Annotated in this window: 53 protein-coding genes and 1 tRNA gene (2 of these 54 only partly in view); 19 read left to right on the forward strand and 35 right to left on the reverse strand. The window is 71.6% G+C overall.

Features of this window, described 5'->3' with window-relative positions; all coding sequences use genetic code 11:
* Positions 1-2,208 carry the 5' portion of a tetratricopeptide repeat protein gene (locus tag ACFYM0_RS06980; protein WP_388497454.1) on the reverse strand. Its footprint begins 261 nt before the window's first position, so only the first 2,208 of its 2,469 coding nucleotides appear in the window; the start codon lies at positions 2,206-2,208; its stop codon lies off the left edge, out of view.
* Between the two features lie 203 nt (positions 2,209-2,411).
* Between ACFYM0_RS06980 and ACFYM0_RS06985 the strand changes: the two genes are divergently transcribed.
* From ACFYM0_RS06985 to ACFYM0_RS07040, 12 genes are all read left to right on the forward strand, one after another.
* Positions 2,412-2,867, forward strand: coding sequence for a carboxymuconolactone decarboxylase family protein (locus ACFYM0_RS06985; RefSeq protein ID WP_388497456.1), 456 nt, complete (start codon positions 2,412-2,414; stop codon positions 2,865-2,867).
* 160 nt (positions 2,868-3,027) lie between these two features.
* Entirely contained in the window at positions 3,028-3,780 is a 753-nt protein-coding gene (locus ACFYM0_RS06990; RefSeq protein ID WP_388497458.1) for a 4'-phosphopantetheinyl transferase family protein, read from the forward strand.
* Between the two features lie 416 nt (positions 3,781-4,196).
* On the forward strand, positions 4,197-4,808 hold the full coding sequence (locus ACFYM0_RS06995; protein ID WP_388497460.1) for a hypothetical protein: 612 nt from the start codon (positions 4,197-4,199) through the stop codon (positions 4,806-4,808).
* A gap of 113 nt (positions 4,809-4,921) precedes the next feature.
* Positions 4,922-5,590 carry a toxin-antitoxin system, toxin component gene (locus ACFYM0_RS07000; RefSeq protein WP_388497462.1) on the forward strand — a complete coding sequence of 223 codons (669 nt, stop codon included), beginning with the start codon at positions 4,922-4,924 and terminating at the stop codon, positions 5,588-5,590.
* Between the two features lie 2 nt (positions 5,591-5,592).
* On the forward strand, positions 5,593-6,810 hold the full coding sequence (locus tag ACFYM0_RS07005; RefSeq protein ID WP_388497464.1) for an MAB_1171c family putative transporter: 1,218 nt from the start codon (positions 5,593-5,595) through the stop codon (positions 6,808-6,810).
* 40 nt (positions 6,811-6,850) lie between these two features.
* Positions 6,851-8,032 carry an MAB_1171c family putative transporter gene (locus ACFYM0_RS07010; protein ID WP_388497467.1) on the forward strand — a complete coding sequence of 394 codons (1,182 nt, stop codon included), beginning with the start codon at positions 6,851-6,853 and terminating at the stop codon, positions 8,030-8,032.
* A 67-nt stretch (positions 8,033-8,099) separates the two neighbouring features.
* Positions 8,100-9,311, forward strand: a complete 1,212-nt coding sequence (locus ACFYM0_RS07015) for an FAD-dependent oxidoreductase (RefSeq protein ID WP_388497470.1) — start codon at positions 8,100-8,102, stop codon at positions 9,309-9,311.
* A gap of 102 nt (positions 9,312-9,413) precedes the next feature.
* A complete protein-coding gene (locus ACFYM0_RS07020; RefSeq protein ID WP_388497472.1) occupies positions 9,414-10,676 on the forward strand; it encodes an NADH:flavin oxidoreductase/NADH oxidase family protein in 1,263 nt (420 codons plus the stop codon).
* A gap of 209 nt (positions 10,677-10,885) precedes the next feature.
* Positions 10,886-11,461 (forward strand): toxin-antitoxin system, toxin component, encoded by a 576-nt coding sequence (locus ACFYM0_RS07025; protein WP_388497475.1) that lies wholly within the window; start codon positions 10,886-10,888, stop codon positions 11,459-11,461.
* Entirely contained in the window at positions 11,461-12,633 is a 1,173-nt protein-coding gene (locus ACFYM0_RS07030) for an MAB_1171c family putative transporter (RefSeq protein ID WP_388497476.1), read from the forward strand. Before ACFYM0_RS07025 ends, ACFYM0_RS07030 begins: the two co-directional genes overlap by 1 nt.
* 135 nt (positions 12,634-12,768) lie before the next feature.
* Positions 12,769-14,214 carry an NAD(P)/FAD-dependent oxidoreductase gene (locus ACFYM0_RS07035; protein WP_388497478.1) on the forward strand — a complete coding sequence of 482 codons (1,446 nt, stop codon included), beginning with the start codon at positions 12,769-12,771 and terminating at the stop codon, positions 14,212-14,214.
* Positions 14,215-14,303: 89 nt separating this feature from the next.
* On the forward strand, positions 14,304-14,504 hold the full coding sequence (locus tag ACFYM0_RS07040; protein WP_388497481.1) for an NAD(P)H-dependent oxidoreductase: 201 nt from the start codon (positions 14,304-14,306) through the stop codon (positions 14,502-14,504).
* A 24-nt stretch (positions 14,505-14,528) separates the two neighbouring features.
* On the opposite strand, the gene ACFYM0_RS07045 is transcribed toward ACFYM0_RS07040, so the two are convergent.
* From ACFYM0_RS07045 to ACFYM0_RS07075, 7 genes are all read right to left on the reverse strand, one after another.
* The gene (locus tag ACFYM0_RS07045; RefSeq protein ID WP_388497483.1) at positions 14,529-15,527 is read right to left on the reverse strand and encodes a TIGR03842 family LLM class F420-dependent oxidoreductase; all 999 of its coding nucleotides are present in this window, start codon (positions 15,525-15,527) and stop codon (positions 14,529-14,531) included.
* Between the two features lie 13 nt (positions 15,528-15,540).
* Complete coding sequence (gene hydA / locus ACFYM0_RS07050) at positions 15,541-16,941, reverse strand: dihydropyrimidinase (RefSeq protein WP_388497486.1); 1,401 nt, start codon at positions 16,939-16,941, stop codon at positions 15,541-15,543.
* 17 nt (positions 16,942-16,958) lie between these two features.
* Positions 16,959-18,254, reverse strand: a complete 1,296-nt coding sequence (locus tag ACFYM0_RS07055; protein WP_388497488.1) for an aspartate aminotransferase family protein — start codon at positions 18,252-18,254, stop codon at positions 16,959-16,961.
* A complete protein-coding gene (locus ACFYM0_RS07060) occupies positions 18,251-19,093 on the reverse strand; it encodes a nitrilase-related carbon-nitrogen hydrolase (RefSeq protein ID WP_388497491.1) in 843 nt (280 codons plus the stop codon). Before ACFYM0_RS07060 ends, ACFYM0_RS07055 begins: the two co-directional genes overlap by 4 nt.
* Positions 19,094-19,266: 173 nt before the next feature.
* The gene (locus ACFYM0_RS07065; protein WP_388497494.1) at positions 19,267-21,051 is read right to left on the reverse strand and encodes a hypothetical protein; all 1,785 of its coding nucleotides are present in this window, start codon (positions 21,049-21,051) and stop codon (positions 19,267-19,269) included.
* A 45-nt stretch (positions 21,052-21,096) separates the two neighbouring features.
* Positions 21,097-21,495 carry a PPOX class F420-dependent oxidoreductase gene (locus ACFYM0_RS07070; protein ID WP_388497496.1) on the reverse strand — a complete coding sequence of 133 codons (399 nt, stop codon included), beginning with the start codon at positions 21,493-21,495 and terminating at the stop codon, positions 21,097-21,099.
* Positions 21,496-21,521: 26 nt separating this feature from the next.
* Positions 21,522-21,950 carry a MarR family winged helix-turn-helix transcriptional regulator gene (locus ACFYM0_RS07075; protein WP_388497499.1) on the reverse strand — a complete coding sequence of 143 codons (429 nt, stop codon included), beginning with the start codon at positions 21,948-21,950 and terminating at the stop codon, positions 21,522-21,524.
* A 133-nt stretch (positions 21,951-22,083) separates the two neighbouring features.
* Here ACFYM0_RS07075 and ACFYM0_RS07080 point away from each other — a divergent pair, with 133 nt between their 5' ends.
* Complete coding sequence (locus ACFYM0_RS07080) at positions 22,084-22,971, forward strand: MBL fold metallo-hydrolase (protein ID WP_388497502.1); 888 nt, start codon at positions 22,084-22,086, stop codon at positions 22,969-22,971.
* Between the two features lie 25 nt (positions 22,972-22,996).
* Here ACFYM0_RS07080 and ACFYM0_RS07085 read toward each other — a convergent pair whose 3' ends face one another.
* Both ACFYM0_RS07085 and ACFYM0_RS07090 read right to left on the reverse strand, forming a co-directional pair.
* The gene (locus tag ACFYM0_RS07085) at positions 22,997-24,214 is read right to left on the reverse strand and encodes an alginate lyase family protein (RefSeq protein WP_388497505.1); all 1,218 of its coding nucleotides are present in this window, start codon (positions 24,212-24,214) and stop codon (positions 22,997-22,999) included.
* 142 nt (positions 24,215-24,356) lie between these two features.
* Positions 24,357-24,608 carry a helix-turn-helix domain-containing protein gene (locus ACFYM0_RS07090; protein WP_388497508.1) on the reverse strand — a complete coding sequence of 84 codons (252 nt, stop codon included), beginning with the start codon at positions 24,606-24,608 and terminating at the stop codon, positions 24,357-24,359.
* 64 nt (positions 24,609-24,672) lie between these two features.
* On the opposite strand from ACFYM0_RS07090, the gene map reads away from it, so the two are divergent.
* Positions 24,673-25,440 (forward strand): type I methionyl aminopeptidase, encoded by a 768-nt coding sequence (map, locus tag ACFYM0_RS07095; protein ID WP_388497511.1) that lies wholly within the window; start codon positions 24,673-24,675, stop codon positions 25,438-25,440.
* Positions 25,441-25,481: 41 nt separating this feature from the next.
* Here map and ggt read toward each other — a convergent pair whose 3' ends face one another.
* A complete protein-coding gene (ggt, locus tag ACFYM0_RS07100; protein ID WP_388497512.1) occupies positions 25,482-27,281 on the reverse strand; it encodes a gamma-glutamyltransferase in 1,800 nt (599 codons plus the stop codon).
* A 100-nt stretch (positions 27,282-27,381) separates the two neighbouring features.
* Here ggt and ACFYM0_RS07105 point away from each other — a divergent pair, with 100 nt between their 5' ends.
* Positions 27,382-28,107, forward strand: a complete 726-nt coding sequence (locus ACFYM0_RS07105; protein ID WP_388497515.1) for a hypothetical protein — start codon at positions 27,382-27,384, stop codon at positions 28,105-28,107.
* Here the strand turns inward: ACFYM0_RS07105 and ACFYM0_RS07110 are convergent.
* The 6 genes from ACFYM0_RS07110 to ACFYM0_RS07135 form a co-directional block, all read right to left on the reverse strand.
* A complete protein-coding gene (locus ACFYM0_RS07110; protein ID WP_388497517.1) occupies positions 28,067-29,323 on the reverse strand; it encodes a cytochrome P450 in 1,257 nt (418 codons plus the stop codon). The genes ACFYM0_RS07105 and ACFYM0_RS07110 overlap by 41 nt on opposite strands.
* A gap of 85 nt (positions 29,324-29,408) precedes the next feature.
* A complete protein-coding gene (locus ACFYM0_RS07115; RefSeq protein WP_388497520.1) occupies positions 29,409-29,951 on the reverse strand; it encodes a hypothetical protein in 543 nt (180 codons plus the stop codon).
* Positions 29,948-31,396 carry an ATP-binding protein gene (locus ACFYM0_RS07120; protein ID WP_388497522.1) on the reverse strand — a complete coding sequence of 483 codons (1,449 nt, stop codon included), beginning with the start codon at positions 31,394-31,396 and terminating at the stop codon, positions 29,948-29,950. Before ACFYM0_RS07120 ends, ACFYM0_RS07115 begins: the two co-directional genes overlap by 4 nt.
* 9 nt (positions 31,397-31,405) lie before the next feature.
* Complete coding sequence (locus ACFYM0_RS07125; RefSeq protein WP_388497524.1) at positions 31,406-32,089, reverse strand: response regulator; 684 nt, start codon at positions 32,087-32,089, stop codon at positions 31,406-31,408.
* An 82-nt stretch (positions 32,090-32,171) separates the two neighbouring features.
* Entirely contained in the window at positions 32,172-33,911 is a 1,740-nt protein-coding gene (gene murJ / locus ACFYM0_RS07130; RefSeq protein ID WP_388497527.1) for a murein biosynthesis integral membrane protein MurJ, read from the reverse strand.
* Positions 33,908-35,083 (reverse strand): lipid II:glycine glycyltransferase FemX, encoded by a 1,176-nt coding sequence (locus ACFYM0_RS07135; protein WP_388497530.1) that lies wholly within the window; start codon positions 35,081-35,083, stop codon positions 33,908-33,910. Before ACFYM0_RS07135 ends, murJ begins: the two co-directional genes overlap by 4 nt.
* A 217-nt stretch (positions 35,084-35,300) precedes the next feature.
* Between ACFYM0_RS07135 and ACFYM0_RS07140 the strand changes: the two genes are divergently transcribed.
* A complete protein-coding gene (locus ACFYM0_RS07140) occupies positions 35,301-36,515 on the forward strand; it encodes an Ig-like domain-containing protein (protein ID WP_388497533.1) in 1,215 nt (404 codons plus the stop codon).
* 124 nt (positions 36,516-36,639) lie between these two features.
* A complete protein-coding gene (locus ACFYM0_RS07145) occupies positions 36,640-38,247 on the forward strand; it encodes a CocE/NonD family hydrolase (RefSeq protein ID WP_388497536.1) in 1,608 nt (535 codons plus the stop codon).
* A 52-nt stretch (positions 38,248-38,299) separates the two neighbouring features.
* On the opposite strand, the gene ACFYM0_RS07150 is transcribed toward ACFYM0_RS07145, so the two are convergent.
* The 13 genes from ACFYM0_RS07150 to ACFYM0_RS07210 all read right to left on the reverse strand — a co-directional run bounded on the left by ACFYM0_RS07150 (position 38,300) and on the right by ACFYM0_RS07210 (position 48,602).
* A complete protein-coding gene (locus ACFYM0_RS07150) occupies positions 38,300-39,187 on the reverse strand; it encodes an amino acid ABC transporter permease (protein ID WP_388497539.1) in 888 nt (295 codons plus the stop codon).
* Positions 39,184-39,828, reverse strand: coding sequence for an amino acid ABC transporter permease (locus ACFYM0_RS07155; protein WP_388497542.1), 645 nt, complete (start codon positions 39,826-39,828; stop codon positions 39,184-39,186). Before ACFYM0_RS07155 ends, ACFYM0_RS07150 begins: the two co-directional genes overlap by 4 nt.
* Positions 39,829-39,845: 17 nt before the next feature.
* Positions 39,846-40,823, reverse strand: a complete 978-nt coding sequence (locus ACFYM0_RS07160) for a glutamate ABC transporter substrate-binding protein (RefSeq protein WP_388497545.1) — start codon at positions 40,821-40,823, stop codon at positions 39,846-39,848.
* Between the two features lie 11 nt (positions 40,824-40,834).
* Positions 40,835-41,578, reverse strand: a complete 744-nt coding sequence (locus tag ACFYM0_RS07165; protein WP_250740493.1) for an amino acid ABC transporter ATP-binding protein — start codon at positions 41,576-41,578, stop codon at positions 40,835-40,837.
* Positions 41,579-41,703: 125 nt separating this feature from the next.
* Complete coding sequence (locus tag ACFYM0_RS07170; protein WP_388497548.1) at positions 41,704-42,144, reverse strand: DUF6278 family protein; 441 nt, start codon at positions 42,142-42,144, stop codon at positions 41,704-41,706.
* A 70-nt stretch (positions 42,145-42,214) separates the two neighbouring features.
* Positions 42,215-42,994 carry an exodeoxyribonuclease III gene (locus tag ACFYM0_RS07175; protein WP_388497549.1) on the reverse strand — a complete coding sequence of 260 codons (780 nt, stop codon included), beginning with the start codon at positions 42,992-42,994 and terminating at the stop codon, positions 42,215-42,217.
* 30 nt (positions 42,995-43,024) lie between these two features.
* Positions 43,025-43,657 carry an MBL fold metallo-hydrolase gene (locus ACFYM0_RS07180; RefSeq protein WP_388497552.1) on the reverse strand — a complete coding sequence of 211 codons (633 nt, stop codon included), beginning with the start codon at positions 43,655-43,657 and terminating at the stop codon, positions 43,025-43,027.
* Positions 43,658-43,700: 43 nt separating this feature from the next.
* Positions 43,701-43,775: transfer RNA gene (locus tag ACFYM0_RS07185), tRNA-Trp, on the reverse strand.
* An 86-nt stretch (positions 43,776-43,861) separates the two neighbouring features.
* Positions 43,862-44,452 carry a hypothetical protein gene (locus tag ACFYM0_RS07190; protein ID WP_388497553.1) on the reverse strand — a complete coding sequence of 197 codons (591 nt, stop codon included), beginning with the start codon at positions 44,450-44,452 and terminating at the stop codon, positions 43,862-43,864.
* Complete coding sequence (locus tag ACFYM0_RS07195; protein WP_388497555.1) at positions 44,449-45,612, reverse strand: ROK family glucokinase; 1,164 nt, start codon at positions 45,610-45,612, stop codon at positions 44,449-44,451. The genes ACFYM0_RS07190 and ACFYM0_RS07195 overlap by 4 nt, the downstream gene beginning before the upstream one ends.
* Before the next feature lie 16 nt (positions 45,613-45,628).
* The gene (locus ACFYM0_RS07200; RefSeq protein WP_388497557.1) at positions 45,629-46,552 is read right to left on the reverse strand and encodes an ATP-binding cassette domain-containing protein; all 924 of its coding nucleotides are present in this window, start codon (positions 46,550-46,552) and stop codon (positions 45,629-45,631) included.
* Positions 46,553-46,554: 2 nt separating this feature from the next.
* Positions 46,555-47,616: an ABC transporter permease gene (locus ACFYM0_RS07205; protein ID WP_388497560.1), complete on the reverse strand. Its 1,062-nt coding sequence runs from the start codon at positions 47,614-47,616 to the stop codon at positions 46,555-46,557.
* Positions 47,613-48,602, reverse strand: a complete 990-nt coding sequence (locus ACFYM0_RS07210) for a sugar ABC transporter substrate-binding protein (RefSeq protein ID WP_388497563.1) — start codon at positions 48,600-48,602, stop codon at positions 47,613-47,615. The genes ACFYM0_RS07205 and ACFYM0_RS07210 overlap by 4 nt, the downstream gene beginning before the upstream one ends.
* A 250-nt stretch (positions 48,603-48,852) precedes the next feature.
* Here ACFYM0_RS07210 and ACFYM0_RS07215 point away from each other — a divergent pair, with 250 nt between their 5' ends.
* On the forward strand, positions 48,853-49,857 hold the full coding sequence (locus ACFYM0_RS07215; protein ID WP_388497565.1) for a Gfo/Idh/MocA family oxidoreductase: 1,005 nt from the start codon (positions 48,853-48,855) through the stop codon (positions 49,855-49,857).
* Positions 49,858-49,973: 116 nt separating this feature from the next.
* On the opposite strand, the gene ACFYM0_RS07220 is transcribed toward ACFYM0_RS07215, so the two are convergent.
* The 3 genes from ACFYM0_RS07220 to ACFYM0_RS07230 all read right to left on the reverse strand — a co-directional run bounded on the left by ACFYM0_RS07220 (position 49,974) and on the right by ACFYM0_RS07230 (position 52,903).
* Entirely contained in the window at positions 49,974-51,158 is a 1,185-nt protein-coding gene (locus tag ACFYM0_RS07220) for a cytochrome P450 (protein ID WP_388497567.1), read from the reverse strand.
* A 55-nt stretch (positions 51,159-51,213) separates the two neighbouring features.
* On the reverse strand, positions 51,214-52,128 hold the full coding sequence (locus ACFYM0_RS07225) for a DMT family transporter (protein ID WP_388497569.1): 915 nt from the start codon (positions 52,126-52,128) through the stop codon (positions 51,214-51,216).
* Positions 52,129-52,288: 160 nt separating this feature from the next.
* The gene (locus ACFYM0_RS07230; protein ID WP_388497572.1) at positions 52,289-52,903 is read right to left on the reverse strand and encodes a dihydrofolate reductase family protein; all 615 of its coding nucleotides are present in this window, start codon (positions 52,901-52,903) and stop codon (positions 52,289-52,291) included.
* 170 nt (positions 52,904-53,073) lie between these two features.
* On the opposite strand from ACFYM0_RS07230, the gene ACFYM0_RS07235 reads away from it, so the two are divergent.
* Positions 53,074-53,808, forward strand: coding sequence for an SDR family oxidoreductase (locus ACFYM0_RS07235; RefSeq protein WP_388497574.1), 735 nt, complete (start codon positions 53,074-53,076; stop codon positions 53,806-53,808).
* 120 nt (positions 53,809-53,928) lie between these two features.
* Here ACFYM0_RS07235 and alc read toward each other — a convergent pair whose 3' ends face one another.
* Positions 53,929-55,047: an allantoicase gene (gene alc / locus ACFYM0_RS07240; RefSeq protein ID WP_388497576.1), complete on the reverse strand. Its 1,119-nt coding sequence runs from the start codon at positions 55,045-55,047 to the stop codon at positions 53,929-53,931.
* A gap of 2 nt (positions 55,048-55,049) precedes the next feature.
* Positions 55,050-55,132, reverse strand: partial view of an allantoinase AllB gene (allB, locus tag ACFYM0_RS07245; RefSeq protein WP_388497737.1) — the final stretch only. It continues 1,252 nt past the right edge of the window; the window shows 83 of its 1,335 coding nt (coding positions 1,253-1,335); the start codon falls outside the window, past its right edge — the gene reads right to left on this strand; its stop codon occupies positions 55,050-55,052.

Genomic DNA, 55,132 nt, shown 5'->3' on the forward strand with positions numbered 1-55,132 from the left:
GTCCAGCAGTGCGAACGCCTCCCGGTGGCTGGCCAGGGCCTCCTCGTACCGGCCCATCCGGCGCAGCGCGACGCCCAGGCAATTGAGCGACCACGCCTCGTTGTTCACGTGCCCGTCCTCGCGGGCCAGTGCCAGCGCCCGGCGCAGATGCTCCGACGCCTCCTCGGGCGACTCCTCCGCGATGGCCACGCCCAGGGTGATGCGGGCCGTCAGGGTGGGCGGCCACGCCGGGTCAGGGTGGGAGAGGGCCAGGACCTCCCGGGCCCGGCGCGCCGCCTCCTCGCGGTCCCCCAGCTGGAGCAGCGCCCAGGCTTCCGAGGCGGCCGCGTGGGCCGCGCCCGCCGGGAGGCCGGCTTCCCCGTACAGCTTCCCGGCCAGCCGGAAGAGCTCGAGCGGCTCCCCGGCACCGTCCCGGCCCCCACGGTCCCAGATCAAATAGCCGCGTCGCAAGGTCAGTTCGGCTTCCGAGCGGGCGTCCCCCGTCTGCGCCACCCGGAGTCCGGCCTCCTCGTACGCGGCTGCGGCCTCGGCCATCCGGCCCGCGTTGTAGCGCGCGAAGCCCAGGTCGCTGTAGGCCTCGGCCAGCCGCAGCGGATCGCCCAGGCGTTCGGCCGCGGCCAGCGAGCGCTCGAAGAGGTGGTTGAGGTGGGTCGTACCGCAGCGCCGGGCGAAGTACGCGCGCAGGAAGCGCGGCAGCTCGCACACGTGCGCGTCCGCCCCGACGGCGACCGCCGTCTCGAAGACGGCGATCATCGTCTCGTACTCCGAGACGAGCCACGAGCAGGCCGCGTCCTTGTCGGCGAACCGGGGCAGGGCGGCCGGGGGGCGGCCCGCCGTGGGCGGCCGTCCCGGCGAGAGCACCGGCATCGCGGCGTCGGCGGCGGCCGCCGCGTGCACGAAGTAGTCGAGGAGGCGGCCCATCGCGCGCTCCCGTTCGGCCTGGGAAACCTGCTGCGCGCAGGCGCCGCGCGCGTGCTGGTACACCAGGTCGTGCAGCCGGTAGCGGCCCGCCGTCGGCTGCTGGACCAGGTGCGCGTCGACCAGGTCCTCCAGCATCTCCCGGGCTCCGTGCAGCGGTACGTCCGCCAGGGCCGCGGCCGCGTACGCATCGAAGGAGCCGCCGGGCAGCAGCCCCAGCATCCGGAACAACCGGGCCTGGGACCGGTCCAGTTGCCGTACGGACATGGCGAACGCGGTGTCGAACTCGCTCGCCCCCTCCGCCAGCCGCTCCACGAGGATGCCCACCGTCCAGCCGGGCCGGTGCCGCAGCCGGGCCGCGGCCAGCCGCAGGGCCAGCGGCAGGTGGCCGCACAGCCGCAGCACCTCGGCGGCGGCATCCGGTTCACGGGCCAGCCGGTCTTCGGGGCCGCCGGAGTCGCCGCTGGCCCGGGCCAGCAGTTCCGCGCTCTCCCGCGGGCTGAGCACGTCCAGCGAGACCGGGGGCACTTCATCCAGGCCCAGCAGCCGGTTGCGGCTCGTGATCAGGACGACCGAGTCGCCGGCGCCGGGCAACAGCGGCCTGACCTGGTCCGCGTCGGCCGCGTTGTCGACGACCACGACGGCCCGCCGGCCCGCCAGTTCCGCGCGCCAGCAGGCCGCCAGCTGTTCGAGGCCTTCCTGCGGGACCCTCTCGGACGGCACGTCGAGCGCCCCGAGCAGCATCCGCAGCGCCGAGTCGGGATCGAGGGGGGCGCGGCCCTCGGTGAATCCGTGCAGGTCCACGTAGAGCTGGGCGTCCGGGTAATCGGCGGCGAGCCGGTGCGCGGCGTGCACCGCCAGGCAGGTCTTGCCGACGCCCGCCATGCCGTCGACGGCGACGCCCCGGTGACTGTCCACCGCGGCGAGCACGGAGGCGAGTTCGTCCTCGCGTCCGGTGAAGTCGGGTACGTCGCGCGGCAGGTCGTTGCGGGGCTTCGGCTGGACCTGGCGGCTGGCCTTCGGCGGCGCCGGCAGCGGGTTGGAGGACCCGAGTTCCCAGAGGGGCCGCAGCGGGCGCGGATCGCGTTTGGCCAGTCGGCAGAGGGCGACCACCGCGGTCCAGGGCGGCACGGTCTGGCCGCTGAGGTAGCGCGAGAGCGAGGAAGAGCTCAGTCCCGCATCCCTCGCGAGGGCCCGCACCCCGAGCCCCGACACCTCCTGGAGCAGCCGCAGCCGTGCGGCCAGTTCGTCCTGCGGGTCGGCCTTCGCCGTCCGCCGTTCCGTGTCCACGGTTCCCCCGTACTCCCTGTCCCGCCGTGCCCGAATCATCCCGGGCCCCATATCGGCTGGTCAAGGATGTTCCGCCTGTCCCAGGGTGTCCCACCGGCATCGCCCCGGCGGGCCGCTGCGGCTGTCATGGAGTCACACCCCGAGGGGGGCACCGGAAACCCGGAAGACCGGGAGACCGGAAACCAGAAGAGGAGCACACCGAGATGCAGTCCCGCATGCAGAACCCCGCCGTCGTCCTGTCCGGCGCGATGCAGCCCATCCAGGACATCTTCAAGTCCGTGCACTCCGGTGGCGTGGACGAGCAGATCCTGGAGCTGGTGCACCTGCGGGTGAGCCAGATCAACAGCTGCAGCTCCTGTGTGGACGGCGGCGCCAAGTCGGCCCGCAAGGCCGGCGTGAGCGAGGAGCGGCTGGCCACGCTCGCCGCCTGGCGCGAGACCCCGTACTTCACCGAGGAGCAGCGGGCCGCCCTGCTGCTCGCCGAGGCCGCGACCCGGCTCGCCGACCGCCCCGACGCGGTGAGCGACGAGGTCTGGGACACGGCCGCCACCTACTTCGACGAGAAGCAGCTGGCCGCAATCGTCCTGATGATCGGTGTCACCAACATGTTCAACCGGCTCAACGCCACGACCCGCCAGATCGCCGGCGCGTGGGGATGAGGGGCGCCGACCGGGCGGCCGGGGCGCACGCCGCGTCGGCCGCGCGTCGGAGCTCCGGAGTTCCGGGATGAGGCGGAGACCGCCAAGCTCGTGAAAAGCGCGGCACACTGGTGTCCAGCCCCGCCGACGGCCGGCGCCGGACCGAGGAGAACGATCGATCGTGCTCAAGCCCCATGTCCTCACGATCGGTTCGGAGGCCTCGCCCGCCGCACAGTCGCCGTCTGCCGCGTCACCGGCCGTGTCCACGGCCGTGTGGCTGGTGGACACCGACGAGCAGCACGGCGCGGCGGCCCGGCTGGCCCCGGAGGTCCTGGACCCGGCCGAGCAGCGGCGGGCGGCCGCCTTCGCCCGCGAGCAGGACCGGCGCCGCTACGTCGCCGCCCACGTGGCGCTGCGGGTGCTGCTCGGGTCCCGGCTGGAACTCGCCCCGGGCCGGGTACGGATCACCCGCGCACCCTGCTCCTCCTGCGGCGGCCCGCACGGACGGCCGGTGACCGAGGACGGGCCCGTCCACTTCTCCCTGTCGCACAGCGGCCGGCTGGCACTGCTCGCGCTGGGCCCGGTGCCGGTGGGAGCCGACGTGGAGACGCTGCCCCCGGCGACGGCCGTGCGCGAGCTCGCCGGGCAGCTGCACCCGCGGGAGGCCGCGGAGTTGGAAGCCCTGGACCCGGAGGCACGCCCCGCGGCCTTCGCCCGCGTCTGGGTCCGCAAGGAGGCGTACCTGAAGGGCCTGGGCATCGGGCTCTCCCGGGGCCTCGCCCTCGACTACGTGGGCACCGGCGACACCCCGGCGAGCGGTCTGCCGGGCTGGTCCCTGCGGAACGTGGCCGTCCCCCCGGGCTTCAGCGCCGCCGTGGCCGTGACGGACACTCCCGAACCGGCGGCGGACGCCACGGTCCGGACCGCGTCCTGAAACCGGCCGGTCGTCGCGGTCAGGCCTCGGTGCGATGGAGGGTGTTGCCGGGGCGCCGTGGTGCGGCGAGCGCGCCGCTGGGCCGCGCCGAGGACGAGTGTGGAGGGCCCCGCCGACTTCGCGGCGGGTGTCCGGCTGCGTCTGGTCGCTGCTGGTGGGCATGGAGAGCATGACGCGGTCCCCTTGATGTGGTCGGGGGTCAGGACCAGGATGCGGCCGCCTTCGAGAGCAGTGCGTTCCCGGGTGGACCGGGTCCGGCCGGGGCACCCGCCCCGCATCCTCACTGCCGCGCCTGTTAGCCTTCCCGTGAAACGATCATTTCATTGCGGATCTGACCGTTCCGTGATCTAGTGACGGCCGGGGGCTGCGGGCTCATCTCCACCACAGGTTCCCCTTCCAACCTGCCAGGAGGGTCCGTGAGCGAGGGGTACGAGCGCCTCGCCAGGACCGTGAGAGAGGTCGAGGAGCTCCAGTCGGAGGCCGGTCTCGACCGAGCCTCGGTTTTCAACCTGCGAGACCTCTCCTTCCACAGCTCCCTTCCCGAGGCCGACGTCCGGCGCCTGCTCGACGGCGAGCTCGTCGAAGCTCCGAGCAGCGCCGCGGCCGAGCTGGCCCGCCGCATCGTGTTCCTCAGGGAAACCCGGCTGACCGTGGACAAGCACACCGGTTGCCGGCGTCAGTACACGACCGCCGAGATCGCTGCCGGCAGTGGGATGACCCCGCAGTGGCACGGCAAGTTGGTGAATCACAGCACGCCCAACATCTGGCACGGGGCCGGCCTCGCCAAGTTCTTCGACGTCCCCATGGAGTACTTCACCCAGACTCCGCCGGAGGCCGTGAAACGGGTGCTGGACAGCAAGGTCATCCCGCACCTCAAGGCGTTCCTCGGGAATCCCTCCGAGGCTGTGCGAAATCGTCACGCCATGCAGGTCCAGCTCCGTCTCGGCGACAAGGAGCTGTCCCCGAGTCTGGAGATGGCTCTGATGGCCTTCATGGACGCGATCACACGAGAGGACTCCGGACCCTAGGGTCGGATCGGGTCCGGACGCAGCGACTGACCTGACCTTCAGTCACCGGCAACAGCAGGGCGGGCCGCGGCTTCACCGCCCATCGGAGGGGAACTCACAGTGGGGGCATTCGGATGAACGAGGGGAAGATGGCGGGCTTTCGCAAGGGGGTACTCGCGACTCTCGGCAGGCCGCCTTCCCATGAGGGCCTGCTCGCCGCGCCAAGAGCCCACCTGGCACGGCGATCCACCGTGCGGAAGGTCGCGAAGTTCTGCGACGCGGTGCTCGCGGGTCTCGACAGGCCGATTCCCTCGGATCCGGACAGCCTGTTCGCGGTGCTGAGGGCCGACGTCGAGCGGCGCTTGAACGAGGACCGCGGGGCGCTCCCGTTCCGTCCGGTCTTCCTGTATTTCCGTGAGTTCCCCGAGGAGACGGCCAGTGGCCTCACGGCGACATTCGACGACCGGATCGTCATCGTCGTGGAAAGCCAGACGACCACGCTGCACCAGTTCGTGATCTTTGCTCACGAGATGTGGCACGCCTTGATGGGACAGTGCCTGTCGCACGGGGGCCACAGCGACGTTGCCTCGGCGGCCGCCAGGTCACTCGGGGGTGAACTGGTGGGCGACGACCTCCTCGCCCTGGCCGCGAGGAGCCACGTCGACACCCAAGAGGAAAGCGACGCGGAGGAGTTCGGGCTGCAGATGGGAGCCCGGCTGCGGGAGTGTCTGCAAGAGGGAGAAGCCGTACCGACAACCGGTCTGGCAGGCCGGATACAGTCCAGCATGGGTAGAGGCTACTGAGCATGACCGGATCGGACTATTTCATTCCCGCCGGCGTCCTGGCGATCGCTTTGGTGGTGAAGGCTCCCTCGTTCTGGCGCAGCTGGCACTCGCCGATGTCGAATTCGATTTTCGTGATCCTCGCCGCCTCGGCGGCGGGGTTCGTGTTCGGTGCTCCGCCGACCATCGAGCGGGTCAACCGGTTCACCGGCGTCCCGAACGTCTCGGCGCTGATCGTCTACTGCATCCTGTCGTGCCTGTCGTGCGGCTCGATCGTGCTCCTCATCCACTGGCGCGGGGGGCCCGAGGAGATGCTCCGGAAGCACACCAGGATATGGATCGCGGCGACCGCCGCACTGATCGCGACGTTCTGTGTCCTCTTCTCTCTCAGCAGCGTGCCCATCGAGCAGCAGCGCGACTTCGACACCTTCTACGCGAACACCCCGTACGTGCGGGAGATGATCGTGCTCTATCTGACCGCGCACATCGCCACGAGTCTCGTTGTGGCGACGAAATGCTGGCGGTGGGCCCGTGAGCTTCGGGATCTCCAGGCCGCGTGGACCCACTGGGGCCTGCTCATCCTCGTGGCCGCGTTCGGCATCGGCTTGTCGTTCGCCCTGCTCAAATTCCTGGCTGTCGGCGCCCGGTGGGCCGGTACGGACGGATGGGACGTGCTCAGCACCGAAGTCGCCCCTCCCCTGGCGGGACTGGGCGCCGGCATGACGACGATCGGCTTCCTGGTGCCGGTCGTCGGGCCACGGCTGGGGTCGATGTGGGGGTCCTGGCGGGCCTATCGGGCGATGGAGCCCCTCTGGCGTGCGCTCGAGCCCTTCGCGGGACCGGGCAAGCCCACCTGGATCCGCCTCACTTCGTCACCGGAGATCCGGGCGATGGCCAGGTCCACGGATATTTCCGATCGCCTGCTCAACCTGTCCCCCCACCTGGACAGCAGCCACCGCGAGGCAGCCGAGCGGTACGCCTCCTCACAAGGATGCGAGCCGGAGGCTGCTCTCATCTTCGCCGAAGCGGCGACGATCCACGCCGCCTTGGCCGCCGCCGAGGCCGCGGAGGCCGCCGGGGGGCCGTCGTCCGGACTGCCGGCCATCGCCGCCGAGACGGGCGCCACCATCGACACGCGCGTATCGGGAACGAATGGTCTCGCCCGACTGAGCATCCAGTTCTCCAAGATCCGCCGCTCCGACGTGCCCGTCGGCGGCGCGGCCCGCTCAGAGGGCAATTGATCATGCTTGCTCTCCCCCACCAGGCTCGCGGGAGTCGCCGGTGAACGCGGGAACGGCGTACCTGTCCGTGGCCGCCGGCTTCTTCGTCGCCACCGCCATCAAACTCTGGGCGCTGCGGAAGAATCCCCGGGACCCGCTCCTGAGGGCCGTGACCGCGACCCTCTTCGTTGCCGCGTTCCTGTTCGTCACCGCCGCTCCCCCGAATCTCGCGGTCATCAACGAGATGCTCGGCATACCGAACATCGCCGCGCCCATCGTGTACTCGATCCTGACCGCGTTCGACGGCATCAGCATCGTGCTGCTGATCCACTGGCGGGGAAACGAGGATGCGCGCGTCACCCTGCGGCAGACCCGACTGTGCCTGACCACCTACGCCACGGTGATGGTTGCCATATGCGTCCTGTTCGCGCTGGGCGACGCACCGGTCGAGCGGCTCCGGGACCTGGACACCTACTACTCCAGCACGCCCTGGATCCGCGAAATGATCCTTCTCTACCTGACGGCGCACACCGTCGCGGCCGTCACCCTGGTGCTCCTGTGCCTGCGTTGGTCGAGGAAGGTCCCCGGCACCTTGAAGGCCGGGCTGCTCCTGATCACCGCCGGGGCGGTGATCATGTTCGGCTACGACCTCTTAAAGTTCACGGCGATCTTCGCCCGCTGGCTCGGCCACGACTGGGACTCGCTGAGCACCGACGTCGCCTTCTCCCTGGCCGGTTTCAGCGCCTTCCTCTTCTCCGCCGGTTTCATGCTCCCGCCCATCGGCCAAGGCGTGGGCTCCCGGTGGCGGGCTCTTCGCCGGTTCCGCCGGCTGCAGCCCCTCTGGCTGGAGATCCGCCCGGAGATACCTCCCACGAGTCCACCGCCGATGCCGTGGTGGCAGCCCGTGAAGCGTCGGCTCATGCAGCGCGAGACGGACATTTTCGACGCCGTACTGCGGCTGACGCCCTGGTTCGACCAGTCGACCGGCACGGAGATCTACGCGCTCGCCCTGGCCGAGTACTCCGAGGCCCGCCGTGCCCGAGGCGAAGCCGATGCCTGTGTCATAGCCCGCGCGGTGATCCGTAAGGGGTACGCCGTGCCCGCCCTCGCTCCCGAGCGCCGGTGGACGGTCAGCTCCATCGAGGATTCCGAAGACCTCGTCGACATGTCCGCCGCCATGCTGTGCTCCCGGCGGGTCGAAGTGACGCGGCGGTCCAGCGCACTGGCGGAACACCGTGCCTGACCGCGGCGAGCAGTCCGAAAAGCCCCTGCCCGCCCGCCGCACCGAGAGCCCTCACAGAGAGATGACCATGGTCACCACACACCCGAAGCACGTCGAGGCCCTCATCATCGGCGGGGGGTACGCCGGCCTGCTGGCCGCATCCGTGGTCGGCCTGGCCGGCTACGACGTACTCGTGCTCGCGGGCGGCCAACCCACCACCCGGCCACGGGAAGCGGGTGTCGAACCGGCTCGGCACGGCGAGGTGCTCCACGTCGGCGGGATGTGGGACGTCAACGATCTGGCCTACGGCTCGGGGGCGATGCTGCAGCGCCGCGGTGCCCGGACGTTCCCCTTCCCCGCCGGTGACCACCTGTCCCGGACCCGCCCGCGGGCCTGGGGGACCCGAGAACTGCTGACGTGCAGCCGCGAACTCCTGACCGGCGTGCTGCGCGAGGTCGTCGTCGCCAACCCCGCGCGCGAGCGGGACACCACCATCCTGGACGGCGCCCATGCCGTCGGGCTCATCGGCGACGAGTCCGCGGTGCTCGGCGCGCGCGTCCGGTTCGGTGACGGGACGGAGCAGGAGGTCACCGCGCAGCTCGTCGTCGACGCGAGCGGCGCCGACGCGTGTACGGCGGACTGGCTGGAGGACCTCGGCGTCGCCCCCGTACCGGTCATCACGCGCGGCGCGGCCGGGTTCTCCGCCAGCCGTCTCTACCGGGCACCGGAGGGGCAGGCGGACCTCGCCCTGACCGCTGTCGCGGACGGTGCCCGCAGCGCCGTGGTCGTTCCGATCGAGGCCGGGTTGTGGGCCGTCACCCAGACCGCCCCGGATCGTGAACAGATCGCCGACGCGGATGCCTTCGCCCGGGCCGCGCTGGCCCTGTCGGACCCCGCCGTCGGCCGGCTCATCGCCGGGGCGAAGCCCGCGGGCGACGTGGCCGTCACCCCTGCTTCGGCCCTGCGCTGGCACCGGTACGAGCGAATCCGCGGGCCCCGCGGCCTCGTCGTCGTGGGCGACGCCCTGGCGACCTTCAGCCCCCTGGACGCACGGGGACCGCTGGCGGCCGAAGCCGCCGCCAGAGCCCTGCGCGTGGCACTCGGACGTGGCATCAGCCACCCGCGGGCGTCCCGCAGGGCCCAGCAGGCCATCGCCGAAGAGGTCGCGCACCTGTGGGCCGATCCACGGACGGACCTGATGGGCGGGGGCCGGCCCAGGCCCGCCGGCCCGGGCCTCTCCACACGCCTCTCACGCGTACGGGCGGCAGCGGGCCGGGTTCTGAAGCCGCGAACCCGCTGAACCGGAAACCGCGCCGCCCGGACCGGGCACGGACCAAGAATGGCACCGTACACGCGGGCCACAGCCGGACGTCGTCTCGCGACGCCCAGAGGGGAATCTTCCATGCATCTGTCCACACCTCTCGTACTGCAGAGCGGCGCCCGCATTGCCAACCGGATAGCCAAGGCCGCCATGGAGGAGAGCCTCGCCCGCCAGCCCGGCCAGTTGCCCGGGCCGGAGATCGAGGAGCTCTACCGCAGATGGGCACGCGGCGGAAGCGGAGTGATCATCACCGGGAACGTGATGATCGACCGACGGGCCCTCACGTCTCCGGGAACGATCGTGCTCGACGCCGAAACCGACCTGGCCCCCTTCCGCCGCTGGGCCGCGGCCGCCGGCTCGGAGGGCGGTCAGGTGTGGATGCAGATCAACCACCCCGGCCGGCAGGTCAGGTCGGACCTGCCCGGTGTCGCATGGGCGCCGTCCGACATCGGTGTCAGCCTCGGGAAGCACACGAGCACGTTCGCCCGACCGACCGCGATGACCGGGGCGGACATCCAGGCCACGATCGACCGGTTCGCCACCACGGCACGGCTCGCGGAGGAGACCGGCTTCCACGGCGTCCAGATCCACGCGGCCCACGGTTACCTCCTGAGCCAGTTCCTCTCCCCCCTCGTCAACCGCCGCAGCGACCAGTGGGGCGGCAGCCTGGAGAACAGGGCGCGGATGCTCGTGGAGGTGGTGCGAGCCGTTCGGGCGGCCGTGTCCCCGGGCTTCACCGTAAGCATCAAGATCAACACTGCCGACTTCCAGCGCGGCGGCTTCGACGTCGACGAGGTGGAACAGGTGCTCGTGTCCCTCGGAGACCTCGGCGTGGACCTGGTGGAACTCTCCGGCGGAAGCATGGAGAGCGCGGCCACCATGGGCCGCACGGCCGATGACAGGAAGCTCGACCGGGAGGCCTACTTCCTGGCGATCGCCGAGCGGCTCGTCGCTTCCGCGCCCATGCCGCTCATGCTGACCGGCGGCATCGGCCGACGCTCCTCCGCGGAGAAGGTCCTGACCAGCGGATTCGCCATGGTCGGGCTGGCCACGGCCCTCGCTCTGCACCCCGACCTGCCCACGCGCTGGCAGGAAGGCGACGACATCGAGGTTGCCGCGCCGCGCCTCAACTGGCGGGACAAGGACATCGCCAGCGCGGGCGTACTGGCCCTCGTGCGGGCGCACATGAGCCGTATCTCCCGCGGCCTGCCGCCTCGCGCCCGGACCTCCGCGTACTTCGCCCTCATCCGTGACACGCTGCGCAACCGCGGAATGACCCGGACCTACGGGCGGTGGCTTTCCCAGAACCCGGCGCCGGAGGCCACCATGCCGCTCACCGGCTGACGCCCGGGGAGGCCACGGCCTCCCCGCGCCCCCCGCTCCGGCCGATCGCCTTCCGGGGTTTCTCCGAAACCCCGGCCGCGATTCGGATGCTCCTCGGCCTAGTCTTGGACGTGCGGCCGAGTCCCAAGTGAGCGCACGTCCACGCTGGACCCACAGGGGAATACGGATCGACGCCGAAGGGCATGGGGTGCGCGGGTGAGGAGTCAGGGATGAGAATCGTGAGGAACCGGCGGCTGGAGCAAGAGATGGTACGGCTGTGCGATGAGCTGTACGCCGGCCTGGGTGAGCCCGCACCCCGCGACATCGCCGAACTGATCGACCGAATAGCCGTGCAACTCACCGCCTACCGCGGTGATCCCGGACGGCCCGTGCGCATCGTGCGCCGGGACTTCCCGCAGGGCCTCGGAATCGTTTCGGGACTCTGGCTCGACGCGGAGAACGAGGACATCATCGTCGTCGCGAAGAGCACCAGCCCCTTCCATGCCCTGGTCATCCTGGGGCACGAGATCTGGCACATGATCAAAGGCCACTGCGGTACCTACGTCCTGGGTGCGCAGGTCGCCACTCGCCTGATCGGTGACGACGTCCTGACCCCGGAGGACCTGGACGAAGCCGTGCGCCTCGTCGCCGCGCGGACACACGCCTCGGGAGGCGACGAGGCCGAGGCCGAGCAGTACGGCCGCATGCTCGGCCGGCGGTTTCGCCACTTGCTCGAAGTCGACTCCACCCAGCCGGTCCTCGAAGGTCCGGCCGCCCGCATCCAGGCCTCTCTCGGCAACGGCTGATGGACGGTTCGGACTACTACATCCCCGCAGCCGCCCTTGGCATCGCGTTCCTCTCCAAGCTCCCCGGACTGATCCGGCAGTGGAGCAACCCCATGGTCCGGTCCGTCGCGGGACTGCTCCTCATGTCCAGCGCCGGCTTCGCCTTCGCCGCGCCCCCCACGATCACCGTGGTCAACCGGTGGGTGGGGCTGCCGAACGTCTCCGCGCCGCTGGTCTACGCGATCCTCAGCGTGTTCAACACGTGCTGCATCGTGCTCCTCGCGTACTGGCGCGAGGGGTTCGGCGTCGAGGTCCGGCGCCGCGTGCGGTGGTGGTTCGCCGTGTGCGGCGCGGTGATCGCCCTGCTCACCGTGTGCTTCGTCCTGGGCGACGCGCCGGTGGAACGGCTCCGGGACCTCGACACCCATTACGCGTCCACGCCCTGGATCCGCGAAATGATCGTCATCTACCTCGCCTGGCACATCGTTGTCGGCACGGTCGTACCGGTGATGTGCTGGCGGTGGTCGCGCGTGGTCGACGGGTGGCTCCGGGCGGGCTTGCTGACCCTCGTGGCCGGCTTCGTCTTCAGCACCGGTTTCGGCCTGGCCAAGGCCGCGGCCGTCGTCGCCCGCTGGACGGGCGGTGACTGGGACTTCCTGAGCACGGACGTCGCCCCGCCCCTGGCCAGCGTCGGAGCCGTACTGACCACCTCCGGCTTCCTGTTGCCTCAGGGGCGTCGCCTGGCCAGGGCCTGGGAAACATGGCAGACCTACCGGTGGATGGGGCCGTTGTGGCGCAGGCTCCGCATCCTCATGGGCCTGCCGGTGTCCACCAGCTGGTGGACACCGCTCGGATCCCGGCTCTTCGATCGCGAAACGGACATCCACGACGATCTGCTGGCCCTGGCCCCGTACTGCGACCTCGAGATCATGACGGCCCACCGCGACAGGGCGCTCGACGACGGAGTCTGTCCCCCTGAGGCACGTGCCGCGGCCGCGGCCATGATGATCGCGTTCGCCATCGAGGCCAAGGAATCCTCCACGGGGAGCGTCGAGGACTGCCCGGAACAAGGCACTGCCGCGCTCAGCGCCGTGCTCGGCGCCGGCACCAGGGGTATCGCCCGCATCTCTCGCCAGTACGGAGCCCTCCGGCGCCACACCGCGGCCGCCCCGCCGGGAAGGCGTTCCCCGTGAACGGCCCCCGTCCCTCCTTGCCGCGCTCAGCCCCGCCTTCCACGCTGTCGGCCTTGTAATACTTTCCCAGCCTCTGCCGATACTCCCCGTCGTCCGAGCCACCCGCGAAGCGGCAGTCCTAGAGAGCAACACACGATGACCCAGCAGCCCAACGGCGCTACCGGCACCACCCGCGCCGTCATCCTCGGCGGCAGCCTTGCCGGTACACTCGCGGCCGCCGCACTCGCACCCCACTTCGGGGAAATCCTCGTCCTCGAACGCGACAAGAAGCTGCCCGACACCGCCGCGCCCCGGCCCAGGCTTCCCCAGGCCGCCCACGCCCACATGCTGTGGTCGGGTGGCGCCGACGCGATCGAGGCCCTGCTTCCCGGCACGACCGACCGGTGGCTTTCGGCCGGGGCCCACCGCGTACCGATCCCCAACGGCATGGTCTCCTACTCGCCCGCGGGCTGGTTCCGGCGCTGGACCGAGACCCACTACCTCATCGGCGCCAGCCGCGACCTCATCGACTGGGGCATACGCACCGCGGCCCTGGCCATCCCCAACGTCGGCGTGCGTACGGGCATGACCGTCACGGCGCTGGCCGGCAGCGCGTCGAAGGTGTGCGGTGTGCACGTGCGGAACGAGGACGGCGAGGAGAGCGTGGTCGACGCCGACCTCGTGATCGACGCCACCGGTCGCGGCTCCAAGGTCCTGGAGTGGCTCCGGCAGATCGGCGCCCCCACGGTGGACGAGACCGTCGTGGACGCCGGGGTACGGTACGCCAGCCGCCGGTACCGCGCCCCCCTGGGCGCCGAATCCGACTGGCCCGTCATCCACATCCAGGCCGACCCGAGGCAAGGAAAGCCCGGCCAGGTCGTCTCGATCATCCCCATCGAAGACGGCCAGTGGCACGTCAGCCTCTCCGGCACCCGCGGCGCCGAACCGAGCGCCGACGAGAACCTGTTCGAGCAGTTCGCCGGAGGAGTGCGCCACCCGCTGGCCGCCGAATTCCTCGCCCGTGCGGAGCCGATCAGCGACGTCGTCGTCTACGGCCGGACCGCCAACCGGCAGCGGCGCTTCGACAAGGCCGCGATGCCCGCCGGCTTCGTCGTCCTCGGCGACGCCGCCACCAGCCTCAATCCCGTCTACGGCCACGGAATGTCCTCCGCCGCCCTCGGCGCGCTCGCCCTGCGCGACACCGCGGCGAAGACGCCCGTGACCTCACCCAAGTTCGCCGCCCGGGCCCAGAAGGCGATGGCCCGCCCCGCCGCCGCGGCGTGGCTGCTCGCCGTCGGCCAGGACCGCTTCTATCCGGGTGCCGTCGGCAAAACGCCCAACCTGGCCGACAAGCTCGCGGCGCGCTACGTCCACCGCCTCAGCCACACCGCCATCGGCAACTTCCTCGTCGTCAAGGCGCTCACGGACGTCATGACGATGCAGAAGCCCGCCTCCGTCCTCGGCACCCCCGACGTCCTGATCGCCGCGGCACGCGGCCTGCGCAAGCCCCTGCTCGACGGTCCCGCACTCACCACGAGGGAGCAGAGCATCCTGGACCGCGAGCCCCTTCGCCGAGCAGAAAAGATCAAGACCTCCGACTAGCTCCGGCCACCACCTCGTCGGCCGCACACATGGGCGGGGCCACGGGAATTTGGCCGTGGGATCCTCGGTTGACACGCATAGTTCAACCCATGACCACCGGTTTCCCCGTCGGACGCCTGCGGGACGCCCTGGACGCGGCCGCCCGGGCCGACGGCCTGATCGCCGTGACTCCGGTCTTCAGCGCCTCCTACAGCGGGCTGTTCAAGTCCTTCTTCGACATCCTCGACAAGGAGGCTCCCCCTTCGAGGAGAGGCTGGCGGGCCTGTACGAGCGGTGATGGCCGCACGTGAGCCGCCGACCAACCGGTGCGGGAGTCAGCCGAACGCCGGGATGACGTCCGAGCCGTACGCGTCGATGGTCGCTTCCCTCGCGTCGTGCATGTCGTAGACGGCGAACTGGTCGACGCCCAGGTCGCGCAGGGCCCGGAGCTTCTCGATGTGGGCCTCGGCGGGGCCCAGCAGGCAGAAGCGGTCGACGATCTCGTCCGGGACGAAGTCCGCCGACGGGTTCCCGGCGCGGCCGTGGTGGCTGTAGTCGTATCCCTGCCGGGACTTGACGTACTCGGTGAGCTCGTCGGGGACCATCCCCGAGTGCTCGCCGTAGCGCGAGACCAGGTCGGCGACGTGATTGCCGACCATTCCGCCGAACCAGCGGCACTGGTCGCGGGCGTGGGCCAGGTCGTCGCCGACGTACGCCGGGGCCGCCACGCAGATGGTGATCGCGTCCGGGTCCCGGCCAGCATCCACGGCAGCCTGCCGTACGGCTTTGATCATCCACTCGGTGAGGAAGGGGTCGGCGAGCTGGAGGATGAACCCGTCCGCCTTCTGTCCGGCCAGGGCCAGTGCCTTCGGCCCGTACGCCGCCATCCACACCGGCAGCTTCCCGTCCTTGATCCAGGGGATCCGCAGCGCGTTGCCGTCGACCTCGGCCTCGCGCCCCTCCGCAAGGTCACGGATGACGCCGATGGCCTCCCCGAGCCGGGCCAGGGTGTTCGGGGCCCGGCCGGCGACCCTCATCGCCGAGTCGCCGCGGCCGATCCCGCAGACGGTGCGGTTGCCGTACATGTCGTTGAGGGTGGCGAAGGTGGAGGCGGTCACCTCCCAGGTGCGGGTGCCGGGGTTGGTGACCATCGGGCCGACGTGCATCCGCTGGGTGTTGGCCAGGATCTGGCTGTAGATGACGAACGGCTCCTGCCAGAGGACCGCCGAGTCGAAGGTCCAGCCGTAGCGGAAGCCGTTGCGTTCGGCCCGCTTCATGAGGCTCACGACCTGGGAGGCGGGTGGGTCGGTCTGGAGGACGAGGCCGAAGTCCATGCGGGGACTCTCCTTACAGGTACTGACAGGTGGAGCGGTGGATGAAGGCCCCGTGGCCGGCGCGGCCCGTGAACTCGCGCCGGTCGATGACGAGTTCGCCCCGGGACAGGACCGTGTCGACGCGTCCGGTGATCCGCTTGCCCTCGTACGCCGAGTAGTCCACGTTCATGTGGTGCGTCTCGGCGGAGATGACCTGCTCGGCGTGCGGATCGTAGAGGACGATGTCGGCGTCGGAGCCCGGCGCGATGGTGCCCTTCTGTGGGTAGAGGCCGAACATCCGGGCCGGGGTCGCGCAGGCGATCTCGATCCAGCGGCGGCGGCTGATGTGCCCGTCCAGGACCGCCTGGTGGAGGAGGTCCATGCGGTTCTCCACCCCCGGGAGGCCGTTGGGGATCTTCGAGAAGTCGCCGCGGCCCAGCTCCTTCTGGCCCCGGAAGCAGAAGGGGCAGTGGTCCGTGGAAACCACCTGGAGGTCGTTCGTCCGCAGGCCGCGCCAGAGGGCCGCCTGGTGCTCGCGCGGCCGGAGAGGGGTGGAGCAGACGTACTTGGCGCCCTGGAAGTCGGGCTCCTCCAGGTTGTCGGTGGACAGGAAGAGGTACTGCGGACAGGTCTCCCCGAAAACCGGCAGGCCCTTGTCGCGGGCGGCCGCCAGCTCCGCGACCGCTTCCTCCGCCGAGACGTGGACGACGTAGAGGGGGGAGCCGGCGACCCGGGCGAGCTGGATGGCGCGGTGCGTCGCTTCGGCTTCGAGGAGCACCTTGCGGACCTCGCCGTGGTGGCGGGGGTCGGTCTCGCCACGGGCCAGGGCCTGTTCGACCAGGACGTCGATCGCGATGCCGTTCTCGGCGTGCATCATGATCAGCCCGCCGTTGCCCGCGGCCCGCTGCATCGCCCGCAGGATCTGCCCGTCGTCGCTGTAGAAGACCCCGGGGTACGCCATGAACAGCTTGAAGGAGGTGACCCCCTCCCCCACCAGGTGGTCCATCTCCTTCAGGGTCCGCTCGTTGACGTCCGAGAGGATCATGTGGAAGGCGTAGTCGACGGCGCATTTGCCGTCGGCCTTGTCGTACCAGGTGTCCAGGCCCTCGCGCAGGGCGTGGCCCGGTGTCTGGACGGCGAAGTCCACGATGGTGGTGGTGCCGCCCCAGGCGGCGGCCCGGGTGCCGGTCTCGAAGGTGTCGGAGGCCGCCGTGCCGCCGAAGGGCAGTTCCATGTGGGTGTGGGCGTCGACCCCGCCGGGGATGACGTACTTCCCGCTCGCGTCGATCGTCCGGTCGGCCGTCCAGGTTTCGGCGGCCGCCGTCCCGTGTGCCGCGAGGGCGGCGACCCGGCCGTCCTCGATCAGCACGTCGGCGTGGAGCTCGTCGGATGCGGTGATGACGAGCCCGCCGCGGATGAGGGTGCGGATGCTCATGTACGTCTCCCCCGGTGTTAGTCGATGCTCCTGAGGGCCTCGGCGAGGATCTCGGCGCCCTCTTCCGCCTCGGCGACGGTGAGGGAGAGCGGCGGCGCGATGCGCAGCACGCTGGTGTTGTGGCCGCCGCCCTTGCCGAGCAGCAGGCCGCCGGCCCGGGCTGCCTCCAGTACGGCGGCGGCCGCGTCCGGGTCGGCCTGGTCGGTGCCGGGTTTCGTCAGCTCCAGGCCGGCCATCAGGCCCCGGCCGCGTACTTCCCGTACGGCCGGCACCGCGGCGGCGATGGCCCTCAACCGCTCCAGGAGCAGGCCGCCGACGCGGCGGGCATTGCCCTGGAGGTCGTGTTCGAGCAGGTAGGCGAGGTTCGCGTTGCCGGCCGCCATGGTGACCGGTGAACCGCCGAAGGTGGAGATGGAGTTGGAGTCGAGGCAGTTCATCACCTCGGCTCGGGCCACGACTCCGCCGATGGACATGCCGTTGCCGATGCCCTTGGCGAAGGTGATGATGTCCGGCGGGCCGTTCTGGGCGTGGGCCTGCCAGCCCCAGAAGTGGTCGCCGGTACGGCCCCAGCCGGTCTGCACCTCATCGCTGATCCAGAGGATGCCGTGCCGGTCGAGGACCTCGCGGAAGGACCCGTAGAGCCCGTCGGGCGGTGAGGTGAACCCGCCCACGCCCTGCACCGGTTCGGCGATGAGCGCGGCGACCCCGCCGCGCGCCTGGCCGAGCACGTCCTCCAGGTCGGCGACGGCCGCGGCGGTGAAGGCGGTGTCGTCGAGGTGGGCGAAGGGGCCGCGGGTGCGGACCGCGCCGTGGACGTAGTACGTCTGGAGCGGCGAGAGGCTGGTCGGGGACCAGCCGCGGTTGCCGGTGATCGAGACGGTGGAGAAGGACCGGCCGTGGTAGCTGTTGCGCATCGCCAGGATCTGGTTGGAGCGGCGGTACGTCGTCGCGAGCAGCAGGGCGGTGTCGTTGGCCTCGGTGCCGGAGGTGGTGAAGAAGACCCGGGCGTCGGGGATGCCGGACAACGCCGAGACGCGCTCGGCCAGTTCGATCATCGGGCGGTTGAGATACAGGGTGGAGGAGTGGATGATCCGCCCGGCCTGTTCGGAGACGGCCTTGGTGACCTCGGGCAGGGCATGGGCGGTCATCGTGGTGAGGATGCCGCCGAAGAAGTCCAGGTAGCGGTTGCCGTCCGCGTCCCAGACGTGGCGGCCCTCGCCGTGGGTGAGTTCGATGGGGCGGTCGTAGTAGAGCGCGAGCCAGTCGGGCAGGGCGGAGCGGTGCCGGCTGTGCAGGGGGATCGGGTTGGTCACGGCTGTACGAGTCCTCCGTAGGCGTCGGGGCGGCGGTCGCGGTAGAAGGCCCACTGGTCGCGGACCTCCTTGATGAGGTCGAAGTCGAGGTCGCGGACGAGGAGTTCCTCTTCCTTGTCGCTGGCGACCTCCCCGACGAACTGCCCGCGCGGATCGACGAAGTAGCTGGTGCCGTAGAAGTCGTTGTCGCCGTACTCCTCCTGGCCGACGCGGTTGATGGCGGCGACGAAGTACTCGTTGGCCACGGCGGAGGCCGGCTGCTCCAGCTGCCACAGGTACCCGGACAGGCCGCGGGAGGTGGCAGAGGGGTTGTAGACCAACTGGGCTCCGGCCAGACCCAGTTCGCGCCAGCCCTCCGGGAAGTGCCGGTCGTAGCAGATGTAGACGCCGATCCGGCCGACGGCGGTGTCGAAGACGGGGAATCCGAGGTTTCCCGGGCGGAAGTAGTACTTCTCCCAGAAGCCCCTGACCTGGGGGATGTGGTGCTTGCGGTACTTGCCGAGGTAGCTGCCGTCGGCGTCGATGACCGCGGCGGTGTTGTAGTAGAAGCCCTCGGACTCCAGCTCGAAGACCGGTACGACGATCACCATGCCGGTCTCGCGGGCGAGGTCCTGCATCCGCCGGACGGTGGGGCCGTCCGGGACGGCCTCGGCCCAGCGGTAGTGCTCGGGCTCCTGGACCTGGCAGAAGTAGGGGGCGTTGAAGACTTCCTGGAAGCCGATGATCTTCGCACCCTGGGCGGCCGCCCTGCGGGCGTGCTCCTCGTGTTTGGCGATCATCGACTCGGTGTCTCCGGTCCAGGTGGCCTGGACGAGTGCGGCGCGGACGACTTGGGCCATGAGCTGCTCCTCGCGACGGGTACGCCGGCTTCTACGCACGTAGAGGGTGTACGACGGCTGCGCGTAGGGAGTTGAAGGTAGGCCTCGGCCAGGCCCGGGGCAAGACCGCCTTGCGCGGTTGGAGTAGTCGATCAGCAAACGCAGGAGTTACGTCGCCTGGTGGTCGTTTCCGGTCAGGCGACGGGCAGATTCGCGACTCGAAGGGCATGCAACAGGTCACGGTGGTGAGCCCCCGAGAGGGCTTCGGCGGCGCGGAGCAGCCGGGGTGCGAACCACGGGGGGTCCCGGCGGGCGAGCCGCGCCGATTCCTCGGCGGTGCGGACCCGGACGAAGGCGGCGAGCAGCGCGTCGGCCTCCTGGGTGTGGCCCGCCGTCCCGAGCACGAGGGCGGTCTCGGCGATCTCCGCGGCCGGGCGGGCCGCGCCCTGGCGCAGCAGGGCATCGCGGTCGGCCGGCCCGAGCGCGGCGGCGGCAGCGGCGAACCGGGCGGGCGGCAGGGAGGCCGCCTCCCAGAGCAGGGTGGCCCAGTCCGCGGCCAGGCCGGCCCGTCGCAGCTCCTCCCCCAGCCGGACCAGCTGCTCGGCGGGCCCGGCCGCGGCCTCGCAGAGCAGCACGTGCGCCTCCCCGCTCCGCCCCTGCCCCCGCAGGGCCACGAGCCCCTCCACGAAGCCACCGGCGGCCCCGGCCCACTGCGCGGGCGCGCCGTGCGGGGCCCCTCCGGGGGTGGGGCCGGGAGCGGAGCCGGGCCACTCGGTGGAGTCTGCGGGCCGGGTCCAGGCCGCCTCGCCCGCCGGCCCGGACCCGGGATGCCCGCCCGCCGGCCCGGATGCGACGTGGTCGCCCGTACGCCCGGACCCGGCGTACTCGGCCGCCGGCCCGGACCCGGCGGAGTCCCCCCGGCCCGGAGCGGCGGATGCGCGCTCGGGGCCCGTTCCTCCGGCGACCGTGCGGGCGGGCTCGGGCCGGGCTCCGCGGGGCGGGTCCGGCTGCCCGCCCGTCGAAGCGTCCCCTTCCGGTGTCGCGGTCCCCGCCGGACGGGCGGGCCGCCCGAAGCGGGCTCCGCGCAGGGGCGTGTCGGATGACGGCTGCCCCGGGGGCATGGTGACGGCCTCGGCTTCGGGAGCCGCCGCACCCGCGTACCGGGCCCCGCCGCTGCGCCGCGCGCCGCGCAGCCACCGCCCCTCGGCCCGGCCGACCGGCTCCCCCGCCGCTTCCGGCACCGGGCCCGGCTTCACGTCCGGGGCCGCGCCCGAGGCCGGACCCGGGGCGTCCGCGGGCGCCCCGGCCCACGCCGCATCCCCGGACCCCGCCCGCGTCCCCTCCCGGATCTCTTCCCGCGGTCCCGGCCATGCCGCGCCCGGCGATGTCGCGGCGCGCTGTGCGGGCACCCCGTTCAGGGGCTCCGGCCGCGCCGGCGACGGCCGTCCGGGCCGGTGGGCCCGCGGGTGGCCGGTCCCGGGGGCCACCGCCTCCAGGCGGGCCGTCAGGTCCTCGTGGCGGGCGGTCGCGCGGGCGTCGTCGTCCCGGGTCCAGGAGAGCTCCCGGGACAGGGCCTCGGCCTCCGCGGGGTCCGTCGTTTCCGCCAGCCGCGCCGACAGTGCGCGCAGGGCCGCCCGGGCCCGGGCTCGCTGCTCCGCGGCCGAGGCCAGCAGCGTGCGCAGTTCCTCGACCCCGCCCGGCATCCGGTCCCAGACGCCGACGGCCGCGGCCCGCAGTCCGGCCGCGTACCGCGCCTCCCGCACGAGCGCCCCGGGGGCCGCCGATGCCGCCAAGTCCCCGAGCAGTGACTCCAGTACGTCCCACGGAGGCAGCGCGGCTCCGTCCAGACAGGCCCGCATGCCCTCCGGGTCGCGCCGCAGGAACTCCCCGTACCAGCCTGTCCCGGGATCCAGTCGCTGCGTCAATCCCCGCATGTACCCGGAGAGTTGGCCGATCACCTGCGAAGTCGCGGTCTCCATCCCCGCATTGGATCCCACCCGTGTTACGGGCGGGCTACAGGAGTCTCAAAGCTTGACGGCGGGCGGGGCAAAGGTGACCGCGATCGCGGTGTGCGGCCGCCCGCGCCGGACGATGGCGGCCGGCACGTCGAGCATCCAGAACTGCCACGTGTACTTGCGCAGCATCAGCTTCCGCACCCGCTTCAGCCCCGCCTCGTCCAGCAGCCGCGCCTCGCCCTCGGCCGCGGCGGCCCCTTCGGCGACCTGTCCGCGCACGTCGCAGGGCACGACCGTGACCCGGCCGTTGTTGCGGATCCGTTTCACCTTCCACGCGTCGTTGCGCGTCCACACGTACAGCTCGCCGCCGTCCGCCACGGCCCACACGGGCGTGGCCACCGCCGTGCCGTTCTTGCGGAAGGTGGCGAGACTGACGTACCTCGCTCTGCCCAGCTCCTCGATCGTCATGCGCCCGACCCTACGCCGCCGCCCGGTCAGCGGGAGGTGACGGCCCGCTCCAGCAGGCTCCGCAGCAGCCGCTGCTCCTCCGGGGCGAGCCCGGACACCGGCGAGTCCACGGAGAGGAGTCCGAGGAGCCGCTCGCGCAGGGCGGCGCCCTCGGGTGTGAGGACGAGCTGCTTGGCGCGGCGGTCGGTGGGGTGCGGGTGCCGTTCGATCAGGCTCCGCTTCTCCAGCTTGTCGACGACGAAGGTGGCGTTGGAGGGCTCGCAGCTCATCCGCTCGGCGAGCTCCCGCATGGTGATCGGACCGCTCATCTCCCGGAGCGCGGTCGCCTGGGACGCGGTGAGGCCCAGGGTGGCGGCGCGCTCCCGTACGTGCTCGGCGATGCGGTGGGCCAGCCCGTCCACCAGCCCGCACAGCTGCCGCTCGGCGAGGACCTGGTGCTCGGGGGGTGTCGTCATGACCCCAGTTTAGCAAATCCATCAAGCCAGAATATTTGTAGCTTGAATGATTCAAGCTTGATGTTTATGGTTGGCCTCACCACCCGGCAGACCGGCCGGTGGACATCTGACGAACACTCACAAAGGAGCTCCCATGTCGGACTTGACGACGGCGACGCGCGAAGGTCGACTGAACCGGCCCTCGGGAATCCGCTCCCTGTGGCTGGGCGACACGAAGGTCTCGTACGTACCGGACGGCGACGCACGGCTCCGGCCGCCGGTACTGCTCCCGGACACCACCGACGAGGTGTGGGCCGCCCGCCCGGAGTACCTGGACCCCGCGGGCCGCCTCGTGGCGAGCGTCGGCGCCCTGCTGGTGGAGCACGGCGGCCGCGCGCTGCTGATCGACGCGGGGGTCGGCCCGCAGACGCTTCAAGCACCGGACGGCCCCCTCGCCGAAATCCACGGGGGCGCGCTCCCGGACAGCCTGGCCGAACTCGGTCTTGCCCCCGGGGACATCGAGGCGGTGGCCCTCACCCACCTCCACTCCGACCACATCGGCTGGGCCGTCCACCCCGTCCCGGGCGAGGACCGGCCCCTCTTCACCCGCGCCGAGTACCTGATCGCCGCGCCCGAATGGGACCGGATCGACCTCCTCGCGGCGGAGGGCACGACCGAGCGGGTCGCCGCCCTCGCGCCGCGCGTGCGCACGCTCGACGACGGGCAGGAGATCTTCCCCGGGGTCCGGGTGCGGATCGCCCCCGGCCATACCGTGGGGCACGCCGAGTACGTCGTCACCGGGGGCGGCCGGCGCCTGATCGCCTTCGGCGACGCCGCCCATTCGCCGGTCCAGATCGACCACCCCGAATGGTCCTCGGCCTTCGACCACGACCTCGCCCGGACCGCCGTCCACCGCCGCCGGCTGGTCGCCGAACTCGCGGAGCCGGACACCATCGGCTTCGGCGTCCACTTCGCCGACGTGCCGTTCGGGCACGTCCGCAGGACCGGCGACGGCCCGGCCTGGCACCCCGTGGACGCCTGAGAGCGGCCACGGCCCGGGCCGCGCCTCAGGCGGCCGGCGCCGCCTCCCCGTGGGTGAGGGTCTCCCACGCCACGAACAGGTCGTCCGTCCCGGCCGGCCGCGTCTTCTCGACCAGCTCACGGGTGTACGGAAGTTTCGCGCCCGACCGCACCGCATAGTGCTGGAGCGCCACCTCCAGGTCGGGGCCCATCGTGCGCTCCAGCTTGCCGCCGCAGAGCCACCCGGGGGCCTCTTCCCCCAGCTGGTACTTCGAGTGGAACTCCAGCGCCGCCCGGAGCCGCTCGCCCTGCTCCCCGTACAGGTCGACGCCCTGGTGCCAGGCCGTCTCCGCGATGTGCGCGGACGCCGCGAGGGCGTAGCCGACGTGCATCAGGTTGCGGCAGGTCTCCTGGGCGATGCCGTCGACGTAGGCCCCCTGGCCGAACCAGTACGACGTGACCTCGTCCGGTGAGTCGATGCCGGTGCGCGGCGGGGCCAGCGGGTGCGCACCGTCCCGCTTGAGGTAGAAGTACGCCGGAACGCGCTCCCGGAACCGCTCGAGGGACTCCCGGAAGACGGCCCGGTCCTCCAGGAAGACGGAGATGCCCAGGGCGGCGTCGGTCATGGCCAGCTCCCAGTTGCCGTTGTACGACGGCACCTGCGCACGGACGGCCGGGAGGTAGGCGGTGCGCAGCATCTCCTTGAAGCGGGCGACCCGCCCGTCCCCCCAGCCCGGGTAGTCGGCGTGGACGATCTCGGCGGCGCGCGCCCAGGTGGAGCCGGACCAGGCGGCCTGGAGGCCCGCGTTGTCCTCGGCGTGACGTTTCATCACGGCCGACCAGGCGTCCATGATCTGCACGGCCTTGCGGGCGTGGGAGGCCTTGCCGTTGACCGACCACAGCAGGGCGTGGGTGTACGCGGCGATCGCGTCCTGCCGTTCGTCGAGGCAGGACTGCGGGCCCGAGTTGAAGGGGCAGGGCACCACGTCGGCCGGGTGCGCCTCGTAGTCGAGGGAGGCGTATCGGCTCTTCAGGAGCGCCTGGTACGCCGAGTTCCACGGCTCCTTGCCGGCCGCGACCATCTGCTTCGCGTGCTGGAGCCGGGTGTGGCTGACGACGACGCCCGGGTGGCGGAAGACCACGTCGCCCGGGTCCTTGGCGTGGGCCCGGCCTTCGGGGGCGGCACACGCCGCGAGCAGCAGGCCGCCCGCGAGGAGGGCGCCCACGAGTCCGAGGCCGAGTCGCTTGGATGCGGATGCGTTCATGTCTGACACGCCTTCACGCTTGCCCCGCGCCCCGGCCCTCTCACCGCCGATTGGGCCGTTCGGCCGCCGGGCCCGCCCTAACGCCACGCCGGAGTGCGGGCCCGGCGGCCGAACGGCCGCGGCCCGCCCGCTGCCCCGGTCCTCACACGGGCACGAGGGCGCAGCTCCGCATCACTTCGTCCAGGGACAGCTCCAGGGCCCCGGCGAGGGCGGCGACGGTGAAGAAGGCCGGGGTCGGGGCCCGCCCGGTCTCGATCTTGCGGAGGGTCTCGGCGGAGAGCCCGGCGCTGGCCGCGACCTCGACCATGCTGCGGCCACCGCGGGCCGTGCGCAACAGGGCGCCCAGCCGCTCGCCGCGCTCGCGCTCTTCGGGGGTGAGGGGGGTACGGACCATGACGTCATCCTACCCCGGAACCCAATAAGTATCCCGTTACAGTTATACCGGTATAGTTATTGGCATGGTGGAACTGAAGACAGAACGATCGATCGACCAGATGCGCGCCGCAGGCCGCGTGGTCGCCCACGCCCTCGCCGCCGTCCGGGACCGGGCCGCCGTGGGGGTCTCCCTGCTGGAGCTCGACCTGGTCGCACGCGAGGTGCTCCGCGAGGCGGGTGCCACCTCGCCCTTCCTCGGCTACCGGCCGCGGTTCGCGCCGGTCCCCTTCCCCGCCGTCATCTGCGCCTCCGTCAACGACGCGATCGTGCACGGCATCCCGACCGACCACCGGCTGCGCGACGGCGACCTGGTCAGCATCGACTGCGGTGCGAAACTGGGCGGCTGGGTCGGCGACGCGGCCGTCAGCTTCACCGTGGGCCGGGCCCGCCCCGCCGACCTGCGGCTCATCGCGACCTCCGAGGCGGCCCTCGCGGCGGGCATCGCCGCCGCCCGGCCCGGCAACCGCGTCGGCGACATCGCCCACGCCATCGGCAGTGTCTGCCGCGCCGCCGGGTACGGCATCCCCGACGGCTTCGGCGGCCACGGCGTCGGACGCTCCATGCACGAGGAGCCGGGCGTGCCCAACGAGGGCCCGGCCGGTCAGGGTACGAAACTGCGCGCCGGCATGGTGATCGCGATCGAGCCGATGCTGATCGCGGGCGGCACGGACGACTACGCCTGCGACGCCGACGGCTGGACCCTGCGGACCGTCGACGGCAGCCGCGCCGCGCACTCCGAGCACACGGTCGCGATCACCGCCGCCGGTCCGAGGATCCTCACCGCCCTGTAGGCCTCACCGCCCTGTGGGCCTCACCGAGGTGCCTCCCCGGTCTACCGCCTCCCGCTCGGGTGCACCACCATCGCCGAGCCGCCGCCCCGCCGGGTCGTCTCGGCCGCGGCCAGCCACCGCCCGTCGGGCAGTCGCTGGACCCCAGTGGCCGCGCCGATCTCCGGGTTCTGCCGGAAGCCCTGCCCGAGGGCCTCCAGCTCGGCGCGGACCGGGCTGTTCCACAGGCCCGGCTCCAGCTCGGTGGTGGTCTGGTTGCGCTGGCTGGCCCGCGGCGCGGCGATGGCCTCGACCAGCGGCAGCCCGCGGTCCAGGTGCCCCGTCAGGGTCTGGAGCACCGTGGTGATGATGGTCGCCCCTCCCGGGGAGCCCAGCGCCAGCACCGGGCGTCCGTTCTCCAGCACGATGGTCGGGGACATGGACGAGCGCGGCCGCTTGCCCGGGCCCGGCAGGTTGGGGTCGGGGACGCCGGGTGCGGCCGGGGCGAAGGAGAAGTCCGTCAGCTCGTTGTTGAGCAGGAAGCCGCGCCCCGGGACGGTGATGGCGCTGCCGCCGGTGGACTCGATGGTCAGTGTGTAGGAGACCACGTTGCCCCAGCGGTCGGCGACGGTCAGGTGCGTGGTGTTCTCCCCCTCGAACGTGGTCGGGGCGGCCTGTCCGCCGCCACCGCAGGCGACCGGGTTGCGGGGATCGCCCGGAGCCAGCGGGCTGGTCAGCGCCTTGGCCGGGTCGATGAGGCAGCCGCGCGTGTCCGCGTACTGCTGCGAGAGCAGTTCCCTCGTGGGCACGTCCTCGGCCGCCGGGTCGCCGACCCACCGGCCCCGGTCGGCGAAGGAGATCCGGGAGGACTCGATGAACCGGTGCAGGTACTGGGCTTCGGTGAGCGCGCCGAGGTCGGTGCGCTCCAGGATGTTCAGCGCCTCGCCGACGGTGGTGCCGCCGGAGGAGGACGGGGCCATGCTGTACACGTCCAGGCCGCGGTAGCCGACCCGGGTCGGGTCCTGCCGCTTGGTCGCGTACGCGCGCAGGTCCCCGGTGGTCAGATCGCCGGACCGGACCACGCGGGTGGCGGCCGGGTCCACCGGGGGCGTGCGCACGGCCCGGACGATGTCCTCGGCCAGCGGGCCCCGGTAGAGCGCGCCGGCGCCCTTGCGGCCGAGCTCGGCGTAAGTGGCGGCCAGATCGGGGTTCTTGAAGGTGGAGCCGACCACCGGGAGGTCACCGCCGGGCAGGAACAGCTTCCTCGTGTCGGGGAAGTCCCGGAACCGGGCCTCGTTGAGCGCGGTCTGGGCCCGGAAGGTGGAGTCGACGGCGAAGCCCTCGCGGGCCAGCTTCTCGGCGGGCTTGAGGAGGTGGCCGAGCGAACGGGTGCCCCAGGACTCCAGCGCGCTCTGCCAGGTCGCCGGGGTGCCGGGAACTCCGACGCCGCGGCCGCTGGTCTGGCCCTCGGCGAAGGGGATGGGCACGCCGTTCTCCTGGAACAGCGCGGCGGTGGCCGTCGCCGGGGCGGTCTCGCGGCCGTCGATGGTGCGCACCCGGCCCGACCGGGCGTCGTAGTACACGAAGTAGCCGCCCCCGCCGATGCCGGCGGAGTACGGCTCGGTGACCCCCAGGGCGGCGGCCGTCGCCACGGCGGCGTCCACGGCGTTGCCCCCCGAGCGCAGGACGGCGATGCCGACGGCGCTGGCGTCGGCGTCGACGCTGGCGACGGCCCCGCCGTAGCCGGTGGCGACCGGGACCTTCGGCGGGGCGGCGCTCTGCGACGGCGGGGCGTCCGCCCCGGTCGAGACGAGCGCCCCGGCGAGCGCGATGAGCGCTAACTGACGTGCGGCGGGACCACGCATTCGGTTCCTCCAGTCGACTGCCTGTCAGACCTTGGAGCGGCAGCGTAACTTCCGCGCACCCGCCGCGTCATGGCGGCGGCGAGAGACTACGATCCGCCGCATGAATGACGACGTCCGCAACATCGTGCTCGGGGTGATAGCCACTGCCTTCAGCGGCGGGTTCGGCTGGTCCACCCGGACCTATCTGTGGCGCCGCGCACTGCGCCGCAAGCAGGCCTTCTTCGGCCTGCCGACCGGCTCTGACTGCCTGTTCGTGGTCAACCGGCATATGAGCGGCTCCGATTCCTCGGTGCACCGCAAGGACGCCTTCGCCCTGCTGGAGATCGCCGGGCTGATCAAGGACTGCGGGGCGAACCTCCAGATCGTCACCCACGACGGGGCACGCCAGGGATTCGGCGAACGAGCCGAGTTCTGCGTCGGCGGGCCGGTCTCCAATGCCCGCACGGCGGCGCACCTGACCTCCATGCTGCCGGGAGTGCGGTTCGACGACAGCCGTGAGCGCAGTCCGGAGCGGGGTGCGCTCAGCATCGGAGGGGAGACGTACCGCTGGCAGGAGGGCATGGTCGAGCACGTCCTGCTGGCCCGGCTGACGGCCGGTGCGGGAACGCGACCGGTGTTCCTCATGGCGGGCCAGACCGCCAACAGCAATCACGCAGCCGCCCGTTACCTCGCCCGACACCACAAGTCGCTGGCCCGCACCTACGGCCAGGACTCCTTCTGCATCCTGCTGAAGGTGATCAACTCGAATGCCTACGGCCCGGACGTGACCGAGCTGATCGCCGATGTCACCCGGCCCGCCCGGACACCCGCAGCGGCAGCCGCGTGATCCCGTTGATGAAGTTCGACACCAACCGGCGCGGTGTGCCCGCCAGTTCCGGTACCGGCATGGCGGCGGCCCACTCCTCGTAGAGGACGCGGAGCTGGAGCCGGGCGAAGTGCGCGCCGAGGCACACGTGCGGGCCGTCCCCGAAGGAGACGTGCGGGTTGGGTGCGCGGCCCAGATCGAGGCGGCCGGGGTCGGCGAAGACCCGCTCGTCGTGGTTGGCGGAGGCGTGGAAGACCACCACCTTGTCGCCGGCCCGGATCCGCTGCCCGGCGAGTTCGGTGTCGGCGGCGGCGGTGCGGCGAAAGCTCAGCACCGGCGGGTGGACGCGCAGGAGTTCCTCGACGGCCCGGTCCAGCGGGGCCCGGCCGTCGGCGAGTCCGGCGTAGGCGTCCGGGTCGCGGGCCAGGGCGAGCAGGCCGCCGGGCGCGGCGCTGCGCACGGTGTCGTTGCCCGCGACGGTGAGCAGGAAGAAGAACATCTCCAGCTCCGCGTCCTCCAGCCCGGCGAGCGCGAGGGCGGTCATCACGTCGTCGCCGGGGTGGGCCCTTTTGTGGGCGGCCAGTTCTCGGGCGTACGCGAACATCTCCCCCAGCAGCGCCGGTGAGCGCGGGTTCAGCGGCTGCCCGTCCGGGCCGGGCAGCGGGGCCGGGGCGTCCTCGGGATCCTGGTACCCGATGATCCGTACGGTCCACTCCAGCAGCAGCCCCCGGTCCTCGGCCGGGACGCCCAGCAGGTCGGTGAGGTTCAGCAGCGCGTACTCGTCGGTGACGGTGCGCACCAGGTCGGCGGCCCCGTCCTCGGCGCCGTCGCGGGCCGCGCGCAGCAGCGTCCGGGCCCGGCCGCGGACCCGGGCCGCGAAGGCGTCGACGCGGGCCGGGGTGAAGGCGCGGGCCACGGTCCGGCGCAGGGTGCCGTGCTCGGGGGGATCCTGGTTGAGCATGGTGCGCCGCAGGAAGGGCAGGTCGGCCGGGTCGGGGTCGCGGATCTGGGTGGCGCCCAGGTGCGAGGAGTACGTGCGGTGGTCGCGCAGCACCCGGACCACGTCGGCGTGCCGGGTGACGGCCCAGAAGCCGGGCCCGGCCGGCCAGCCGAGCACCTCCGGCTCGCTCTGCCAGGCCACCGGGCGGTGGTCGCGCAGCAGCCGGTAGCGCTCGTACGGGACGCCTTCGGCGTACAGGCGCGGGTCGAATACGTCGGGGGCCGGTCCTTGGTCCATGCGCCACACGGTGGCGGGGAGCGGCCCTGCCCGCAAGGGGCCGGGGCCCGCCGGGGCCGGCCGTCCCGTGAGCCCCGGCCGGGGCTCAGCGATCCGGCCTGACCTCGCACGCGGCGGTCTGCTCCTTGCCGTCGGAGCCGATGAGGAGGATCTCGGGGGGCGGGCTGGTGCGCACCGCGGCGAGAGCCGTGCAGGCCAGCTGGCGCCGGGCCGGGCCGGACAGCGGCCCGACCGGGACGGGCAGCACGACGCGCAGGGGCTTGCCGTCGCCGTCGCCGTCGGGCGTGACCGGCGGCCGGGCAACGCCCATGCGGTCCCAGTACTTCACGTCCGGCACCGGGATCTCGGTGGTCAGACCAGCCTCCCGCGCGGCCTCGCCCGGCCCCTCCAGCAGCATCCCGATCGTGAAGCCGACGTCCGGCCGCTGCGTCCGGTCGGTGACGGGCACCGGGACGAGCGCCCCGTCGGGGGCGATGAAGTACAGCAGGCCCGGGTCCGGCGCGGTGGCCAGTTTCACGGTCCCGGCGCGGCCGCTCTCGACGACCCCGGTGGTGGCGATGCCGCAGCCGGTGGCGAGCAGCAGCGGAACGGTCAGGGCGGCGGCCACGGTCTTGGGCACCCGGGTCATGTGCGGGCCTCCAACGGCATGTCGAGGGTGAAGAGCGCTCCGCCGCCGGGGCCGTTGGCGGCGTGCAGGGTTCCGCCGTGCAGGCGGACGTTCTCCAGGGTGATGGCCAGGCCCAACCCGCTGCCCGTGGAGCGGGTGCGGGCGGCGTCGGCCTTGAAGAAGCGGTCGAAGATGTGCGGCAGCACCTCGGGGGCGATGCCGGGCCCGCTGTCGGCCACCTCGACGAGCAGCCGCTCGCCCTCGGGCCGGGTCTCGGTGCGGACGCCGACGCGGACCGGGGCCCCGCCGTGTTTGAGGGCGTTGCCCACGAGGTTGGCGAGGACCACGTCGAAGCGGCGCGGGTCGAGCCGGGCGCGGACGTCCGGGGGCAGGTCGGTGGTGACCCGCCCGTCGGTCCAGTGGCGGCGTTCCAGGGTCTTGGTGACGATCTCGGCGATGTCGACCTCGTCGAGGTTGAGCTCGGCGGCGCGGGCGTCGAAGCGGGAGATCTCCATGAGGTCCTCGACGAGCACCGCGAGCTTCCCGGTCTCGGCGCTGATCAGGCGCAGCGCCTTGGCGGTGTCGGCGTCGAGCTCCTCTGCTCCCTCGTCGAGGACCTCGGTGACGGCGAGCATTCCGGCGAGCGGGGTGCGCAGTTCGTGGGAGACGTCGGCGGCGAAGCGGCGGGCGCGGGCCTCCGCCTCCCGGAGTTCGCTGACCGATTGTTCGAGGGCGCGTGCCGTCTCGTTGAAGGTGCGGGCGAGTCCGGCGAGTTCGTCGGCGCCGCGCACCTCGATCCGGGTGTCGAGCCGGCCGCGGCCGAGCCGCTGGGCGGCCTTGCGCATGTCCCGTACGGGCCTCAGGACACTGCGCGCGGCGAGCAGCGCGGGGATCAGCGCTATGGCCAGGCCCGGTACCGCGCCCATTCGGGCGGCGGCGACCAGGGCCTCCACGGTGGTCTGCTCGGTGTCCAGGGGCACGACCGCGTAGAAGACCACTCCGGTGGTCTCGTAGGCCTCGCCGTACTTGAAGACGGCGGGCATGCCGACGACGAGGGAGAGGTTGCCGTTGCGGTCCTCGGTGCGCTGGAAGGCCCCGTGCGGATGGGAGGTCATCTGGCTGCGGAGCTTTTCGCCGACGGCGGTGGAGACGGGCGCGCCGCCCTGGTTCGAGGTGGCGCGGAGCTTGCCGTACTCCCCGTAGACGATCCAGGGGTGCGGCTGGCCGCGCTTGCCCAGTTCCCCTACGAGCCGCTGGAGTTCCACCTGCCCCATGGGCAGCTGGGTGTACTGGGAGTCGACCAGGTCGCGCAGGGTGCTGACGGCGGTGTCCTGGCTCTGCTTGAGGATCGCGTTGCGTGCCTGCTGGTAGGTGAGCGCGGCCGTGCTCACCGCGCAGATGGCGGCGACCAGCAGGAAGGCGGCGATCAGCCGGGTGCGCAGACCCAGCGGTGCGAAACGTCTCATGTGCGCCGCTTACAGCGGGCCGAAGCGGTAGCCGAAGCCGCGCACGGTCTGTATGTAGCGGGGGGCGGCGTCGGGGTCCTCGATCTTGTGGCGCAGGCGGCGTACGCAGGCGTCCACCAGCCGGGCGTCGGCGTGGTAGCTGTGGTCCCACACGTATTCGAGGAGCTGCTGGCGGGAGAAGACCTGCTCGGGCGAGGCCGACAGGTGCAGCAGGAGCTTGATCTCGCTGGGTGCCAGGGGGAGGCGCTCGCCGTTCCTGGCGACGGTGAGCCCCGCGCGGTCCACGGCCAGCTCGCCGTGGAACTCCACGTCGGGGCGGCCGCCCGCGGGCTCGCTGAGGCGGCGCAGCACGGCCTTGATGCGGGCTTCGATGACCTCGGTGCGGGCGGGCTTGACGATGTAGTCGTCGGCTCCGGCCTCCAGGCCGACGACTATGTCGAAGTCGTCCCCGCGTGCGGTGAGCATGATGATCGGGACCTGGCTGTTCTCGCGGATCCGCCGGCAGACCTGGACGCCGTTGATGCCGGGCAGCATGAGGTCGAGCAGCACGAGCTCGGGGCGGAAGCTCGCCATGAGTTCGAGTCCGGCCTCGCCGGTCTCGGCGGCGCTCACGTCGTGGCCTCTGCGGCGCAGGCCGAGACCCACGCCCTCCCTGATGGAAGGGTCGTCCTCGATCAGCAGTACGCGTGGCATCGGGTCAGTATTCCAGGGTCGTCGATCGGTCCCCTCCCGCTTTCGGCCGATACGGGCGGCCGGCAGCGGGGTCCGGCCGGGGCTAGCGGCCGGTTCTGCGCCGTACGGAGGCCAGCAGGTCGGTGATCTCCGTGATCCGCAGGGGGCGGGCGAGGAGTACGACGACGAGGACGATCACCGCGGTTCCCGCCGCGGCCCCGGTGATGTTCCCGAGGATCCCGGGCAGGTCCGCGAAGTGGTCGGCGGAGCGCGCGGCAACGTACCCCGCGACGGCCGCCGGCGTGCAGGCGGCGAGGAGCCGCAGGTGGGTCCGTGCGGCGGTGTTCCGGCGTTCCGTACGGGTCCCCGTGCGCGGGCCGAGCCGCCGGGACAGGGCGTACGCGGTGACGGCCGCGCCCGCGGTGAAGGCGATCGAGCAGGCCGCGGCCATGCCGGTGACGGCCCAGCGCGGCGGCAGCAGGAGGTACGCGGTGGCGGAGAACCCGGCGTTGAGGGCGGCGATGACGAGGTTGAGGAGGAAGGGGGTCCGGGTGTCGGACAGGGCGTAGAAGCCGCGGGAGAGCACGTACTGCGCGGAATAGGCGATCAGGCCGGGTGCGAAGGCGGCGAGCATGCCGGCCATGACGGCGACGTCGGCGGAGCCGGTGCGGCCGTGCTCGAAGACGGCGCCGATCACCCAGGGCGCGAGGGCCGCGAAGAGCGCGGAGGCCGGGACGACGAGGGCGGCGGCGGAGCGCAGGGCGTAGGAGACGTCGGCGCGCACCCGCCCGAGGTCGCCGTCGGTGGCGGCGGCGCTCATCCGGGGCATGAGGGCGGTGACGAGCGAGACGGTGACGATGCCCTGCGGGACCATCCACAGCAGGTAGGCGTTGCTGTAGGCGAGGTAGCCGGCCCCGCCCGCGAGGCCCTCGGCGACGGCGTGCTCGCCGGTGGCGGTGGAGAGCCGGGTCACGACCCAGTACGCGATCTGGTTGGTCAGGACGAGCATGACCAGCCAGCCCGCGTTGCGCAGCGGGCGGGCCAGTCCGCTGCCGCGCCAGTCGAAGCGGGGGCGCCAGCGGAAGCGGGCGGCGCGCAGCGAGGGGATCAGCCCGAGGGCCTGCACGACGATGCCGGCGGTGGTGCCGATGCCCAGCAGACGGGTTTCGGAGGTGCTCAGCGTCCCGGCGCCCCCTTGATTGCCCTGCGCGACTGCGAGGAACAGCGCGAAGACCGCGATGACGACGAGGTTGTTGAGGACCGGGGTCCACATCATGGCGCCGAACCGGCCGCGTGCGTTGAGCACTTGCCCGAGCAGGGTGAACAGCCCGTAGAACAGGATCTGCGGGAGGCAGTACCGGGCCAGGGCCACGGTGGTGGACTCCTGGCCGCCGCTGTAGCCGGTGTACGCCGAGACGATGAGCGGGGCGGCCAGTACGGCGGCGGCGGTGAGGACCACCAGCGCGGCCGTGCAGACGGTGAGCAGCCGGTCGGTGTAGGCGGCGCCGCCGTCCGCGTGCTCCTTGGCGGCGCGGACCAGCTCGGGCACGAAGACGGCGTTGAGGGCGCCGCCGATGAGCAGGATGTACAGGATGTTCGGGACGGTGTTGGCGACCGCGTAGCCGTCGCCGAGCAGGGTGGTGCCGAGGGCGGCGCCGATCACCGCGGAGCGGATGAAGCCGGTGGCCCGGGAGACGATCGAGCCGGCCGCCATGAGCGCGCCGCTGCGCAGCACCGAGGTCTTCTTCGGTGCCGCACGGTCGGTGCCGTTCTCCGTCGCCGCTTCGGCGGCGGCGTCCTGCGCGGCCGGGGTGCCGGCCGCTCTGTGGTCTGCGAGGGTCACCGGCGGGCCATGTACGCCTGGAACGCCTTGTAGAGGGCCGTGTTGGCGTATCCGTCCATGGAGGTCTCCCACTCGCCGAGGGTTTCGACGACCTGTCCGCCGGTGCCGAGCTTCCAGCGCAGCAGCCCGAAGGAACGTTCGTCGGGGTCGAGGGTGGAGGGTACCCCGCGCATGTCGTATTCGTCGGCTCCGAGTGCATGTGCGTCACACATCATGCGCCACTGCAGGGCGTTGCTGGGGCGGACCTCGCGGCGGTGGTCGGCGGAGGCGCCGGTCTGGTACCAGGCCCGGCGGCCGGCCACGATCATGGTGTGCGCGGCGAGGATCTCGCCCTGGTGAACGCCCAGGTAGAGGCGCATGCGGCCGGGTTCCTCGGCGTTCAGGACCTCGTACTGCTGCTGGTAGTACGCCAGCGAGCGGCCGAGCCGGAAACCGTCGCGCTCCTCGGTGATGCGCAACAGCCGGTAGAACTCGGGCAGCTCGGCGGCCGAGCCGACGACCGTCTCGACCCCCGCCTTCGTGGCCTTGCGCACATTGCGCCGCCATTCCTGGTTCAGGCCCGACCACAGTTCGTCGAGGGTGCGCCCGGCGAGCGGTACGCGGAAGACGTGGCGGGGCTGGGCGTCGCCGTCGTCCTCGCCTCCGCAGCGCTTCCAGCCGCGGGTGCGCAGCCGGTCGGCGAGCGCGGCTCCGACCGGGTCCACCTCGGTGGCGAGCACGTCGGAGATCTGCCGGCCCGGGCCGGTGCCCGCCTTGGCGGTGGCCGCGTCCCAGCGGCGGTAGGCGGGGGTGGGTCCGATGCGCACGGCGAAGGCGCCGGAGGCCTTCAGGTGGTTCTTGAGGGGGGTCAGCCAGCGGTCGATGTCGGGGTCGGCCCAGTCCGCGACGGGCCCCTCGGGGAGGTAGGCGAAGTATTTGCGGGTGCCGGGGAATTGGCGGTAGAGAACGAGCCCGGCGCCTTCTATTTCACCCCCGGGGTAGTGCCATCCGACCCTTTCGGACCGCCAAAGGTCCTTTACGCCGCCCCAGGACGGGTACTGGAGAAAGCTGGCCCTGCCGTCCCTGGAAAGGAATGCCCGGTATTCCGCTTCGGACAGGGAGCGCACGGCGAGCTCCCGGCCCCGACTCCGGGCCTGGTACTGCTGGGTGGGTGTCACGAGTAGTGCGCACATGGCTGACCGGCCTTCCTGTACATCCGAATCGGTGGATGCACAGGACTCTCACAGGTGTCCATGACCGCGGTGCGCGGCGATTGTGACCGGACGATGACCGTATCGCTGCGGTCTATGTCACAAGGGAAATCCTGAACTTTTCCTGATCTCCCGCAACCTAGAGTCGTTCCGTTCGCATCTTCTTTTGCGGACGATCATTACTTCGGAGGGGTTTTCGTTGAGCCGCACACGCCGGGTCTTCTCTGTACGCAGCCGCACCGCCGTGGCGGCTGGCACCGCACTGCTGGCCGCCTCACTGGCGGCCTGTGGTGGCGGTGGCGCCGCGGCGGGCGGCGGAACCAAGGCGGAGATGAAGGAGAAGCCGGCCATGGCGGTCTCGGTGAACCTCACCGGTGACCAGGTCAAGGCAGGTCAGCCGGTGACCGTCACGATCGCCGAGGGCAAGCTCGCGACCGTGAAGGTGACGGACGCCAAGGGCGGGGAGCTGGCCGGGCAGATATCCGCCGACGGCAAGACCTGGACCTCGCAGGGCAACGCCCTGCCCTCGGCCCAGTACAAGGTCGATGCACAGAACACGGACAGCCAGAGCGCGACCACGACGTTCAAGACCTCGGCCCCCGACAAGGTGAACAAGGTCTCGATCAACATATCCAAGGGCAGCACCGTGGGTGTGGCCATGCCGGTCTCGATCGTCTTCGACAACCCGGTGAAGGACAAGGCGGCCGTCGAGAAGCAGCTGAAGGTCACCACCTCGAACAACACCGAGGGCTCCTGGGGCTGGATCACGGACTACTCGGGCAAGGACCGGGTGGACTGGCGGCCCAAGGAGTACTGGAAGTCCGGCACCGACGTGAAGGTCCAGATGAACCTGAACGGCGTCGACTCCGGCCCCGGCGGCGGGATGTTCGTCAAGGACTACAACACCGAGTTCAAGATCGGCAAGGAGCGCCTGATCAAGGTGAACCTCGACACGAAGAAGATGTCGGTCACCGAGGACGGCCAGGCGGCCGGCACCATCCCGATCTCCGCCGGAACCCCCGGCGGCAAGAAGGCTTCCTGGGACGGCAAGATGGTGATGATGGCCAAGGAGGGCACCATCCGGATGGACTCCCAGACGGTGGGCCTGGGCGACTCCTACGACAAGATGGTCGACTACTCGATCCGGCTGACCTGGTCGGGCATGTACGTGCACGCCGCTCCGTGGAACACCGCCAACTTCGGCCGCGCCAACACCAGTTCCGGCTGCGTGGGCATGAGCGACGAGAACGCCAAGGCGTTCTTCGGATCGGCCCAGGTCGGTGACCCCTTCGAGGTCGTGGGCCAGGGGTCCAAGGGCAACCCGGACCTCGGCAACGGCTACGGCGAGTGGAACCTGACCTGGGAGCAGTGGCAGGCCAAGAGCGCCGCCGCCGGAGCCCCGCAGGCCGGCTGATCCACGCGGACTGACCATCGTTCAATCGTTACCGGCACGTAACTTACCCACGGGTTACTTCCGGTAAGCCCCTCCCGTTACCGTCGGGTCACTTTGACACCCCGGCACACGCGAGGAGCGATCGATGGTCCGTACCGCCCGCACCACCAGCACCGCGGCTGCCATGGCAGCCGTACTGGCGGCAGCCGCTCTGGGCCTGGCCCCCCATCAGGCCCAGGCGGCTCCCGCCCGCACGACCGCCGCCGTCCCGGCAGCCTCGCAAGCCCAGTCGGGAGTCACCTTCCACGACATCCCCGGCTCCGGCGGCATCACCCTCAAGGGCAACGTCTTCACCCCGGCGGGCGCCGGGGCCGGCGCGAAGTACCCGCTGATCGTCCTGCCGACCAGCTGGGGCATGCCGCAGATCGAATACATCGCCCAGGCCAAGAAGCTCGCCGACTCCGGTTACGTGGTGGTCAGTTACACCTCCCGCGGCTTCTGGCTCTCCGGCGGCCAGATCGAGACCGCGGGACCTGCGGACATCGCCGACGTCTCCGCCGTCATCGACTGGGCGCTCGCCAGCACCCCGGCCGACGCCGCTCACATCGGCACGGGCGGGGTCTCCTACGGCGCGGGCATCAGCCTGCTGGCCTCCGCGAGCGATCCGCGCATCAAGGCCGTGGTCGCACTCAGCGGCTGGGCCGATCTCATCGAGTCGATCTACTCCGGCCGCACCCAGCACCTCCAGGCGGCCGCCCTGCTCGGCGGCGCCGGCTTCCTCACCGGACGCCCCGGCCCCGAACTGCAGCAGATCCTCGGCGACTTCCTCGGCTCGAAGCTGGACCGGGAGCCGCAGATGATCGAGTGGGGCAAGAAGCGCTCCGCCTCCGAGAAGGTCGACGCGATCAACGCCAACGGCGCCGCGATCATGCTCGGCAACGCCTGGGGCGACACCATCTTCCCGCCCAACCAGTACGCGAAGTTCTTCGAGAAACTGACCGGCCCCAAGCGCCTGGAGTTCCGCCCCGGCGACCACGCCACCGCCGAGGCCACCGGTCTCCTCGGACTGCCCAACGACACCTGGACCAACGCCCACCGCTGGTTCGACCGCTACCTCAAGGGCGCGGCCAACGGAGTCGACGCCGAGGCCCCCGTCCAGATCAAGCCCCGCAGCGACGGCGGGTACGAGGGCTACGCCGACTGGAAGTCGGTCGGCGACGGCGGCGCCGAGAAGGTGATGCTCTCCGACAGCGAACACCTCTTCACCGGCATCGACTCCGGCGCCAACGGCGGGATCGTCATGCTCTCCAGCCTGCTCGACCAGATCGCCCAGGCGCCCCCGATCGCCTCCATTCCGCTGCTCCCCCGCGCCTTCGCCGCCGTCTGGCAGTCACCGCGCTACGAAGAGGAGCGCCGGATCCGGGGCACGGTCGGGCTGCACACCACCGTCACGTCCTCGAAGTCCGACGGCACCTTCGTCGCGTACCTCTACGACGTGGGCCCGCTCGGCATCGGGAAGCTGATCAGCAACGCCCCGTACACCTTCCACGGAAAGCCGGCCGGCCAGCCCTTCGGCGTGGACCTGGAACTCTTCTCCACCGCCTACGACGTCCCGGCCGGGCACCGCCTCGCGGTCGTCGTCGACACCGTCGACCCGCTCTACATCGAGCACAACCCGACCGGCGGGCAGCTGACCTTCTCCTCGCCGCGCACCGATCCCTCGTACGTCTCGGTGCCGCTGCGCGAGCAGTGATCCGCGGCTGCTGCCGGGCCGGGTGTGGCTCTGGGGGGCTTCGCCCCGCGGGTCAGATCCGGCCCGGCAGCGCCGTTCCGGGGTCGGCCGCGTCGATGTCGATGTCGACCGCCTTCGTCTTGGGGTTGCGGCGCTCGCGCCGGGCCACCCAGGTGGCGAACCAGGACAGGAGCATGCACATCCCGATGTAGATCGGCGAGATGATCATCACGACCGGGATGAAGGGCAGGTCGTAGTCGAGGTTGGAGGCGATCAGCTTGCCCGCGTGCAGGAACTCCTCGTAGGTGATCAGGTAGCCGAGCGAGGTGTCCTTCAGCGCGACCACGAGCTGGCTGATGATCGTGGGCAGCATCGCCCGGACCCCCTGCGGGGCCAGGATGTAGGTCATCACCTGGGTCTTGCGCATGCCCAGGGCGTACGCGGCCTCGCGCTGGCCCTTCTCCACCGAGTTGATGCCGGTCCGGAAGACCTCGGCCAGCACCGAGCCGTTGTACAGGGTCAGTCCGGCGACCAGCGCGGGCAGCGGCTGGACCTTGAGCGCGACGAAGATGAAGAAGATCATCACCAGCACCGGCATGGCCCGGAAGAACTCCACGCACAGCGTGGACAGCCAGCGCACCGGCCGGTGCACCGAGAGCCGGCCCGTGGCGAGCACCGCGCCGAGCAGGAGCGAGAGCACCGAGGCGTAGGCGAAGGCCTTGAGCGTGTTCCACAGGCCCTTGAGCAGCAGCTCCTGGATGCCCTTGTAGGTGAAGGGGCTCCACTTGGCGGCGGTGAACTGGTTCGTGTCGAAGAGCAGGTAGAGCAGCCAGCCGAGCAGCCCGAGGATGACGGCCGTCGAGGCGACCCCGTAGAAGAAGTGGCGGCGCTGGGCGCGCGGGCCCGGCAGGTCGTAGAGGGCGGTGGACTCCAGGTCACCGTGGAGCGCGTGCGCGGTCATCGGGCGACTCCGTAGCGCTTTTCGAGCACGTTGAACAGCGCGCTGATGGACAGGGTGATGATCAGGTAGCCCACCGCGATCCAGACGAAGGTCCAGATGATGCTGTAGCCGAGCTCGTTGAGGGTCTTGTACGTGCCCAGCAGCTCGGTGACGCTGAAGGCCCCGGCGATCGCCGAGTTCTTGGCGAGCGCGATCAGCGTGGAGCCGATGGGCGGGATGACGGACCGGAAGGCCTGCGGCAGCACGACGGTGCCCAGGGTCTGTCCGAAGGACATGCCGAGGCTGCGGGCCGCCTCGCCCTGGCCCTTGGGCACGGTGTTGATGCCGGAGCGCAGGGCCTCGCAGACGAAGGCGGAGGTGTAGCAGCCCAGGGCCAGCACCGCGAAGAGCTCGAAGGGCAGGACCAGCCCGAAGCGCGGCAGGCCGAGCAGGACGGCGAAGAAGAGCAGGGTGAGCGGGGTGTTGCGCAGGATGGTCACCCAGACGGTGCCGAAGACCCGGAAGGAGCCGACGGGGGCGACGCGGAAGGAGGCCATCAGGAAGCCGAGGACCAGGGCCAGGAGGGAGGCGTAGACCGTGAGTTCCACGGTGCCGAGGAAGCCCTTCCCGTAGAGCGAGAAGTTTGCGGTGAGTACGTCCATGGCGGTGCGCTCTCCCCTCAGCTCGCCGGGTAGCGGTCGATGGCGGGCGGTGTCGGGGCGGGCTGGCCGGAGAGTCCGAGCGTGGCCTCGTAGGCCTTCTTCCAGTTGCCGTTCTTCTCGTTCGCGGCGAGCGCGTCGTCGAGCGCGAAGCGCAGTGCGTTGTCGGAGCGCGGGACGCCGATGCCGTAGGGCTCCTCGGAGAAGGGCTTGCCGACCACCTTGAGCTCCTCGGGGACCTTGGCCGCGTAGCCGAGGAGGATGGAGTCGTCGGTGGAGACGGCGTCGACCTGGTAGGTCAGCAGGTTGTCCACGCAGACCGAGTACGTGTCGTAGGCGACGAGGACGGCCCGCGGGAACTCCTTCTGGAGCCGCTGGTAGGGGGTGGAGCCGGCGGCCGAGCAGACCTTCTTGCCGTCGAGGTCCTCGGGGCCCTTGATGTCGGTCTCCCCCTTGCGCACCAGCAGGGACTGGCCGGCCATGAAGTAGGGGCCGGCGAAGCCGACCTGCTTCTTGCGGTTGTCGTTGATCGTGTAGGTGCCCACGTAGTAGTCGATCTGGCCGTTCTGCAGGGCCGTCTCGCGGTTGGCGGAGGCGATGGTCTTGAACTCGATCGTCTTGGGGTCGAAGCCGAGGGAGGCCGACATCATCTTGGCGATCTCGATGTCGAAGCCGGAGTAGCGGCCGCTCGCGGGGTCCTTCTCCCCCATGTACGGCTGGTCCTCCTTGGCGCCGACCACGAGGTGGCCGCGCCGCTTGGCCTTCTCCCAGGTCGGGGAGTCCGGCAGCTGGAAGCCGGTGGCGACCTGGTAGACGGGCAGGTCCTCGGGCTGCGGTCCCTTGACCGGCGGACTGCCGGACTTGCCGCAGCCGGCGAGGGCTCCCAGCAGGACCAGGGCGGCGGCGAGGACGGGCAGGACCCGGGCGCGGGGGGCTCGCACCCGGGTGCGCGGGGCCTCCCGCCGCGTACGCGGGGCGTTCGTCGGAAGCTGTCTCATCGGGCCGCCCCTCAGTGCTTGAGGATCTTGGAGAGGAAGTCCTTGGCCCGGTCGCTCTCGGGGGCGGTGAAGAAGGCCTCCGGGGTCCGGTCCTCGACGATCTTCCCGTCGGCCATGAACACGACGCGGTTGGCGGCGGAGCGGGCGAAGCCCATCTCGTGGGTGACCACGACCATGGTCATGCCCTCCGCGGCGAGCTGCTGCATGACCTCCAGCACCTCGTTGATCATCTCCGGGTCGAGCGCGGAGGTGGGCTCGTCGAAGAGGAGGGCCTTGGGGTTCATGGCGAGCGCACGGGCGATGGCCACGCGCTGCTGCTGGCCGCCGGAGAGCTGGGCGGGGAACTTCTCCGCCTGGTTCGCGAGGCCCACCCGCTCCAGCAGCTCGCGGGAGCGCTTGTCCGCCTCTTCCTTCTTCCGCTTCCTGACCTTGATCTGGGCGAGGGAGACGTTGGCGAGGACCGTCTTGTGCGCGAAGAGGTTGAAGGACTGGAACACCATCCCCACGTCCGCGCGGAGCGCGGCGAGCTCCTTGCCCTCGGCCGGCAGCGGCTTGCCGTCGAGCGTGATCGTGCCCGACTCGATCGTTTCCAGTCTGTTGATCGCCCGGCACAGGGTCGATTTCCCGGAGCCGGAGGGGCCGATGACCACCACCACCTCCCCGCGGCCGACGGTGAGGTTGATGTCCTGGAGGACGTGCAGTTGTCCGAAGTGCTTGTTGACGTCCCGCAGCTCGATCAACGGATCGACGGCCATACGCTGCCCTGCCCACTTGTCGGTGTGTCGAGGTCAGCGCAAACTATCCAGCCGTGGAAGGGCACTTCACCGCGACACGCCTAAAAGCCGCATAAAGGCCCGCGAGGTCAGCCTTACGTGGCGTCTCAGCCTTCGGAGGCTTCGGCGTAGGCCTGACTGAGCTCGGGAGATCCCGTCATCGCCCAGGACACCCCCGACTCGACCACGTTCAGCTCGCGGCCCGAGGCCAGCCGGATCATCGGCCGGCCGTTGGGCCACACCTGCCAGGCGGCGCCCGGAACGGAGCGGATGATCACGGTCCCGAGGTAGAAGCCCGCGTCGTTGCCCAGCCACGGGGTGATCTCCGGATCCCGGCGCCAGCGCGGCATCAGCTGGTCGATGTCCTCCAACGAGCGCGGGCTCTCGTCGAGTTCGAGCCCGGCCGAGCGCGCGTGGGCGCGCAGCATCTCGCATTCCGCGAACATCTCGTTGATGCCCTCGGGATCGTCCGCGAGGGCCGCAGCGAGTCCCGCACCCGGTTCCGTTTCGTGTCGATTGATCCAGTTGGCCAGGAAAGGGATGTTCATGAGCCCAGCCTGACACCAGGATCCACGACGGGCGACAGGACGCGCGCGGACTGTGACAGATCGGGGACCGCTAAAGCTCCAGGTCGACGACGACCGGCGCGTGGTCGGAGGCGCCCTTGCCCTTGCGCTCCTCGCGGTCCACGTAGGAGTCGGTGACGGCCTTGGCGAAGGCCTCGTTCCCGTAGACCAGGTCGATGCGCATGCCCCTGTTCTTCGGGAAGGCCAGCATCCGGTAGTCCCAGAAGGTGTACGGCCGGTCGTACTTGAGCGCGCGCGGGAAGACGTCCGAGAGCCCGGCCGCCCGCAGCTGCTCCAGGGCGGCCCGCTCGGCCGGGGTGACGTGGGTGAGGCCCTCGAAGACCGCCGGGTCGTAGACGTCCTCGTCGGTCGGGGCCACGTTGAAGTCGCCGAGCACGGCGAACGGGCGCTCCCCCGCCGCGTCTTCCGCGACGGCGGCGGACAGGGCCCGGAACCAGTCCAGCTTGTAGCCGTAGTGGTCGTGCTCGACCTCGCGCCCGTTGGGCACGTACACCGACCAGACGCGCACCCCGTCGCAGGTGGCGGAGATCGCGCGGGGCTCCTGGACCCCTTCGTAGTCGGGCCCGCCCGGCAGCCCCACGACCACGTCGTCCAGGCCCACCTTGGAGAGCAGGGCCACGCCGTTCCACCGCCCTGTGGCATTGACGGCCGACTCGTAGCCCAGCGCGCGCAGCTCCTCGTACGGGAACTGCTCCGCGGAGCACTTGGTCTCCTGGATGCACACGACATCCGTGCCGGAGGACTCCAGCCAGGCCAGCAGGCGCGGCAGCCGGGCGGTGATCGAGTTGACGTTGAACGTGGCGATACGCATGCCGTCCAACCTACCGCCCGGCACCGACAGTCAGAGGTCGGCCGTGTCCCCGGCGGTGAGTCGGGTGTGCGGCGAGCCGCCGAGGGCGTTCAGCGCGGAGTCGTAGATCGGACGGGCGAGGTCCGCGAGGTAGGCGTCGTGGATGTCGATGGCCACGCGCGGCTTGACCGCGCGGACGTAGTCGACGACCTCGGCGATCTTGTTCCACGGGGCGTGCACCGGGAGCATCAGCGTGTCCACCGGGGCGTCCGGCACGGTCAGCGCGTCCCCGGGGTGGAAGAGCGAGCCGTCGACCAGGTAGCCGACGTTGGTGACCCGCGGGATGTCCGGATGGATCACGGCGTGCAGCTCGCCGTGCACCTGGACGTCGAATCCTGCCGCGGTGAAGGTGTCCCCGTGGCCCACGGTGTGGACGCGGCCCGGATAGGCGGGGGCCAGCTTCTCAGCGACGCTGCGCAGGGTCCACAGCCCCGCCGCCGGGTTCGCGTCGAGGGCGGCGCGCAGCCGGCCCTCCTCGAAGTGGTCGGGGTGCTCGTGGGTGACGAGCAGGGCGTCGGCGCCGAGGCCGGCGTCCGCTTCGCTGAAGGCGCCCGGGTCGATGACGAGCACGAGCCCGTCCTTCTCCAGCTGGACGCAGGAGTGCAGCCGCTTGGTGAGCTTCATGATCGAAGGCTAGCCGCGCGGTGGGCCCGACAGGGCGGGAAGGCGGAGCCGACCGGATTCGAACCGGCGTCCTCGCGATTTTGGAGACCGCGCGCGACGACCTCTGCGCTACGGCTCCGCCCCCGGCGCCACCCTATCCGTGCGGGGGCGGCATCGGTGAGGGGGCGGCATCCGTGAGGGGCGAGCGCGCGGTGCCGTCGCCGTCTACGGGACCGTCGTGGAGACCACGTACACCTTGGAGACGCGGGGGTCCGTGAGGTCGACGGTGATGTCCCGGGTGGGCCGCGGGTCGTCCGCTTCGAGGGTGGTCCCGAGCCACTTGACATCCGGCGTCCAGCTCCAGCCGGCGATCTCGGTGTCGTGCTCGGAGATCGACGACCCGGGGGTCAGCCGGTCGCGGCTGGTGCCGACGGAGGACAGGAAGGCGTCCAGGTCATCCGGGACGACCGCGAACTGCGTGTACAGCCGGCTGGTGCGCCAGTTGTTGGTCTCCAGGAACCCGACGCGCCAGGCGTTCGGCGGGATCGGCACCTCGTAGATGCTGCGCTGCACCTTGGACGGCCAGCCCGGGCGCACCTTGGCCGCGCCGACCTTGGAGGCCTTGTCGCGGCCGCTCTGGCGGCTCTGCTGGGCGGAGACCGCGAGGTAGCCCGCCGGGACGCCGACCAGCAGCAGGATGATGATCGCGGTGATCCAGCGGCGCCGCACCACGTGCTTGCGGTCCTCGGTGGGGGTCGGCGCGCCGGGCCGCTCGTCGGGGGACGGGGCCTGGCGGGGCAGGGTGGGCGGGGTCACTGCTGTTCCTGGTCCTCGGGGCCGGTGGTGGTGTCGCGCCGGCCGAACTGCGCGTAGCGCTCGTACCGCTCGACGCGCCGGCGCGTGGCGCGGCGGAAGCGGCGGGCGACGAGCCGGGAGAGGTCGGCGGCGCCGACCATGCCGGCCTCGGGGCCGAGCTGGGCCTTGGCGATGCGGGCCTCGGGGCGGTAGCCGCGACCGGTGAGGTGGCGGCGGAAGGCGTCGCGGGCGGGGCCGATGAGCAGGTCGTCGGCGGCGCTGACGCCGCCCCCGATGACGAAGCAGGAGGGGTCGAGGGCGGCCGCGAGGTTGGCGATGCCGACGCCGAGCCACTGGCCGATGTCCTGGAGCAGCTCGACGCACATGGCGTCGCCCTCGCGGGCCAGCTCGGTGATGAGCGGACCGGTGATCTCGTGGACGTTGCCGCCGACCCGGGCGATGAGGTTGTACGCGACCGGGGAGTCGGCGGCGGCCAGCTCGCGGGCCTCGCGGACCAGGGCGTTGCCGGAGCTGTACTGCTCCCAGCAGCCGCGGTTGCCGCAGGGGCAGCGGTGGCCGCCGGGGACCACCTGCATGTGGCCGAACTCGCCGGCGACCCCGTAGCGGCCGCGCTTGACCTGGCCGCCTTCGAGGATGGCCCCGCCGATCCCGGTGCCCAGGGTGATCATGACGAGGTGGTCCTCGCCGCGGCCGGCGCCGAAGCGCCACTCGGCCCATGCGGCGGTGTTGGCATCGTTGTCCACCATGACCGGGACCGCGAGCCGGGACTGGAGCGCGTCGCGCAGGGGTTCGTCGCGCCAGGCCAGGTGCGGGGCGAACAGGACCCGGGAGCGGTCGGCGTCGACCCAGCCGGCGGCGCCGATGCCCACGGCGTGCACGTCGTGCCGGTCCGAGAGGTCGAGGACCAGCTCGACGATGGTGTCCTCGACCACCTTGGGGCTCTTGGACTTGTCCGGGGTCTCGGTCCGGATCTTCTCCAGGATGATCCCGTCGGCGTCGACGACCCCGGCCATGACCTTGGTGCCGCCGATGTCGATGCCGACGGTCGGAACGCGCGGTGCGGTCAGGTGCGAACGGCGCTCACGGGTCCCGATGGTCCGCAGGACGGTGCCTCGCGCGGCCCCCCGGTGGGCGAGCGTGAAGTCCCGGTACGTGCTCATCGAGTCGTGTCGCCCCTCATGGTGCGGCGGGGCCCGGGGTGGGGCCGGATGCCTGGTCGGATGGCTGGTCGGATGGCTGGTCGGATGGAGCGGTGGACGGGGTCGCGGATGCGCCGCCAGGTCCTGATTCTGCCACTCGCTCCAGTTCGTGGCTCAGTTCGTCGAGCTCGGAGCCGCCCGCCATCTGCCGGGTGAGCTCGTCCAGGGTGATCGAGTCGCGGGTGTGGCTGCCCGCCATGGTGCCGCGCTTGAGCAGCACGAACCGGTCCCCGACCAGGTGGGCGTGGTGGGGGTTGTGCGTGATCAGGACCACGCCGAGGCCCGCGTCGCGGGCCGCGGCCACGTATTTGAGGACCACCCCGGACTGTTTGACGCCGAGGGCGGCCGTGGGCTCGTCGAGTACGAGGACCTTCGCGCCGAAGTGGACGGCGCGGGCGATGGCCACGCACTGCCGCTCGCCGCCGGACAGGGTGCCGATGGGCTGGTCGACGTCGCGCAGGTCGATGCCCATGCGCAGCAGCTCGGCGCGGGTGGTCCGGCGCATCAGCTCCACGTCGAGGCGGCGGAAGGGGCCGCGGCCCTTGGTGGGCTCGGAGCCGAGGAAGAAGTTGCGCCAGACGGGCATCAGCGGGACCACGGCGAGGTCCTGGTAGACGGTGGCGATGCCGCGGTCGAGGGCGGCTCGCGGGTTGGCGAGCACCGTTTCCTCGCCCTCGATCTCGAAGGTGCCGGCGTCGTGCCGGTGCAGCCCGGCGATGATCTTGATGAGGGTGGACTTGCCGGCGCCGTTGTCGCCGAGGACGCAGGTGATCTCGCCGGCCGAGACCTCCAGGGAGACGTTCTGGAGGGCGCGGATGTTGCCGTAGTACTTGCTGACCCCGGTCAGCTTCACCAGGGCGGGGACGCCGGCCGGGGATGATCCGGTCTCGGTCTTGGTCATCGTCACTTCGCCTCCGCCCGCTTGCGGACCCATGCGTTGAGCAGCGTGGCCAGCAGCAGCATCGCGCCGAGGAAGAACTTGAACCAGTCCGGGTTCCACTGGGCGTACACGATGCCGTTGCTGGTCATGCCGAAGATGAAGGCGCCCACGGCGGAGCCGATCGCCGAGCCGTAGCCGCCGGTCATCAGACAGCCGCCGATGACGGCCGCGATGATGTAGAGGAACTCGTTGCCGACGCCCTCGCCCGACTGGACCACGTCGAACGAGAAGAGGATGTGCTGCCCGGAGATCCAGGCGCACAGCGCGACGCCCATGTACAGGCCGATACGGGTCTTCACGACCGGCACGCCCGTCGCGCGGGCCGCGTCCGCGCCGCCGCCGACGGCGAAGATCCAGTTCCCGGCGCGGGTGCGCAGCAGGATCCAGGTGGCCACGGCGACCAGGAGCAGCCACCACAGGATGGTGACCTTCAGGGTGACCGAGCCGAAGCTCCACTGCGAGGCGAAGAGCGCGCGGGCGGAGGAGAAGCCCTCCATGTCGGCGATGGTCTTGGTGGAGACCGAGCCGCTGATCAGCTTGGTGAAGCCGAGGTTCAGGCCGGTCAGCATCAGGAAGGTGCCGAGCGTGATGATGAAGCTGGGCAGTTTCGTGCGGGTCAGCATGAACCCGTTGAAGAACCCGATCCCGAGGGTGACCAGCAGCGATACGAGGACGCCCACCCAGACGTTGGCGGTCATCTGGTAGCTGAACATCGAGCTGAGCAGCGCCGACGAGGTGACCATGACCCCGGCGGACAGGTCGAACTCGCCGCCGATCATGAGCAGGGCCACCGGGACGGCCATGATGCCGATGGTGGAGGCCGAGTACAGGATCGTGCTCAGGCTGGAGGCCCGCAGGAAGCTGTCGGCGGCGAAGGAGAAGAAGACGAAGACGGCGGCCGCGCCGACCACCGCGCCGAGCTCGGGCCGGCCGAGCAGCCGGCGCAGCAGCGAGGTGTGCGCGAGCCGCTCGTCGCGCGGGGCGGGAGCCGGAGCGGGCGCCTGGGTGCTGGTGCCGGTGGTCATCGGCTGCCCCGGTTGATGAACTTCTCCAGGGTGGCCGTCTCGGCCCCCGTGACGATCTGCGGGCCGGTGAGCACCGGCCGGCCGCCGCCGAGCACGTCCGCGTTGTAGCGGTAGAGCCAGAGCAGGTCGACGGCCTCGTACCCCTGGAGGTAGGGCTGCTGGTCGACGGCGAATCCGAGGGCGCCGGACTTCAGGTCCCGGGCGACGGAGGCGTTCAGGTCGAAGGTGTCGACCTCGGCCTTGCTGCCCGCCGCCTCCTTGGCCTTGACGGCCGTGGGGGCGAAGGGCGCGCCGAGGGTGACGATCGCGTCCACGGAGGGGTCGGCCTGGAGCTTGGCCTGGAGGGCGGCCTGGACGGACGGCATGTTGGTGCCCTCGACGTACAGGTTCTCCATGGTCCCCCCGGACTCGCCGAAGGTCTTCTTGGCTCCGGCGCAGCGCTGCTCGTGGCCCACGTTGCCCTGCTCGTGCAGGACGCAGACGGCCTTCTTGCGGCCGCGCTTGCCGAGCTCGGTGCCGACCGCCTCGCCGGCGATCTCCTCGTCCTGGCCGATGTGGGTGAGCGCGCCGTACTCGGCGGACTGGGCGGATCCCGAGTTGACCGTGATCACCGGGATGCCGGCCTTGACGGCCTTGGCGAGGACGTCCTTGAGCGCCTCGGGCTTGGCGAGGGAGACGATCAGCCCGTCGACCTTCTGGTCGATGGCGTTCTGGACGAACTGGGCCTGCTGCTGCGCCTGGTCGTCGTGGGCGTAGACGAAGTTGATGTTGTCCTTCGCCGCGGCCTCCTTGGCGCCCTTCTGCACGATGTCCCAGAAGGTGTCGCCGTCTCCCGCGTGGGTGACCATCGCGAAGGTCCAGCGCGGGGTGGAAACGGCGGGCCGGCCCGCTGCCTCGGCCTTCGCGCGGTCCTCGGCGCGCTTGCCACCCGTACTGCTGCACCCCACGAGGGAGGCACCCAGTACCGCCGCGAGCACCGCGCCCACGAGGCGTACCCCTGTCCGAATCCTGGCCACGTCTGCCCGTGCCTTTCGTTTGTCGCGCCGTCCCGCCGGCGCCGTCCCTGCGGCGCCGTCCCGCCGCGGTACCCGCTCGCCGGAACGGTCATGTGTGGCGAGCCGCAGCCGCCCAGTATCCGTCACAGTGCACCATGCAAGGTCATCGGGGCCATTGCGGACCGTGCCGGACACAGCGGGACAGATTGACAGCTCCCCCGGACGGGGTCAGGTTGAGTGCATGCGCATCGGGCTCATCGGAACGGGCCGGATCGGTTCCTTCCACGCGTCGGCACTGGCCCGCCAGGCGGACGCGGGCTCGCTGCTGCTCGCCGACGCCGACCCCGCGCGGGCGGCGCGCCTCGCCGACCGGCTCGGAGCCACCGCCGCGCCCACCGTCGAGCAGATCTTCACCTGGGGCGTGGACGCGCTGGTGGTGTCCTGCGCCACCGAGGGGCACGCGGACCTCGTCGTACGGGCCGTCCGCGGCGGGCTGCCGGTGTTCTGCGAGAAGCCGGTCGCCCCGGACCTGGACCGCACCCTGGCGGTGCTCCGCGAGGTGGCCTCGGCCGGCGGGGTGCTCCAGCTCGGCTTCATGCGCCGCTTCGACGCGGGCTACACGACGGCGCGCGAGCTGGTCCGCTCCGGAGCCCTGGGCCGGCTGCACACCGTGCGGACCACGACCGCGGATCCCTCGCCGCCCGGCGCCGATTATCTGCGGACCTCGGGCGGGCTGTACCGGGACTGCCTGGTGCACGACTTCGACATGGTCCGCTGGGTGACCGGGCACGAGGTGAGCGAGGTGTACGCGACGGGGTCCGACGCGGGGCCGCCGCGGTTCCGCGAGGCGGGCGACGTCGACACGGCCGCCGCCGTCCTCACCCTGGACGACGGGACGCTGGTCTCCAGTACCGGTACGCGGTGCAACGGCGCCGGGTACGACGTACGGATGGAGCTGGCCGGGGAGCTGGACCAGATCTCCACCGGGCTGGACGACCGTACGCCGATCGCCTCGACCGAACCGCAGGGACCGCCCCCGGCGACCAAACCCTGGGCCGGGTTCCTGGAACGCTTCGCTCCGGCCTACGAGGCCGAGCTGGCGGCCTTCGTCCGGCTGGTGCGGGGCGAGGGCCCCAATCCGTGCGACGGCGTCGAGGCGCTCGCCGCGATCCGGGTGGCGGAGGCGTGTGAGCTCTCGCGGCGGGAGCGGCGCCGGGTCGCGCCGGCGGAGCTCCCGGACCTCTGAGGACCGTGAGCGGATCTCCGGGACCCGAGGGCCGTCGGCCCCGACCGCGCCGCCCGTACCGCCCATACCGACCGTCCCGTGCCTCCCGACCGTCCCGTGCCTCCCGTCCACGGCGGCTACCAGCACACCGGGTGCCGGGTCGTCCCGCGGACCATGGTCCCGGGCATCCATGCGAGGACGGCCGGCTCTTCCCGGAGGTCCGGGAAGCGCTCCACCAGGGACCGGATCGCGATCCGTCCCTCCAGCCGGCCGAGCGGGGCGGCGACGCAGTGGTGGATGCCGTGTCCGAAGGCGATGTGCCCGCCCCGGCCGGTGCGGCGGATGTCGAAGGTGTCGGGGCGGTCGAAGCGGGAGGGGTCCCGGTCCGCCGCGGCGAGGCAGACGAGTATGCCGGAGCCGGCCTCGATGAAGGTGTCGCCGATCTCCAGGTCCGAGGCGGCGAAGCGGAACGTGGCGGTCTCCACCGGGCCGTCGTAGCGCAGGATCTCCTCGACGGCCGCGCCGATCAGTCCGTCCGGGTCGGCGCGCAGGGCGGCGAGCTGGTCGGGGTGGGCGAGGAGCGCCCGCATCCCGTTGGACACCAGGTGCACGGTGGTCTCGTGCCCGCCGACCATCATCAGGGCGGCCATCGCGACCAGCTCCCGGCGGGAGAGCCGGTCTCCCCCGTCCCCCCGGCTGGTCACCCAGTCGCTGAGCAGGTCTTCGCCCGGATCGGCGATCTTGGCGTCGACCAGCCCGGCCGTGTAGGCGGTCATGGCGCGCACGGCCGCGTTCTCGGACTCCACCCCGGTGGGCGAGACCATCTCGGTGATCCAGCCGCGGAAGGCGCCGCGGTCCGCCTCCGCGACCCCGAGGAGCTCGCAGATCACGGTCATCGGCAGCGGCTGGGCGAAGGCCTCGATCAGGTCGGCGCGGCGCTCGGGGAGGGCCTCCATCCCGTCGAGCAGCCCGTCGACGATCTCCTGGATGCGCGGGCGCAGCATCTCGATCCGGCCGGGGACGAAGGAGCCGGCGACCAGGCGGCGCAGCCGGGTGTGGTCCGGCGGGTCGGCGCGCATCATGTTGGCGCTGGCCTCGGTCCGCTCCCGGTCGGCGTAGAGCCCGGAGGTCAGCCAGTTCTTGGACACCGCCGGGTGGGTGAGGACCTGGCGGGCCTCCTGGTGACCGACGATCAGCCAGACCTCCTGGCCGTCGGCCGCCTTCACCCGGTGAACCGGTCCCTCCGCACGCAGGCGCGCGTAGTGGGGGTACGGGTTCTCGTTGAAGTCTTCGGCGATCGAACTGAGGTCCAGGACCGGCATGTGGCCACCCTAGACCGGGAGTTGATGTACTCCGGAGCTGGTTTCGGCCATTCGCTCAGCCAGCCGCGCGCCGCCCCCAGGCGGTGCCCGCGAGCACCAGCGCGACCCCCGCGAAGCCGGCCGCGCCGAGCCGTTCGCCGCCGATGGCGATGCCCGCCGCCGCGGCCCACAGGGGTTCGGTGCCGAGCAGCAGGCTGACGCGGGAGGGCGACGTGCGGCGGACGGCCCACATCTGCACGAAGAAGGCGAACAGGGTGCAGAAGACGGAGAGGAAGGCGAGCCCGGCCCACTCGGCAGCGCCGAAGTCGGCGGCGGCCGCCCAGGGGCTCGCGCCGGTGCCGGGCAGCAGGGCCAGTACGGCGAACACGGCGACCGCGGTTCCGAGCTGGACGGTGGTCAGGGAGAGCGAGTCCGCTTCCTGCACGGCCTTGATCCGGGCCATCAGCAGGACGTGCGCCGTCCGCGCGAGGGCGGCGCCGAGGATGAGGAGGTCGCCGGTGCCCGGGGCGGTGAAACCGGCCCCCTGAGTGAGCAGGACGACTCCGCCGACGGAGACGGCCGCGGCGCCGAGGAAGGCGGGCGAGGGGGCTTCGCGGCGGACGGCGGACTCGGCGAGCGGGGTGAAGATCATGGTCAGGCTGATGATGAGCCCGGCGTTGGTGGCGGAGGTGTGGACGACCCCGTAGGTCTCCAGCAGGAAGATTCCGCCGAGTACGAGTCCCAGCGCTCCGGCGCCGCGCAGCTGGGCGGGGGTGAGCGCGCGCAGCCGTCGCCGGCCGGCGACGGCGAGGACGGGCAGGACCAGGGCGAAGCGCAGGACGAGCACCGCGATCACGGTGTGCGTGGTGGTGACGCCCTTGGCGGCGAGGTAGCTGCCGCCCCAGACGACGGCGACGAGCAGGACCGGCAGATCGGCGAGCCAGGCCCTGCGGGGCGCGGCGACGGGAGCGGGGGCGGCGATGGTGGACACCGGTTCTCCAACGGCAGAAGGCAGGTGGAGACTTCGGCGGCTCGCACGGGGGGAGAGCCCAAGCTACCCGAGCATGATCGGCCGGTCGAGCCATTTGCTCCCCGGGCCGCGGCCCGTGGCCCGCGGCCCGCAGGCCGGGGGCCGGGGGCCGAGGCCCGCGTCAGCCGAAGGTGCCGAACGCGGCGCGCCCCTTCGGCCGGTAGGTGTGGATGGCCGTGCCGGCCGAGGTCGTGCGGGAGTCCTTCAATTCGAAGGCCGTCGGCAGGCCGCCCGTCGGGAACAGCCGCCGGCCGCCGCCCAGGAAGACCGGGAAGAGCAGCAGGTTCAGCTCGTCCACCAAGTCCCGCGCCAGCAGCCACTGCGCGAGCGCGCCGCTGCCGTGCACTTGGAGTTCCCCCTCGGTCGCGTCCTTGATCCGTACGACCTCGCTCTGCAGCTGCTCCCCGTCGATCACGGTGGCGGGGCCCCAGGCCGGCTCCTTGAGCGTGGTCGAGGCCACGTGCTTGGGCAGCTGGTTGAGCCTGCTCGCGACCGGGTCGGCGGGGTCGTCGTGCTGCGGCCAGTACGAGGCGAAGATCTCGTAGGTCCGGCGCCCGAACAGGAAGGCCCCGGCCCGGTCGAAGACCTCGGTGACGAACTCCCCCATGCCCTCGTCCGCGAAGGGCACGAGCCAGCCGCCGTACGAGAACCCGCCGCTGGTGTCCTCCTCCGGGCCGCCGGGCGCCTGCATCACACCGTCGAGGGTCAGGAAGGTGGTGAGGGTCAGCTTTCCCATGGCTCTGCGCTCCTTGGCTCCGGTACATCGGCTGTCACGGGTTCAGACTCCCGGGCCGCCCGGAACTCATCGCCGCGGCGCGCGCGAACGCGATGTCCGTTTCCTGCCAGCGCCGTTCACCCCCGGGCGATTTCATTGAACTCGCAACCAATCAACGCGGGAGGAACACCATGAACGGCAACGCAGTGGCCCTGGTGACGGGCGGCAGCAGGGGGATCGGCGCCGCGACCGCCCTGCGGCTCGCGCAGGACGGTACCGACGTGGCCCTCACCTACGTCGACGACGCGGAAGCGGCGCGGACGGTCGTCGGCAAGATCGAGGCGCTGGGCCGGCGCGGCCTGGCCCTGCGGGCCGACGCGGGCGACGCGGAGCGGGCCGCCGGGGCGGTGGAGGAGACCGTACGGGGCCTCGGCCGGCTCGACGTCCTGGTGAACAACGCCGGCGTGGGCGTGCTCGGCCCGCTGGAGGAGCTCACCGCCGCGGATGTGGACCGCGTCCTCGCGGTCAACGTCCGGGGCGCCTTCCTGGCCTCCCGTGCCGCGGCCGGGCGGATGGGCCGGGGCGGGCGGATCATCACCATCGGCAGCTGCATGACCCAGCGGGTACCGGGCCCGGGCGGCACCCTGTACGCGATGAGCAAGGCAGCGCTGACCGGCCTGACCAAGGCCCTCTCGCGGGAGCTCGGCGAGCGCGGGATCACCGCGAACCTGGTCCACCCGGGCCCGGTGGACACCGACATGAACCCTGCGGACGGCCCCTACGCCGCGCCTCAGTCGGCCATGACGGCCCTGGGCCGCTTCGCCACCCCGCAAGAGGTGGCCGCCATGGTGTCCTTCCTCGCGGGCCCGGACTCCGCCTACGTCACGGGCGCCGAGTTCTCGGTGGACGGCGGCCACGCGGCGTAGGCCGTCAGGACGGCCGGGGTGCGTACACCGCAGGGGCGCACCGTCGAAACGGTGCGCCCCTGCGGTGTGTTCGAGCATGCCCCGGGGGTGTCGGCCCCCGGGGCGGTCACGCGGGTGGCGTCAGCCGCCCAGCTCCTGGTGGCGGGCGGTGTGCGCGGCGGTGCCGGCCTCCGTCAGCGCGCCGAAGAGGCGCAGGCGGGAGAAGCCGCCGTCCGGGAAGATGTCGATGCGCACGTGCGTGCCCACCGCGGGGGCGTCGAGCACGAAGCGGTGGTTGGTGTCGGGCTGCAGGCGGGTGCGCGGCAGGAACTCGGTCCACTCGCCCTCCTCGCCCGTCTTGACGGACAGCGAGGCCCAGCCCGCCGAGTTGCCCTTGAGGTACGCGGTGTCGATCTCGACGGCGCGGATCTCGGACTCGGCGACGAGCTGGTAGCGGATCCAGTCGTTGCCGTTGTCACGGCGGCGGGCGGTCTCCCAGCCGTCGTCCATCTTGCGGGAGCGGCCCGGGTTGATGGTGTTGGTCGGCGGGGAGTAGAAGCGGTTGGAGGCGTCCTGTACGGAGCCGCCGTTCTCCAGCGCCACCACGTCGAAGGAGCCGAGCGCCGCGAGCCACTTGGGGTCGGGCACGACTTCGCCGTAGACGCGCAGGCGGGCGATACCGCCGTCGGGGTGCTGGTTGACGCGCAGGTGCGTGAAGCGCTGCTCGACGTCGACCTCGAAGCCGTTGGCCGCGTGGCCGCCGACGGGGGTGCGGGCGACGATGGTCGTCCACTTGATGTCGTCGCCCTGGAGCTCCGCCGGGGTCGGCGCGAGGGCGCCTTCCCAGTTGGTGGCCTCGACGGAGACGGCCTGCGGCATGTTGCCGCGGAAGTGGGCGGTGTCGACCACGATGCCGCGGATGACGCCGGGGGCGCCCAGGCGCACGAGCGCCCAGTCGTGGTCCTCGGGGGTCGGCCAGGGCTGGGTGGCGGAGATGCCGCGGCGGCGGCGGGTCTCCCAGCCGTCCATGACCTTGCCCTTGTGACCGAAGTCCTCGGGGTCGAAGTGCGCGGCCTCGGAGATCAGCAGGTTCTCGCGCTGGGCGAAGAACTCGTCGTTGGCCTCGATGACACCGGCGCCGAGCTCACGGGCGGCGAGGTTCGCGTACTGGGTGAACGGGAAGTCCGCGCTGCGGTAGTCCGCGTACGGGTCGCCGCCTCCGTACGGGTTCGCGTTGCCGGTGAAGGATTCAATCGCCACTGTCAGTTCTGCCTTTCAAGGAGTCGGCCGGTGGGCTCGGACGGGGTGCCGTGGTCGGCGATCTGCGCGCCGCGCAGCCAGGTGG

The sequence above is a fragment of the Streptomyces sp. NPDC006487 genome (assembly GCF_042870555.1).
In the GTDB taxonomy this organism is placed as follows: Bacteria; Actinomycetota; Actinomycetes; order Streptomycetales; family Streptomycetaceae; genus Streptomyces.

Excerpts from the sequence above, each read along its gene's own strand:
- ACFYM0_RS06985 (WP_388497456.1), top strand. The coding sequence starts at position 2,412 with ATGCAGTCCCGCATGCAGAACCCCGCCGTCGTCCTGTCCGGCGCGATG.
- ACFYM0_RS07000 (WP_388497462.1), top strand. The coding sequence starts at position 4,922 with ATGAACGAGGGGAAGATGGCGGGCTTTCGCAAGGGGGTACTCGCGACT.
- ACFYM0_RS07005 (WP_388497464.1), top strand. The coding sequence starts at position 5,593 with ATGACCGGATCGGACTATTTCATTCCCGCCGGCGTCCTGGCGATCGCT.
- ACFYM0_RS07015 (WP_388497470.1), top strand. The coding sequence starts at position 8,100 with ATGGTCACCACACACCCGAAGCACGTCGAGGCCCTCATCATCGGCGGG.
- ACFYM0_RS07020 (WP_388497472.1), top strand. The coding sequence starts at position 9,414 with ATGCATCTGTCCACACCTCTCGTACTGCAGAGCGGCGCCCGCATTGCC.
- ACFYM0_RS07025 (WP_388497475.1), top strand. The coding sequence starts at position 10,886 with ATGAGAATCGTGAGGAACCGGCGGCTGGAGCAAGAGATGGTACGGCTG.
- ACFYM0_RS07030 (WP_388497476.1), top strand. The coding sequence starts at position 11,461 with ATGGACGGTTCGGACTACTACATCCCCGCAGCCGCCCTTGGCATCGCG.
- ACFYM0_RS07035 (WP_388497478.1), top strand. The coding sequence starts at position 12,769 with ATGACCCAGCAGCCCAACGGCGCTACCGGCACCACCCGCGCCGTCATC.
- ACFYM0_RS07040 (WP_388497481.1), top strand. The coding sequence starts at position 14,304 with ATGACCACCGGTTTCCCCGTCGGACGCCTGCGGGACGCCCTGGACGCG.
- ACFYM0_RS07045 (WP_388497483.1), bottom strand. The coding sequence starts at position 15,527 with ATGGACTTCGGCCTCGTCCTCCAGACCGACCCACCCGCCTCCCAGGTC.
- hydA (WP_388497486.1), bottom strand. The coding sequence starts at position 16,941 with ATGAGCATCCGCACCCTCATCCGCGGCGGGCTCGTCATCACCGCATCC.
- ACFYM0_RS07060 (WP_388497491.1), bottom strand. The coding sequence starts at position 19,093 with ATGGCCCAAGTCGTCCGCGCCGCACTCGTCCAGGCCACCTGGACCGGA.
- ACFYM0_RS07065 (WP_388497494.1), bottom strand. The coding sequence starts at position 21,051 with ATGGAGACCGCGACTTCGCAGGTGATCGGCCAACTCTCCGGGTACATG.
- ACFYM0_RS07070 (WP_388497496.1), bottom strand. The coding sequence starts at position 21,495 with ATGACGATCGAGGAGCTGGGCAGAGCGAGGTACGTCAGTCTCGCCACC.
- ACFYM0_RS07075 (WP_388497499.1), bottom strand. The coding sequence starts at position 21,950 with ATGACGACACCCCCCGAGCACCAGGTCCTCGCCGAGCGGCAGCTGTGC.
- ACFYM0_RS07080 (WP_388497502.1), top strand. The coding sequence starts at position 22,084 with ATGTCGGACTTGACGACGGCGACGCGCGAAGGTCGACTGAACCGGCCC.
- ACFYM0_RS07085 (WP_388497505.1), bottom strand. The coding sequence starts at position 24,214 with ATGAACGCATCCGCATCCAAGCGACTCGGCCTCGGACTCGTGGGCGCC.
- ACFYM0_RS07090 (WP_388497508.1), bottom strand. The coding sequence starts at position 24,608 with ATGGTCCGTACCCCCCTCACCCCCGAAGAGCGCGAGCGCGGCGAGCGG.
- map (WP_388497511.1), top strand. The coding sequence starts at position 24,673 with ATGGTGGAACTGAAGACAGAACGATCGATCGACCAGATGCGCGCCGCA.
- ggt (WP_388497512.1), bottom strand. The coding sequence starts at position 27,281 with ATGCGTGGTCCCGCCGCACGTCAGTTAGCGCTCATCGCGCTCGCCGGG.
- ACFYM0_RS07105 (WP_388497515.1), top strand. The coding sequence starts at position 27,382 with ATGAATGACGACGTCCGCAACATCGTGCTCGGGGTGATAGCCACTGCC.
- ACFYM0_RS07110 (WP_388497517.1), bottom strand. The coding sequence starts at position 29,323 with ATGGACCAAGGACCGGCCCCCGACGTATTCGACCCGCGCCTGTACGCC.
- ACFYM0_RS07115 (WP_388497520.1), bottom strand. The coding sequence starts at position 29,951 with ATGACCCGGGTGCCCAAGACCGTGGCCGCCGCCCTGACCGTTCCGCTG.
- ACFYM0_RS07120 (WP_388497522.1), bottom strand. The coding sequence starts at position 31,396 with ATGAGACGTTTCGCACCGCTGGGTCTGCGCACCCGGCTGATCGCCGCC.
- ACFYM0_RS07125 (WP_388497524.1), bottom strand. The coding sequence starts at position 32,089 with ATGCCACGCGTACTGCTGATCGAGGACGACCCTTCCATCAGGGAGGGC.
- ACFYM0_RS07135 (WP_388497530.1), bottom strand. The coding sequence starts at position 35,083 with ATGTGCGCACTACTCGTGACACCCACCCAGCAGTACCAGGCCCGGAGT.
- ACFYM0_RS07145 (WP_388497536.1), top strand. The coding sequence starts at position 36,640 with ATGGTCCGTACCGCCCGCACCACCAGCACCGCGGCTGCCATGGCAGCC.
- ACFYM0_RS07150 (WP_388497539.1), bottom strand. The coding sequence starts at position 39,187 with ATGACCGCGCACGCGCTCCACGGTGACCTGGAGTCCACCGCCCTCTAC.
- ACFYM0_RS07155 (WP_388497542.1), bottom strand. The coding sequence starts at position 39,828 with ATGGACGTACTCACCGCAAACTTCTCGCTCTACGGGAAGGGCTTCCTC.
- ACFYM0_RS07160 (WP_388497545.1), bottom strand. The coding sequence starts at position 40,823 with ATGAGACAGCTTCCGACGAACGCCCCGCGTACGCGGCGGGAGGCCCCG.
- ACFYM0_RS07165 (WP_250740493.1), bottom strand. The coding sequence starts at position 41,578 with ATGGCCGTCGATCCGTTGATCGAGCTGCGGGACGTCAACAAGCACTTC.
- ACFYM0_RS07170 (WP_388497548.1), bottom strand. The coding sequence starts at position 42,144 with ATGAACATCCCTTTCCTGGCCAACTGGATCAATCGACACGAAACGGAA.
- ACFYM0_RS07175 (WP_388497549.1), bottom strand. The coding sequence starts at position 42,994 with ATGCGTATCGCCACGTTCAACGTCAACTCGATCACCGCCCGGCTGCCG.
- ACFYM0_RS07180 (WP_388497552.1), bottom strand. The coding sequence starts at position 43,657 with ATGAAGCTCACCAAGCGGCTGCACTCCTGCGTCCAGCTGGAGAAGGAC.
- ACFYM0_RS07195 (WP_388497555.1), bottom strand. The coding sequence starts at position 45,612 with ATGAGCACGTACCGGGACTTCACGCTCGCCCACCGGGGGGCCGCGCGA.
- ACFYM0_RS07200 (WP_388497557.1), bottom strand. The coding sequence starts at position 46,552 with ATGACCAAGACCGAGACCGGATCATCCCCGGCCGGCGTCCCCGCCCTG.
- ACFYM0_RS07205 (WP_388497560.1), bottom strand. The coding sequence starts at position 47,616 with ATGACCACCGGCACCAGCACCCAGGCGCCCGCTCCGGCTCCCGCCCCG.
- ACFYM0_RS07215 (WP_388497565.1), top strand. The coding sequence starts at position 48,853 with ATGCGCATCGGGCTCATCGGAACGGGCCGGATCGGTTCCTTCCACGCG.
- ACFYM0_RS07220 (WP_388497567.1), bottom strand. The coding sequence starts at position 51,158 with ATGCCGGTCCTGGACCTCAGTTCGATCGCCGAAGACTTCAACGAGAAC.
- ACFYM0_RS07230 (WP_388497572.1), bottom strand. The coding sequence starts at position 52,903 with ATGGGAAAGCTGACCCTCACCACCTTCCTGACCCTCGACGGTGTGATG.
- ACFYM0_RS07235 (WP_388497574.1), top strand. The coding sequence starts at position 53,074 with ATGAACGGCAACGCAGTGGCCCTGGTGACGGGCGGCAGCAGGGGGATC.